The organism is Arsukibacterium sp. UBA5043, assembly GCA_002415085.1.
Taxonomy (GTDB): Bacteria; Pseudomonadota; Gammaproteobacteria; order Enterobacterales; family Alteromonadaceae; genus Alishewanella.
The window spans coordinates 1-56,001 of record DIBV01000008.1 but is presented as its reverse complement, the minus strand read 5'-3'; the positions used below and the strand labels follow the sequence as shown (position 1 = coordinate 56,001).

The window sequence follows — 56,001 nt, the reverse complement described above, 5'->3', positions numbered from 1 at the left end:
TACACCGCCAGGCTCCCAATAAAGCCAAAGAGCCCACTCAATCGAGTGGGCTTTTTGCTTTATCTTCCCAAAAAACTATCCCAATCTTTCCATATGGGTTGTAAGCCTTGATGCGTAAGCGCTGTTGCAACCTGTTTTGGTAAACGGGTATCGTCAATGCTGAACTGTTCTAAATTATCCGGATCGACACTGTAGCCACCGGGCTGAGTTTTCGAACCAGCACTGATACTGGTTATTGCTAACGGGATAACATGCTGGCGGAATAAAGCAGACTCACGGGTCGATAAACTGATTTCAAGCTCAGGGGCAAATAGCCGAAAAGCACAGATTAGCTGGATCAGTTCCTGATCACTAATAGGGTAAGCGACATTGCTGCCACCACTGCAGGGGCGGATCCTCGGTACTGATAAACTAAAACGACTTTGCCAATACTGTTTTTGCAGATACATAAGATGCTGCGCCAGTAAAATAGCATCGGTACGCCAGTCGGTCAGGCCCAGTAAAATTCCCAGGCCGATTTTATCAATACCGGCTTGGCCCACTCTGTCGGGTGCATCCAGCCGCCAGCTGATATCTGTTTTTTTGCCTTTTAAATGATACTGCTGATATGCCGTGGCATTATAGGTTTCCTGATACAGCATCACGGCATCGACCCCCAGAGTTTTCAGCTGCTGGTATTCAGCCGTCGTCAGCGGCTGTACTTCAAGCTGAATACTGCTGAAGTGGCGTCTTATAACCGGTAGTGCCTGGCAAAAATATTCAATACCCACTTTTCGTTCGTGCTCGCCGGTTACCAGCAACACCTGATCGATGCCCAGTGCTTTTATCGCCAGACATTCCTGCTCTATTTCTGCAACATTTAAGGTGCGACGTTTTACTTGCTGGCTCATCGAAAAACCGCAGTAACTGCATTCGTTAGCACATAAATTTGATAGATACAGCGGTGCAAAAAATTGCACCGTATAGCCAAAACGTTGCCGGGTAAGCTGCTGTGCCTTTATCGCCATCTGCGGCAGTAATGACAGTGCTGCAGGCGAGAGCAGCGCCTGTAAATCGGTTAAAGTCAGCCGGTTTTTAGTTAACGCCGCCTGTACCTGACTGACAGAAAAATTACGGCTTTGTAGTTGCAGGCTTTGCCAGTGTTGTGGTTGCCATTGCTCGCTGAAACTCATTGCTTTTTTCACTACCCGGGCCTCATCGCGCTGCCAGAAAATCGGTGAGTGGGCTGGAGCCAACAGCCTGTTGCTCAGTTGAAACAAGCCCAGCCAGATACGCACGGCGACCGGCTCTGACTGCATCGGCAAAGGCCGCGGCCATTGCTACCGGATCTGAGCTACTGGCAATGGCTGTATTGACCAGCACTGCCGCGGCACCCAGCTCCATCGCAGCAGCCGCATGGGATGGTGCACCCAGGCCCGCATCAATAATGACCGGAACCTGGGCCTGTTCAATAATAATCTCAAGCATGGCGCGGGTTTGTAAGCCCTGATTTGAACCGATAGCAGCACCGAGTGGCATTACTGCGGCACAACCGGCTTGCTCTAGTCGTTTACACAGTACCGGATCGGCGCTGCAATAAGGCAGGACGATAAAACCCAGTTTAACCAGTTGCTCGGCTGCCAGCAGTGTTTCTATTGGATCTGGCATCAGATAGCGCGGATCCGGATGGATTTCCAGTTTAAGCCAGTTAGTTTGCAAGGCTTCACGCGCCAGCTCTGCAGCAAATATTGCTTCTTGGGCCGTTTTAGCACCCGATGTATTGGGCAATAGCTGAATATCCATTTTGCGCAACGGTGCCAGTAAATCATCCTGGGGTTTATTCAGCTCCAGCCGTTTAATTGCCAGGGTAATCAACTGACAGTTGCTGGCTGTAACAGCCTGTTGCATCAGTTGGCTAGTTGCGAATTTACCACTACCGAGCAGCAGCCGGCTGTCAAAAGTTTTCTCAGCAATCTGTAACATATCAACCTCCGGTAACTATCTGAAAAAGTTGCACGTTATCATTGCTTTGCAGTTTGTGCTCTGGCCAGCAGCGCTTACTGATCACAGTATTATTAATCGCAATCGCCAGCCCTTCACTTACCAGCTGTTGCTGCTGTAGTAGCTCGCTAACGGAACAGTTGGTGCTAAGTTGCAGCGGCTGATCATTGAGCAGAATATGCATAACGGGACTCCCGGCTAAATTGGTTAAATTGGTTAAATTGACGGCTCAGTTCGCTGAACGCGCACTCAGGATTAGCGCTTTTTGTTATCGCTGAGACTACCGCTACCCCGTCGACGCCACAGCTAACTACGGCCTCCAGCCTTTGCATATCAATGCCGCCAATGGCTACCGTTGGTATATCGCGGCACAGTGCAGCATAATGGCCAAGGCGCTTTAGCCCTTGTGGTTTTGATGGCATCAGTTTGGTTTGGGTAGCAAAAATATGACCCAGCGCAATATAGGAAGGGTTAAGTTGCCTGGCCCGCAACAGTTCAAGATAGCTGTGGCTGGAAAGGCCAAGCCGAAGGCCAGCTTGTGCTATGGCATTAAGGTCGGCCTGTTCGAGATCTTCCTGGCCAAGATGCACCCCATATGCCGCATATTTAATCGCCAGTTGCCAATGATCATTGATAAACAGCCGCAGATTATAATTGTGGCTAAGCTGCACCGCCTCGGCAATCTGTTGTTCAATTTCATTCTCAGAGCCCTGTTTAATGCGCAGCTGAATCACATCGGGTTTTAGTGGCAACAATCGTTTTAGCCATTGCACACTGTCGACAACCGGATATAAACCGATGGGCGTATTCATGCTGGCAAAGCCAGCATATTGGCGCTGCGGTGGCAGTTGTTCGCAATGTTCTGGCCAGTACAGCGTCGGAAAATACCGATACTCTGCCGGCCAGCTGTGATGTTGCAGACAGCCCGCGCCTTTACCAGTCGGATAACCGTGCTCAAGCGCTTGTTGTAAGTAGGCTGTTGCGATAATAACCGCATCATGCAGCGGGTAATTCTGAGCGCAAGCCGCAGCAATAGCTGCGGATAATACGCAACCGGTACCATGGGCATGGGGTGTTATTATTCTGTGGTGTTTAAGCTCGAAATAACTGTCTTTTTCAAACAACTGATCGGTAACCACATCGTCGTCAGTACTGTGGCCACCTTTTACCAATACAGCTGTCATAGCATGTTGTACCAGCTGTGTTACCTGAGCTGCAACGGGCTCATCCGGCATGCCGGACAGTAGCGCTAATTCCGGCAGGTTAGGGCTAATAAGGTCCAGCAGCGGCAGCAAGTTGCGCCAGCTGTTGATAAGCGGGCCGCTGGCAAAGTTATGGCCGTTACTGGTGCTTAGCACCGGATCGGCAATAACCCTGAACGAATGGTTCGGTTTGTTTTGTTCCAGCCATTGCCGCAGCAGCTGCAGTAACAGCTCATCCGGGATCAGACCAATTTTAATGGCAGCAGGCGGCATATCGCTGAGCAGACAATCAAGCTGAGATAACAGCAGCGCAGGGTTGACAGCCTCTATGAGTTTGAGTGTCATACTGTTTTGGGCACTAACGCCAGCGATAGCACTGCAGCCGTGGCAGCCAAGGGCGGTAAAGGTAAGCAAATCCGCTTGAATACCGGCACCGCCGCCACTGTCTGAGCTGGCAATAGTCCAGACAATGGGTTTGTTTGCGACAGGTTGCTCAGGCATCATTTAATGCCTCGTCTGCTGGTTTTTGCTGCTGCACTTGCTGATTTAACCGCATAGAGCAAAATTTGGGGCCGCACATCGAACAAAACTGTTCGCTGTCTGCACCTTCATGGCTCAGCGTTTCATCGTGATAAGCTTTGGCGGTAAACGGGTCCAGCGCCAGATTATATTGATCCTGCCAGCGGAATTCGTAACGGGCTTTTGACAAGGCATTATCGCGCTGCTGTGCGGCAGGGTGGCCTTTAGCCAAGTCAGCCGCGTGAGCAGCAATTTTGTAAGCAATAAGCCCTTGTTTTACATCCTCTTTATTTGGAAGGCCTAAATGCTCTTTTGGCGTGACATAACAGAGCATGGCACAACCAAACCAGCCAATCATGGCTGCGCCAATACCAGAGGTAATATGATCATAACCCGGAGCAATATCGGTTGTTAGCGGGCCAAGCGTATAGAACGGTGCTTCGTGACAGTGCTTTAACTGCTCGGTCATATTTTCCTGAATAAGCTGCATCGGCACATGGCCAGGCCCTTCAATCATTACCTGGACATCATAACGCCAGGCAATTTTGGTCAGCTCTCCCAGGGTTCTCAGCTCGGCAAATTGCGCTTCGTCATTGGCATCAGCTATGCTGCCAGGGCGTAAGCCATCGCCCAGTGACAACGAAATGTCATAGGCAGCACATAATTTACAGATATCTTCAAAATGTTGATACAGGAAACTTTCCTGATTAAAAATCCGGGTCCACTGCGCCATAATAGCACCGCCACGCGATACTATTCCGGTTACGCGTTTTGAAGTGAGTGCGATATAATCCTTTAGTACTCCGGCATGGATCGTAAAATAATCAACGCCTTGCTCCGCTTGCTCTAGCAGGGTGTCATAAAATACCTGCCAGCTGAGCTGGCTAACATCACCATTTACTTTTTCCAGCGCCTGATAAATTGGTACGGTGCCAATGGGCACCGGAGAGTTGCGTAAGATCCAGTCGCGGGTTTGATGAATACGCCGGCCAGTGGATAAGTCCATAACTGTATCGGCGCCCCAGCGGGTCGCCCACACCAGTTTTTCTACTTCCTCTTCAATGCTGGAGCTGACGGAAGAATTACCAATATTGGCATTTACTTTTACTTTAAAGTTACGGCCAATAATCATTGGCTCTGCTTCAGGATGATTAATATTAGCGGGAATAATAGCTCTGCCGGCAGCCACTTCCTGGCGTACAAATTCTGCCGTAATCTGGTTTGGCATCGCAGAGCCAAAGTTTTCTCCCTGATGACGTCTGACGCCGTCCCCAGACGCTGTTATATTCTCCCGCAGGGCAATAAACCGCATTTCAGGAGTAATTATACCGGCACGGGCGTAGTGCAATTGCGTTACAGTTTTACCAGCTTTTGCTTTTAATGGCTGATGTTCAAATTCAGTGATTTGTTCATCCAGACTTATTTCCGCAAACACTGGCAGCGGTGATACCTCAACATCGCTGCGGCTGTTAATCCATGGTAGGCGTAATTTGGGTAAGCCTTTTAGTACATCAGGCGTTTGTGCAGGATCGCCATATGGTCCTGATGTGTCATAAACAGACAAGGGTGCATTAAACTGTGTGCTGCCGTCGGCTAAACGGGTCGGGGTTAACTGAATATCCCGTACCGGCACGTGCACGCCACTTTGCTCACACTGCAGATAGCGGCGGGTGGAACCGGGAAAGGTTTCGCCGTGCAACGCTTGAATATAGGCTCTGGCATGAGCACGTAAATCGCGTTTCGTTAAGGTTTTATCAGACTTTTTTTCAGACATAGCAAGCTCCGGTTATACAAGTTGGGATTGCTTGTCCGGAGTGGGGGCAGGATATAATAAACAACAAAACCACAAAGGTTTTGCTTAATTAAGTGCTGTATTTCCCCTTGTTTCCCTTCGCAGGTATTAGCCTGATCAGGTTCAACGGATCCCGTTTTCACGGTCTCAGCCCGCTGTAAACAGCTGGGCACTCCGACAAGATGGTGCTAAGTATTGACGTATTCGCTAAGAAATTCAAGACTTAGCGTTGTATACATTGGTTTATAAAGTTTGAACATACAAATACAAGGCTTTTAAAATTTTCATTTTTTGTTCATCACTGGCATGTTCATGAGCCAGGTTCTCCAGCGCCAGGCTAAATGCTTCCATAGTCAGGTTAGGGTTGTCCAGGCCGTGCATCAGTTTATCAGTGCGGTAACGCTGCCATTTTTGCTGCTCATTATCATTCAGGCTTTGTGGATAGTTTCGTGCCCGATATAAAAACAACAAGCTGTTTAACCGTTCATCTGCAAAAAGTGGGGCGTTTATGCTGAGTTGTTCAGGGGGTAAGTTGTGCAGCTGCTGCATTTTTTGTTTGTCGGCATCACTGATAAAACCATGATATAACTGGTAGTCAGGGTTTGTTTCCTCCGGGTAATCAGCCGGCTGTTGATAAAGTTCTATTACTTTTTGCTGTAACTGCCGATGCTGTTTAAACCATTCAAGATTTGCAAGGCATTGTCCGCGGTCGATGCCCAGTGCCGTGGCGCGCTCGACACTGAGTGTTTTGGCATTCGCCAGCACCGGACATTTGTTTAAATGGATTAATTTCAGACCAAGTCGCTCTTCGCCTTCAGCTAAATCAATACTGCGGGTATAGAGTTTAGAGGTAAGCGTTGCCAGATCATCAGCCAGCAATGGCGCGGGATCAGCTTGCAGGTTATAGCAAATAACTGCATTTTTGTTAGTGGGGTGGAAGGCAAGTGGCACAATCCAGCTTACACAGCCTGAGCTGGCAGGAAACTTAGATGACACATGCACCAGTGGCGTTAAACCCGCAACGTCTATCAGCTCGGCGACTTTAGCTTTCTTCCGTAGTTCAAATAAATAGCTAAAAAGTTTAGGTTGTTTTTCTTTTATTAGTTTTGCGATAGCAATAGTGGCATAAACATCAGACAACGCATCGTGTGCTTGGGTATGCGCCAGACCATTAGCTTTGGTTAAATGCTCCAGTTTAAAGCTAGGGCTGCCATCTTCTCGCAATGGCCAGTTAATGCCTTCTGGGCGCAGTGCATAACAGGCGCGGACAACATCTATCAAATCCCAGCGGCTGTTGCCATGTTGCCATTCCCGGCCATAAGGCTCAAAAAAATTACGATATAAACTATAGCGCGATACTTCATCATCGAACCGCAGACTGTTATAGCCAAGAACGCAGGTATTGGCTTCGCTAAAACGTGTAACGATTTTTTGCATAAAATCGGTTTCGCTAAGCCCTTTTTTATTACAAAGTTGCGGGGTAAGTCCGGTAATTAGCGCTGCTTGTGGGTGGGGTAAATAATCATTTGCCAGGCGGCAGTACCAGACGTCAGGATCACTGATAATATTTAACTCTAAATCGGTGCGAATGCCTGCAAATTGAGCTGGACGATCGCGTTTAGGATCTGCGCCCCAGGTTTCATAGTCATGAAAATAGTAAGACATCTGTTTAGACATATTTTAATTCTTTAAGAAGTGAATTTGGGGCGTGCATTAATGTATGGATAATACACCAATGAAAGGCAGTTATGCTATTTGTCCGGGTCCATCAGACTCTCCAGTGCAGAACCTGGATCTTCTTCTCCACAAACAGAATTGTCTTCAGGCGCTGCTGCCTCTGCATCCCGATGCGTTAGCGGCTTAACTGGCTTTTTGACAGGTGAATCATGCTCAGAAAGTGCGTCATCAGCTGAATTTATAATTTTTCGCATGGATTTAAATCAATAACAAAACTGAGTTAAAGTATAGGCAAATCTGTTTATAACGCAACGATGACTGGCTAAAAACATACCGTACTAACCCGCACTTGCCAATCGATCCAGCGTATCAATTTTATGCTGATAGCGTTCTTTATCCTCATTTGATAATGCAGCACGCCTGGACTTACTAAGATAATAAGCGGCTTTATGGGTATTATTTAACGCAAAATAGCTCTTGGCGAGACCAAAATAAGCTTCATGCATACTGATATTTAAGCTAAGTGAGTGGCGGAATAATTTAATCGCTTTTTCTGGATTATTAAATTTTAATGCTTCATTACCAAGCATCACGTAATACCATGGATTAGCTTTGCGCTTTTCATGCACTTGTTGTTCAAGGCGGACTGCCTTATTTTCGTTACCCATATACCGGTATAGCATAGCAAGATTCGCCAGTGTATTAATGGCTTTTGGGTTTAATGCTAAGCTATGATGATACGCGTGTTCTGCCAGCGAATAGCGATGATGTTGTCGATACAGCACCGCAAGGTTTGACCACGTAGCCGGATAATCAGGATCTGCCTTAATTGCAGCCAGATAATACCGATAAGTTTGGGCAAAATTACCACGGTCAAAGTATTCTGCTGCTTTGTTGTTATAAAACATTGCTAAAACCCGCTGAGGGCTTATCTTTTTTGTAGTAAAACGCTGTTTCAACGTGATGGAATCAAAATCAATAACAATATCGTTGCCAAGCAGAACCATGCCAGAGCCGTAATTCAGTTGTCGATTTTGAAGTATTTTCAGATTTATGTGGCCACTCAACCAGATCTGGTTAATGCCACTGCTCCAATATTCAGGAATGGCGACGTCCTGAAATACAGGTTCCAGCCCTACTTCTTTTGCTATGCTATAGGCCAAAATTGACAGGCTTAAACAATTTGCTTCACCCGTTGCGAGTGTCTCGCTGACGGCTCTGGTTTTCGTTTGGTTGTATGCCAAGGCTCCGTTGGTATAGGCCTGAATATACGCCAGGATAGCAGTAGAATACTCAGCGATATCCTTTCGTTCCAGTTTGAGTTGACTAAGTTCTTGTTTGTTAGCCTGAGGCAAGCGAAATATTTCGTCTGCAGTTTGCACAGCATGCAACTGACCCTGAAAGTAGGCTTGGTCGACTAATAAATCTTGCGGCTTTTTTAATTGCCATTGAGCGGGGGTATGCTGGCATGACATCAAGATAAGCAATGATATTGCCAACATAGTGGCAGTTAAAGGACGCATTATACTACTCCGAACTTAAACACCTTAATAATAGACCATGTTATTGGTTAAAGATTGCATTCAAGATATTGTATAGCAGGGTTGATACGGTAACAGAGCTTTACAATGTATTGTGACTTGCTGATAAATCACGTAAAAAGAACATCAAAAATAAATGAATGGAGCAAACAATGAAACGACTACTACTGATTCTTGCACTAGGTATGCCTGCAACGATTTTGGCAGCAGCACCGCCCGTTGGTATTGTTATTCATGGTGGTGCCGGCACCATAGACCGTAGCCAGATGAGCAGCGAACAACAGAAAAACTATGAAGCTACCCTGGCTGAAGCCGTAAACAAAGGTTATGAGCTTCTTGCGGCTGGGGGGAGTAGCGTAGATGCCGTGACGCTTGCGGTTACTGTGCTGGAAAATTCACCATTGTTTAATGCTGGAAAAGGCGCGGTTTATACCTGGGAGGAAACCCATGAGCTGGACGCTGCCATAATGATGGGACAGGATCGGAATGCCGGAGCGGTTGCCAGTGTTACGACCGTAAAGAATCCGATTTTGCTTGCCCGTGCCGTGATGGAAAAGTCTGAACATGTCATGCTAACGGGTAAGGGGGCAGAACAATTTGCCCTCGCCCAGCAGTTGGAGCAAGTGGATAACAGCTATTTTAATACCGAGTTTCGTTATGAAGCATTAAAGCGGGCCAGGCAGGCTCAGCAATCAGTGCCGCATCAGGCTGCAATTATACCGGACCCAAACTGGAAAATGGGTACTGTTGGCGCCGTTGCCATTGATAAGGATGGTAATCTGGCAGCCGCAACATCCACTGGCGGGATGACCGCCAAACGTTGGGGCCGGGTGGGAGATGTACCGGTAATTGGTGCCGGTAACTTTGCCGACAATACCAGTTGCGCCGTATCTGGCACCGGCCACGGTGAGTATTTTATCCGCTACAATGTTGCATCGGATATTTGCGCCAGAGTTAAATATCAGGGTAAAAATGCGGCGGTAGCAGCCAAAGAAGTCATAACGGAGTTGCTGGATGCTGGTGGTACGGGCGGAGTTATTGTGGTTGATGCCCAGGGTGAGCTTAGCTGGGCGTTTAATACCCCGGGTATGTATCGGGCTAAACGTAACCATCGCGGCACTGTGATTGAAATATTCGCTGATGAGAGTGAAAAAATAAGCAATTAACCCATTATTAGCTAAACTATTTAGTGGGCGCTGCCTGTAGTTTGATGTGTTAAAGGGGAACGTATGGACTTACTGAAAGTAGCTGACTATATGCATCGTCATCCGGTGACTTTTACGGTTGATATGCCGGTTGAAATGGCTGTGGCCCTATTAATAAAAGGCCGGCAGACCGGTGGGCCTGTGGTTGACCTTAGCAACAGAATTGTCGGTTTTGTATCCGAACAGGATTGCCTGGCCAGAATGTTGATGTCAACCTATCATGATCAGCAGGCCGCCAGGGTAAGCGATGTGATGAATACCGATGTATTAACCGTAAAATCCTATGATGGCATTATCGACTTAGCTCAGATGATGCTGAAAACTAAGCCTAAACTCTACCCGGTGGTGGATGACAATGGTGGCTTACTGGGAATTATTACCCGTTCTGATGTATTGGCCGCGATTGACAAAGAATTACATTCTCATTACCGAAGCGTTGTTTAACGCTAGACCTTGACCCCGCTAGCTTGGTAGCATGACGCCCTCTGATTTCTGAGGGTGTTATTTTGTCAGTTGAGCCCGTAGTAACTGCTACAACTTTATATTCCCAACTTAGCGATTGCCTGATGCAGGATCAATACCGGCTGCGTCGTCGCCTGGTAAACAGTAAAAAAATGAGCGGTAAGGCCGATCAGCAACCGGTGTTGCAAAAAATAGCAGCAGATATTCAACGCTCTGTCAGCCAGCGACAACAGCGTCAAGCCGCTATGCCTGTTATTAATTATCCGCCAGAGTTACCTGTTGTTGCTAGTAAAGATCAGATTAAAGCCGCTATAGCTACCAACCAGGTGGTCATTATTGCCGGTGAAACCGGCTCAGGCAAGACAACGCAAATACCAAAAATATGCCTGGAGCTTGGACGCGGCGTAGCCGGCACTATTGGCCATACTCAACCACGGCGATTGGCGGCCCGCAGCGTCGCTGACCGGATCGCCCAGGAACTTAACTGTCAGGCAGGGCAGCAGGTTGGTTATAAAATTCGATTTGGAGATCACACAACACATCAGACCCTGATAAAACTGATGACTGACGGTGTGCTACTGGCAGAGATGCAACAGGATCGCTTTTTAAATCAGTATGATACTATTATTATTGATGAAGCCCATGAACGTAGCCTCAATATCGACTTTTTGCTGGGTTATTTGAAGCAGCTCTTACCAAAGCGGCCGGATTTAAAGCTAATCATTACCTCTGCTACTATTGACCCGCAACGTTTTTCAAAACACTTTTTTGATGCGCCGATTATTGAAGTCTCGGGCCGCACTTATCCGGTGGAAACCCGTTACAGGCCCTATACCGATCAGGAAGATAAAGACGCTGATCAGTTACAGGGTATTTTTGATGCAGTGGAAGAATTATACCGGGAGCCACCTGGTGACATTTTGATTTTTTTAAACGGCGAGCGGGAAATTCGGGATACAGCTGATGCCCTGGAAAAACTAAAATTACCTCACACCGAAGTATTGCCGCTTTATGCCAGGTTAAGCGCAGCAGAGCAAAACCGGATATTTCAAGGCCACACCGGGCGACGGATTGTACTGGCGACTAACGTTGCGGAAACGTCACTGACAGTACCGGGTATTCGCTATGTAATTGATCCCGGCACGGCTCGGTTATCCCGTTACAGCTATCGCTCAAAAGTGCAGCAACTGCCGATAGAAGCCATCAGCCAGGCCAGTGCCAATCAGCGTAAGGGGCGCTGTGGCCGGGTGGCAGCTGGTATATGTATTCGGTTGTACAGTGAAGAAGATTTTAATGGCCGGCCAGAGTTTACCGATCCGGAGATTCTGCGGACTAATTTAGCCTCTGTTATCATGCAAATGCTGGCGTTAGGACTGGGTGATATTGATGCGTTCCCGTTTTTGCAACGCCCGGATAATCGCTTTGTCAATGATGGTATTAAATTACTGGAAGAGCTTGGTGCAATCGAGCCACAACGTGGCCGACAAAAATTAAACTTAACGGCTTTGGGTAAGCAACTCGCCCGGTTACCCATCGATCCCCGCCTGGCCAGAATGGTGGTGGCGGCAAGCACTAACGCGGCACTGCAGGAAGTGCTGGTAGTGGTTGCGGCGCTTTCTATTCAGGACCCACGCGAACGGCCGCTCGATAAGCAACAAAAAGCCGATGAATGCCATGGCCGCTTTGCTGATCCCGACTCCGATTTCAGCAGTTGGCTGAAACTTTGGGCCTATTTGCAGCAACAGCAGGATGATCTGAGCAACAATCAATTCAGGCGTTTATGCCGTCAGGAGTTCTTAAACTATCTGCGGGTCAGAGAATGGCAGGATTTAGTCAGCCAGCTCAGTCAGCTGGCAAAAGAGCAGGGCCTTATTATCAATGGCAGCCCGCCAAGCTATCAACAACTGCATAGCGCGTTGTTAACCGGTTTACTGGGGCAGGTAGGTTTTAAAGATGTTGACGCCGATTACCTTGGACCACGTCAAACGCGCTTTTATGCCTTTCCGGGCAGTCATTTGTTTAAGCGAAAGCCCAAATGGGTAATGGCCGCAGAATGGGTTGAGACCAGTAAACTGTATGCGCGCAGCCTGGCCAAAATTGAACCGGAGTGGATAGAGCCCCTGGCAGCCCATTTAGTTACTCGCAGTTACAGCGAGCCACACTGGGAAAAAAAACGTGGTGCGGTCGTGGCGTTTGAACAAGTTTCGCTATACGGCCTGGTCATCGTGCCAAAACGCGCAGTGCTTTACAGTAAAATAGATGAAGTGGTGTCTCATAAGATCTTTATCCGGGAGGCACTGGTTAATCAGGAGCTAGGCACTAATGACGCATTTCTGAGCTTCAATCAGCGATTGATTGACGATGTCACCGCCCTGGAAGAAAAATCACGCCGGCGCGATATTCTGGTTGATGAGGATACCTTAGCTACTTTTTACGCAGAGAAAGTTCCACAGTGGGCGAATAATCGCATCGATTTTGCTAAATGGTGGAAAAAGCAACGTGCTGTTGCCCCCGGTTTTTTAAATTTTGATCCCGACAGTCTGCTCAATCGTGATACCAGCGATATTACCACTGATAAATTCCCCGAAAGTTGGCATCAGGGTAATGTAACGTTGCCACTGGACTATCATTTTGCGCCCGGCGAACCTGATGATGGCATTAGTGTCGTTATACCACTGGCATTACTAAATCAGATTGATGACAGCGGGTTTGACTGGCTTATTCCGGCACTGCGTCATGAGCTACTGGTCGCATTAATAAAGTCGCTGCCAAAGCAATACCGGCGAAACTTTGTTCCGGCTCCAAACTATGCTGACGCATTAATGCAGTTGATAGCGCCGGAACAGGGTAAGCTTATTGAGGTAATCAGTCAGCGTTTAAAGAGGATGTCAGGGGTGACGATCCCGGATGATGCCTGGGATCTATCGGGTATTCCTGCCCACCTGACTATGAACTTCAAAGTAGTGGACGAAGCAGGTAAAACGCTGCAACAAGGCAGGTCTTTGTCCATATTAAAGCAGGGATTGCAGGGCGAGGTGCAGCAAAGTCTCAGTCAGGTTGCCGAGCAGGGTATTGAACAGGAAAATCTGACTCAGTGGAGTTTTGGCGCTCTGCCCGAAGAGTATGTTAAATTGCAGGCGGGATACGAAATTAAAGCGTTTCCTGCCTTAGTTGACCAACGGGATTCGGTGGCAATAAAGCTGTTAGATAACCCGCAGCAGGCAAGGCAAGTGACGTTGCAGGGGTTGAGACGTTTACTGTTACTAAATGTACCGTCGCCGGTAAAGTATCTACAGGAGTCGCTACCCAATAAAGCAAAACTGGGGTTGTATTTTAACCCTTTTGGCCGGGTGTTGGAGCTGATTGACGATTGCATTGCTGCTGGCGTAGATGCATTGATTGCGACAGGTGATACGCCTACAACGGGTCAGGAATTTAAGATATTACGGGACAAGGTAAGAGCGGAACTGGGTGATACGGTAGTGGCGATAGCATTACAGGTTGAACAAATTTTAACCCTGAGCCACGATATCCAAAAGCGCCTGAAAGGCAAAGTAGATTTGGCTCATATTCAATCGCAGGGTGATATCAAACAACAACTTAATGAATTGGTGTTCAAAGGGTTTGTCAGCCAGCATGGCGCAACCAGGTTACCGGATATCCTGCGGTATTTACAAGCAATGTTAAAACGGTTAGAGAAGTTACCGGTTGACCCACAGCGGGACCGGTTATTGATGCACGAATATCAAAAAGCAGTGGATGCTTATAACAACGTATTGGGCAAATACGCTGGTGGGGCTATAGTGCCAGAGACGTTGCACAATATTTACTGGATGTTGCAGGAGCTTAAGGTATCACTGCATGCTCAGCAATTGGGTACGCCTTATCCGGTGTCGGTAAAGCGGATATTGCATGCGGTAGCCGAGTTTAAAAATTAAGCTGTGGCTGAATTAGCCCTCTGATGCCGCGGGTGTCAGATGACACTTTACACACTGTTCGGAAAGTTCTATAAATAGTATTGTTGTATTGACAGGGGAAAGTTATGTTAACAAAAGGCGATGGACGGCATTATTTCAGAATGATGGTGAATGCAGATGTACAACTACTGCTAAACGATCCTGAAGCAGGCCGAACCATAGATGGGGTTTGTCGTGACTTGAGCGCCTCTGGTATGTCAGTTGATATTGACGAGCCATTGGAAATGGGAACGTTAATCAAAGTGCGCCTGGAGTCTAATAACGCCAGTATCCCACCGCTGGATGCCACGGCTAAAGTAGTTAGATGCGCGCAGGAAAGCGAAGATGGCTATCAGATCGGTCTGGCTTTTATGGAATTAAACTAACCTGCTTATAGTTAGCAGGTTAGTTTTTTTCAGCAAAATTGCTTACCTCAGGCAATTTTGCAGATCAAGCCTTTTAAATAATGGCCCTCTGGAAATGTGCTTAGCACCAGGTGATCACTGTCTTGTTGTAAACGCTCTAAAAACTGACATTGGCGTTTTGCATCTAAAGCAGCATCAGCCACAATTTTCTGAAACAAGCCATCTTCCATTAAACCGGAGCAGGAAAACGTAAATAATAATCCGCCCGGTTTCACCAGTTGCATCGCCACCATATTGATATCTTTATAGCCGCGACATGCACCGGCCAGTTGTGACTTATTGTCAGCAAACTTTGGCGGGTCCAGGATCACCAGATCAAATTGCCGGCCCTGTTCCCGATACTGCCGAAGTAATTTAAATACGTCGGCTTTGCTTTGTTCCAGTAAGCTCAAATCCAGCTGGTTTAAGCTGGCATTGCGCTCAGCAGTGGCTAACGCCAGCTCTGACAAATCAACGTTGGTTACTTTACTGGCTGCTCCTTGCAAAGCGGCAACGGCAAAAGTGCCGGTGTAACTAAAGCAGTTTAAAACTGTTTTATCTTTGGCATAGCGTTTGACGGCCTGTCGACTGGCCCGCTGATCAAGATAAAAACCGGTTTTGTGACCATTGACTACGTCGACCAGCAGCGCCATGCCGTGTTCCTGAATAATCACTTCACCATCGCCCCGGGGCAGATGAAGCCAGCCAGTTACTGGCTCAAGTCCTTCTTTCTTCCGGACATCGACATCAGATCGCTCATAAATGCTGTGGTCAGGAAACCTTTTTATCAAGGCCGCCAGCAAAGGCTTGCGACTGGCCTCGGCCCCGGCTGACAGCAGCTGGCATACCAATACATCGGCGTATTTATCAATAGTAATACCGGGCAGACCATCAGACTCACCGGCAATCAGTCTGACCGCATTAGTGGTACTTTGATCAAACAGGCTTTGCCTTAATTGCCAGGCATCGTCTAAACGGCTATAAAAAAAAGCTTCATCAATTGACTGGTTCTGGTCAAAACTCCATACCCGGGCTCTGATCTGCGAGCGGGGAGAGTAAGCGGCGCTGGCCAGCCATTCACCTTTACTGCTTAGCACATCAACAATGTCTCCACTGTTGGGGGTACTGATAACCTGACTTATGGCATTTGAAAATATCCAGGGATGCTGCCGCTTTAGCGCTTTCTCCCGACCCGGGGCCAGAATAATGGCCGGACTTGCAGTTTGCTTGCTCATTCGTTTGGCTACACTGTGCTAGACTAAAAACCGCATTTTAGAGAAGCTGGCAGCAAAGCTAAAGCAAAAACTGTCAGTCGCTAACAATTAGGGGTTTTATGCCAGACGTTCCTTTGCTAATGCAAGTTATCGCTGTACAACAACCGGGTAAAAACAGTGCACTTGTGATAGAGCAACATGACGTACCCCGGCCCGCAGCTGGCCAGTTGTTAATCCAAGTTAAAGCCGCCGGGGTGAACCGCGCCGATTTAATGCAACGCCAGGGACATTACCCTCCGCCTGCGGGCGAGAGTGACATTCTTGGGCTTGAGGTTGCCGGCATTGTGGTGCAGGTTGGTGCAAAAGCCGATGAAAAGTGGCTGGGGCAAGACGTGTTTGGTATTGTTGCCGGCGGCGGTTACGCTCAATACGCTTTACTGCAAAAAAAACATGCAATCAGCAAGCCCGCAGCGTGGACCTGGTCACAAGCCGCAGCCGCTGCTGAAACGTTTCTGACTGCTTATCAATTGTTGTTTATGTTGGGTAATCTGCAGCCAGATAACAGGGTATTACTGCATGCGGGTGCCAGTGGTGTCGGTACCAGCGCCATTCAGTTAGCAAAATTAGCGGGCGCCAGCGTGGCGGTAACAGTTGGTCAGCCAGAGAAAGTAGCTGCCTGTTTGCAACTGGGTGCGGATATCGCAATTAATTATCGTCAAAGCCAGTTTGCCGCGGAGTTGGCAGCGAACTGGCCAGCGGGTGCTGATATTATTCTTGATCCTGTCGCCGGTGATTATATTGGCGAAAATGTTAAAGTTTTGGCAGAGGATGGCGTTATTATTGTCTATGCCATGATGGGGGGAAGAACGATTGAGCATTTTGATATGGCACCGTTTTTTAAAAAGCGTGGCCGGTTGATTTGCAGCACCCTTCGAAACAGAAGCCATGAGTATAAAGCGACATTAACTGCTGCCTTTTGTGAAGCCTTTGCTGCGCCGATGGCGGATGGCCGTTTGTCGCCATTACTCAGTGATAGCTATGACTGGAGAAACGCAGAAACTGCTCATAACATCATGAAAAAAAATATAAATATTGGCAAGTTGGTGTTGATATTTTAAATTCTCAACGATGCAATACTGACTCGTATTATCTCAGGTATGCCAAATAAGGATAAATATAAATAATGCAAATTGGAAATGTAGGTAAATCCAATTTTACAAAAGCCGTTAAAGCCCTGTTAAACCGTATTTATGACGACACAAAGGTGGCAGATTCATTGTTCGAGCAGGCAATGCAATGGTTTAACGGTGCTGCCGAGCGGGATCAGCAGCAGGCAGAGCGTGAACAGCAGGTATTTTTGTTTCAGAGCCGGCAAGCCCAGGCCAATAAAGGTGACCAGGCACTGATCGAACGAAACCTGCAACAGGCTCAGAGCGAACAGGAATTTTTTAATAAGCAGCTACAGCAAGACAAGCTAAACCGATATGAATCGTTACGGCGTTTATGTTTAGACATCCTGACACTGTCAGAAAGTGATTCTTTTGAAGAAACCAATATCCAAAGCGCTAAGATGCTCGGGACCATTCAGCTGATGTCACCGACTGCTGGCAAAAATATCGCGCCGTCCAATCAAAAAAGTAAACATCTGTACAAAGCATTGCTAAGTATACGTTTACTGGACAGGCTGTTACTCGACAATCAAATAAGCCATCCATTTATCCTGCAGAGATTTCAGGCTGCGGCAGGCACCGCTGCTGCTGATGAATATCAGCCGTTTCGGGACGATGTGCAGGTACCATTATTGATGGCGGCGCTGCTACAGGATATTGGCAGTTGTCACCCGGATGCCCAGCGGATCCTCAAAGGTTCTGCTGGCGATTTGGATGAATTCAGGGTGTTGGAAAATGACGAGCGAACCGAGCTGTTAAAAATCAGTTATCGGGAAAGCTTAAATTTTGTGGTGCAAGCAATTGGGATTGGTTCTTATCAGGGTAATTCTAAAGAACAACGTGACCGGTATTTGCAAAACGAGCGCGAAAAGCAGGCGTTTCTGATTTTTATGCTGAAAAATGCCATTAAACCCGAGCAAGGTGTCGGCAACTTGTTAAAGATACCTCAAATCTATACCTCGGTTGTCCTGTCTACCAAAGCGAACTATAGCTACGAGTCGTTACCTAAAGTCGGTTTAGTACTGGAAAAGGGTGTTGAAAAAGGGGTTTACAGCCCGGTTGCGGTATCTGGCTTACTTAAGATCACTGGAGTATTTCCACAGGGGTTTGGCATAACGTATATCCCCAAAGATTCTGACCGGCAGGATTTAGATCGTTACGAATATGCCATTGTCACTGGTTTATATCCGCAAGATCCGAAAATGCCCATTTGCCGGATGGTAACCCGTAATCTGACTTATAACGTCTCTGCTCAGGGCTGCGTGGTGAGTGTGGAAAATAATTTATATTACCCACATGCCCGCAAAAAGTTGGAGCGGATTAGTGAAGAACGACTATTAGAAATTTTAAGTAAACTGGTCTCTAATTTGGAAGAGCGTAAAAGCATGGCGTTATTACCTAAGTGCTGGCACCCGGGAGAATATTTCACTTTCTCCAAAAATCAGAACCTGTGGAATAAAGCGCTGATAAACCAGAACTAACGATTAATCTGGTTTAAGTTGTGTAGTATGTTGTCCAGCAACATTGTCATCCGCGGGGCCTGGCAAACAGCCATCTGCTGTGTCGATTGTCGCTGCTGATTGTTCTGGCACTGACTCCGAGCCGGCGCCAGTGTCATCGCGCATTTGTTGCTGAACCAGATCTTCATCTACCCGTGGGTCAAGTGCTGCCGCCAGTGGTGATGATACAAGATCACCAGATGCTACCTGATAATCAGACGATTGCTGTTGAGACAGCATGCGTTTGGCCATCTTCTGATTGTAATTAACCCGCTGTAACCGAATAAAAAGAATGAGGCAGGCCAGGGCCATATAGCCATATAACATGCTGTTGCCTAACAACTGCATTAACCCTGAGGCTATCAACGGGCCAATGGTGGCGCCAATGCCAAAGGTTAGCAGGATGGTAGCAGATAGCGCTACTCGTTCATTGGCATCAATATGTTGATTGGCCAGGGCCGTCGCCAGTGGATAAAGGGTAAATGCCAGAATACCAAAGCAAAACGTCATGCCAATTAACAGCGGGCCTTTTATTGGCAAAGTGGCCATCGCCAGTACCAGTAAGCCTAACAGCGCACTATTTACCCGCAACAGCCGGCTGCGCGGTATTTTGTCTGAGAGCTTGCCCATCGGCCACTGAGCCAGTAATCCGGCGAAAATGGTAGCCGACATAAATACAGCGATTTCTTTCGTAGACAAGCCAGAACCTGCGGCAAATGCCGGGGCCAGACCATAAAAAGAGCCTGAGATCCCGCCTGCCATCAGGATGGTAGTGAGTGATTGCGGTACCTGACGCCAAAACGGCAGAATTTTCAGCGGCGCGGGATGTAAAGGCGCCGGATGGATCCGTTTCGTCAGGGCGATCGGAACGATGCACAGCGCGTAACAAATGCCAACCAGTAACAACGGTTGTAGGCCAAGCTCGGGGAAAAACGACAACACCGTCTGACCGCCAACCATACCAACATAAGAGACAATCATATAACTGGCAAATACGGTACCGCGCTGATTCGTTTCAGCCTGCTCGTTCAGCCAGCTTTCCAATACCATGTACTGACACATCATGCCGGTACCGACCATTAACCGTAATACCAGCCATACCTGCAGATCATCAGTTAGAGCATGCCCTAACGCTGACGCAGTCACCATGCCGGCACTGGCAACAAAGGTTCTGATATGGCCAACCCGACCAATCAGTTTATGGCCGAGCTTAGAGCCTACCACCAATCCCAGATAATAGGCCGACATCATGCCGCCAATCCACAGTTGCTCAACACCATCTGCAGCCAGTGACAACCCCAGATATGTTGTTAACAGGCCTGCCCCTAACACCATGATCAGGGTAGTGGCAAACAGTGATGAGAAACTGCGAAAGGAGCTATGCATTGGCTTATTTTACCCGCATACCCGGCGTGGCACCGTCATCAGGGCTTAAGATAAATAAATCACCACCGCCCGGGCCAGCTGCCAGAACCATGCCCTCGGATAAGCCAAAGCGCATTTTACGTGGTGCCAGATTGGCAACCATAACGGTACTGCGTCCGACTAGTTCTTCCGGGATGTAAGCGGCTTTAATGCCGGCGAAAACCTGCCGGGTTTCGCCATTGCCAATATCCAGTTGCAATTGCACCAGTTTATCGGCACCTTCAACCGCGCTGGCACTGATGATTTTAGCCACCCTTAAATCAATTTTGGCGAAGTCTTCAATACTGATGGTATCACTGATAGGTTCACGGGCAGCGCTGCGAGGTGTGTCGGCATTTGCAGTGGTAACCGCTGGCGCAGCCTGGTGCGGTGTGTCTTGTGGTTGATTTTGCGCTGCAGGCTGCAGGTTTTCGGTTGACGCGGCCACCATTGCCGCCACTTTTAGTGGGTCTACCCGTTGCATCAGTGCTTTAAACGGATTAATGCTATGGTTTAGCAGTGGCGTTTGATAATTTTGCCACGTCAGCTCAGTATTTAAAAATGCTTCCACCTCTTGCGCCATCACCGGCAGTATCGGTTTTAAATAGTGCATTAATACCCGGAATAAATTCAGGCCCATTGAGCAAACATCATGCGCTTCCTGTTGGCGGGCTTCATCTTTTACCAATACCCAGGGCGCCTTATTATCAATATACTGGTTGGCTTTATCGGCCAGCGCCATAATGTCGCGGATGGCCCTGGCAAACTCCCGCTTTTCAAAGCTATCCGCTATGCTGGTACCTGCATTACCAAATTCTTGTAACAAATCGGGCTCAGCAATACTCGCAGCCAGTTTACCGTCAAAGCGCTTGCTGATAAAACCGGCGCAACGACTGGCAATGTTTACCACTTTACCGACTAAATCGGCATTTACTTTCTGGGTAAAGTCATCCAGATTTAAATCCAGATCGGTAATACCGGACGTTAGCTTAGAAGCAAAGTAATAGCGCAAATATTCCGGATTCAAGTTATCCAGATAGGTACGGGCCTTAATAAAGGTGCCGCGTGACTTAGACATCTTGGCGCCATTTACGGTAACAAAGCCATGAGCATAAACGGCGTTGGGTTTTCTGAAACCCGCACCTTCGAGCATCGCTGGCCAGAACAAGCTGTGGAAATAAATAATATCTTTACCAATAAAATGGTAAACCTCTGCGCTGGAGTCTTTTTGCCAGACGCTGTCAAAATCGACATTATTTTGATCACAATAATGTTTAAAGCTCGCCAGATAGCCGATGGGGGCATCCAGCCAAACATAAAAAAACTTACCGGGTGCTCCAGGGATCTCAAAGCCAAAGTAGGGGGCATCGCGGCTGATATCCCACATTTGCAGGCCATCAGTAAACCACTCTTGTAACTTATTGGCCATTTCTTCCTGTAGCGCACCACTGCGGGTCCAGTTTTGCAACATCTGACTAAATGCTGGCAAATCGAAGAAGTAATGTTCTGAGTCTTTTAATACCGGAGTGGCACCCGAGACAACAGAGCGTGGATTTTTGACATCGGTTGGGCTGTATGTAGCGCCGCAAACATCACAACTGTCACCATTCTGGTCAAGGGCACCACATTTAGGGCAATCACCTTTGACAAAACGGTCAGGTAAAAACATATTTTTCTGCGGGTCGTACAATTGGCTGATGGTTTTTCTTTTAATATGACCCGCGTCATCTAAACGCTGGTAAATCAGGCTGGCAAATTGCCGGTTCTCTTCACTGTGAGTTGAGTAGTAATTGTCAAAACCGATGGCGAAACCGGCAAAATCGGCCTCATGCTCAATTTTGGTCTGGGCAATCATTTGTTCCGGCGTGATTCCTTGCTGTTGTGCCTTGAGCATAATTGGTGTGCCATGGGCATCATCGGCGCAAACATAGTAGCATTCATGACCACGGGCTTTTTGAAAACGTGACCAGATATCCGTTTGAATATATTCAAGCAGGTGGCCTAGATGGATAGGGCCGTTTGCATAGGGTAAAGCGCTGGTGATTAAAATTTTCCGTTGCGACATCGGCTGGGCTCTTTGCATAAATAACTGAAAAAATATTGCTGAATGATACAATAGCCAGCGTAAAATCGCATCCGCCAAAGACCTTATGTGGCAAAATTGTCGCAGTTCACCACTAATTAGTTTCTTTTGCCGCAATGTTTGGAGCAATAATGTTCAATTGGTTGAAAAAATCGACACTAAAACCAGAGACCGGCGCAAAGGCTAAGCCTGAGCATAATCACGACCAGTCAGCAGCGCCGCTGAGCAGCCTGCTGGAGACGCTCCGGGCATTGGAACCCGTCATGACCAATATTCAGCATATTGTATTAGTCGCATCGGGCAAGGGCGGGGTTGGTAAGTCGACTACGGCGGTTAATCTGGCAACCACCCTTGCGAAAATGGGTTTGCGCACCGGCTTACTGGATGCTGATATTTACGGGCCGTCTATTCCGTTAATGCTGGGGCTGGCAGGGGCGAGGGCGGACTCGCCGGACGATAAGTTACTTAATCCAAAACACGCCTTTGGTGTTAGTCTGCAATCCATTGGCTTTCTGGTCGATCCGGAACAGGCTTCAGTCTGGCGCGGCCCGATGGCCAGCCAGGCGTTATTGCAACTTATCAATGAAACCTTGTGGCCGCAGCTGGATATACTTATTGTTGATATGCCACCGGGTACTGGCGATATCCAGCTTACCCTGGCGCAAAAATTGAAAGTCAGTGGTGCGGTAATTGTCACTACCCCGCAGGATGTGGCGTTAACGGACGCTGGTAAAGCCATTGCCATGTTTAATCAGGTCAATATTCCGGTACTGGGCCTGATAGAAAATATGAGTTATTACCTGTGTCCGCATTGCGGCGAAACCGATGATATATTTGGTACCGCAGGCGGGCTTAGGTTAGCTAAGCGCTACCAGGTGCCGGTACTCGGCCAGTTGCCGCTGGAGCGGCAAATTCGTGAGCATGCTGATCAGGGGGTACCGGCTGTGTTAAAGCTGCAGCCAATTGCCGAGATTTACCGTACAATCAGCAGCAAAATGTTAACTAATATGACTGGTGCCACCGCGCAACAGGTAGAAATTGTAATAACGGATGATTAAACATGAGATTGAGTGACCGCGATATAGAGCGTTACCTGGCCGAAGGAAAAATAGGCATAACCCCGGCACCGGACGCCGATATGATCAGTGGGGTAAGTGTTGATATCCGCCTGGGTAACAAATTCAGGGTATTTCAGGCCCATGCGGCGCCCTACATTGATTTAAGCGGGCCACGGGCGCAAGTAGATGCGGCATTAAATTCGGTAATGAGCGATGAAATTTTCATTGCAGACGATCAGGTTTTTATTTTACACCCCAGTGAACTGGCTCTTGGCGTAACACAGGAATCGGTGCGCCTGCCAGCAGATATTGTCGGTTGGCTGGATGGCCGCTCATCGTTAGCCCGCTTGGGTTTAATGGTGCATGTTACCGCGCACCGGATTGATCCAGGCTGGTCAGGTAATATTGTGCTGGAATTTTATAACAGTGGAAAACTACCGTTGGCGCTGCGGCCCCATATGAAAATTGGTGCCCTTAATTTTGAGTTAATGACGACACCGGCTGACAGACCTTACAACACCCGGGCGGATGCTAAATACCGGCAGCAAACCGGCGCTGACGCCAGCCGGATAGGTCACGATGACAGAAGCTGAGTTACACCCGCGTTTAAAAATTAAAAAACCCACGACAATGCGTGGGTCAAAAGCATAAAGCTATAAAGCAAAAATGAAGCGGGATTATTATGCAATAAAGTTGCATAGCTTGGCAATATCCTGCTGTCAAATAATTGCTGATATTAGTAGGGTTAATCACTTAGTTTCTTTGCAGGGAGCCGTGCTGTGGCGTTTGCCAGTATTATCCGTTTATTGAGTCTGGCAGCGATTTGGGGCGCATCTTTTCTGTTTATGCGCCTGGCAGTGCCCGAGCTGGGACCTGCCTGGCTAATGTTTGGCCGGGTATTACTGGCATCATTGTTTTTGGCGGTAGTGGCGATAGCTTATAAACGGAGCTTGCCACTGCGTCAATATGCCGGGCACTTTATGCTGCTTAGCTTTTTTAATACCGCCTTACCTTTTTTACTGTTTGCCTATGCAGCTCAAACGCTAACAGCTTCATTGCTGGCGGTACTCAATGCTACAGCACCGTTGTGGGGGGCAGTAATCGGCTGGCTGTTTTTCAGGCAGGCCATGACGTTCAGAGTTGTGACAGGCTTGCTATTGGGTATCAGTGGTGTGGCTATTCTGGTCGGTTTTGATCCGATTGTAGCCGACAGCGCTGCACTACCGGCTATCATAGCGGCTGCCGGTGCTGCCTGTTGCTATGGTATTGCCACGTGGTATACCCGGCTTGCCAGGCCGGTACCGGCGTTTATTAATGCCCATGGCAATATGTGGGGCGCGACATTATGGTTGCTGCCATTATTGTGGTTTATCCCGCTGGCTGAAACTCAGCCAGCCACGCAAACTCTGCTCTCAGTGTTGGCTTTAGGTGTGCTTTGCACCGGTGTGGCATATTTATTATATTTTAGACTGGTGCAGGATATTGGTGCGACGCCTACTCTGACAGTCACTTTTTTGATCCCGGTTTTTGGCGTAGGATGGGGTCACCTTTTTTTGAATGAAAGCATCGGCTGGCATACGCTCTTCGGGGCCGGAATTGTGATCATCGGTACTATGCTGGTAACCGGTTTTAATTTAAATGCGGTTCGCACCACAAAGGCGTTAAAGGAGCACTAATGAAATTATACGGTTCACAAACCTCACCCTATGTTCGGCGGATCCGCTTATTTGTGGCGGACTCTCCTTGCGACTTTATCAAGCTAAATATTCTGGAGGGCGCGGATCGTGAAACGCTGGCGGCCATGAATCCAACAATGCGTATTCCTATGCTGGAAGATGATGGTCATATTATTTTTGATTCGGGGGTAATTTACCGGTATCTGGCGGCGAAAGTGAAAGCTGGATCGCTAAGTTGGTATCAGGAGAATCAGCTGACAGTGATCAATGCAGTAAATGACTCGCTGGTAATGTTATACCAGTGCAGCCGCAGCGGCCTGGATACTAATGAAGATAAATTATTTTACAATCTGCAGCGCGAGCGGATCGCAGCATCAATGTTTGTCTTGGAGCAGCAAGCTGCTAATGCCGAGTTCGCTAACTGGAGTTATCCGGCAATGGCGCTATACAGTTTGCTTGACTGGATAGCATTTCGGGAGCTTATTGAACTGGATGACTATCCGGCGTTGCTGGCCTTTCTCGACCAGCATAAGCAGCACCCTATGATAAAACAATCAGATCCAAGGCTGACATAACCCAGATTTATTCGCGTCGCTGCATTACGCCGGTTGTTGCGCCATTTTCAGGATCACCGGCTCAATCAGCACGCTCTGATTAGCGTCAGATAACCAGATCTGGCCTTCACTGATATTACATTGCAATTGCATATTACGACTTACCAACGTAGCCATTTCCTTTACAGCCGTTTCCGGGATCTCGGTTACTTGCAGGTTTTGATAACGCTGTAATGCTGATTCAATATTCTTCCACCACACGGGTACACTGCGGCCACCGTAACAAAATAATTGTACCTGACGGGCTCTGCCACACGCCTTACGCAGCCATTTTTCATCACTCTGGCCAAACTCAACCCATAAATTAATGTTACCGGTTAAATCGCAGTCCCATAACTCGGCCTGATCTTCTTCCGCACTTAAGCCTTTAGTAAACGTCAGACTGTCTGAAGCGTTAAGCATAAACGCCAGTAAACGCACCATCATCCGCTCATCATTTTCCGAGGGGTGCTGAGCCAGGGTTACGCTGTGGTCCTGATAATAATTACGGTCCATATCTGCAATTTGCAGCTGAACTTTAAAAACCGTCGCTTTAAGTGCCATAAAGTTGTTCCAGCCATAAAAAAGCCGCAGTGTAACGCAGCACTGCGGCTATCGCATTAAAAACAGCTTAGTTGCTGGCGGTATTAAATAATGTGTTCACTTTGTTCCAGTTGACAACCTTCCACCAGGCAGTGGCATAGTCACCACGTTTGTTCTGATATTGCAGATAATACGCATGCTCCCACACATCCAGCGCCAGCAAAGGTGTGCCTTGCACATCCACCACATCCATCAGCGGATTATCCTGATTTGCGGTAGAGGTAACAACCAGCTTGTTGTTTTCATCGACAATAAGCCAGGCCCAGCCAGAGCCGAAGCGGGTAGCAGCTGCCTGGTTAAATGCTTGTTGCAGCGCAACCAGAGAGCCAAAGTCACGATTAATGGCAGCCTGCAGTTCGGGCGAAGGTTGGCCGCCCTGGCCCGGCGGTGCCATGACCTGCCAGAACAGCTGATGATTATAGTGGCCACCGCCATTATTGCGTACCGCACTGTTATAACGCGACATCCGCGCCATAATCGCTTCCAGCGGCAGCTGTGCTAACTCAGGAAAAGTCGCAACCTGACCATTCAGGTTATTAACATAAGCCTGATGGTGCCTGCCATGATGTATTTGCATGGTGTCTTTATCAATCACTGGCGCCAGGGCGTCAGCAGCGTAGGGTAGGGGCGGCAGGCTAAAAGTATCGGCAGCGGCTGTAGCGACACTGCCCAGGGAAAATAAGGTAGCAAGTAAAAGTGATTTGGCAGTTTTTAGCATGGTGGAATACTCCTGTTAAACCTAAAAATAGGCGGCACTTAACTCAATTTAATGGTGAAGCTGAGTTAACATATTAAAATTAATGGAAAATATACTATAAACATAAGACAACTGGCTGGCTACTGCCAACGCGAGGAACGGTGGTTCCCTGGCGATTAGCGGCGAACAGCGCGGAACAAGTTTCAGAAAAACACCGGCTGATTCCAGACGATAGCTGCTGGATGTTTACGTGCTATCGATTATGATTGGTTCAAGGACACGAATTCAAAGGTGTGTTTATGAAACAAATCATCAGGATCAGCTACCTGCTCTGGATTTTGCCATTTGCTGTAGCGGCGACGGTTTATAAATGTGAGCTAAACGGCGTAATGACTTACCGCCAGCTTCCCTGCAGTAATGAGGTAGAACTAACGCAATACGCTACCGATAAGGCTATCAATCCGACCAATCCACTGCAGCAGCCAAAGCAAACCGAAAGCCCGTCAGAAGCATTGGCAAAAGGGCGCGATGCGTTGGTAAAACGGGATCTGCAGTCAGAAATAACCAAACTTAAGGGGCGAAAGGCCAGGCTACAAAGCCGGCGTGATATCGAGATTACAAAATTGCGTCGTTCTAAGCTTCAAGGGAACAATAATCTGGCTGGTGCGGTATGGGAAAAACGTGTTTCAAAAGAAATAGCGGCAATAACAGCGAAGTACGATACCGACATTCGCACGGTAGATCGCGAGATCGACAGATTATTAAAACAATTAAGAGACCTTTAAAAAAGTGCTTTGCCGTTTTTTATCAGCAGGCTTGGGGTCATTGACGACAGCATCCACAGCATTGCCGCCTTTTCTTAATATTTGCTCAGCAACCAGGGCACCATACTGGTCTGGCGAGGCAACTGCTGCCTGACCGTTGAGGTTTGCCTGCACCGGGGCAATTTAAATTATCAGGTAACCTTCATTTTTTCCGGACACATTTTAGTAACAACGCAAAGTATCAGGCACAGATAACAGTCAGCATAAACTTGACGCAATGCTATAGCCTGAACTAAACCTAATGATGTTTTATATTAGTCGTTTATCAGACGATAATTTACCGAAATGTGCCAGAAAATCGTTACAACCGATAGTAAGGGATTAGCCGGTGTCAGACACTTATTATATGGACGAAAGTAACAGAATCGTTGCTGGGCGTTTTAGCCAACAAACTAATCCGCTCCTGGATTTATTAGTCACGATGCCAGAGAACAGCTGGCAGAACATCAGACAAAATACATTTCAGAGCGCCTGGCTTGAACCGGAGCTACGGCCGCCTTATTTGAATGGTAAGGCAAGCCCGGAACCACTAATCAGAGCCTGGTCGGGTTTTGCATACGATAGCAGCAGGCACTGGCTGGTGCTATGGGGCGGAGGCCACGCCAACACATCTGATAACACGCCCTATATATTCGATATGCTTGTGGGCAATTGGTTTTATGCTTTTTTGCCATCTGATTATCATTCATTAAACTCGGATAATCACGCGCCAATATGTGGTGGCTTTCGTCAACCATGTTCCAGCCATGTTTATGACAATAATATCTATTTGCCACTACTAGACCGCTTCTGCACTTTTGGTGGGGCGCAGCACGGTGATGGCGGCTATTTAAAATTACATGATCCCGCAAATAGCTACGTTTATTTACGCCCGGCCGGTGCCTATTTGCTTGACTTAAACCAAGCTGGGCAAGGTCTGGTAGCGGGCGGCACGGGCGACAACCCAAAATCTGGCAGCTATAGCGGGGTTAACCTTGCCGGAGCAGATGCCTGGCAACTACGTGACTGGTTTGCGACTGGGCAGTCTGCGGCATTCGGTTCTGCCATTAATACCCGAACTTGCCACACTGCATATCGGCAGGAAAACGGACATGATGTGATTTACGCAACCAGAACATCAAGCACAACTAAATCATTATATCGTATCGAGTTTCATTTGGATCCGGCCGCTGACGTTATCAGCAGGGTGGGCCGCCCATGGAACGGTAATAGCGGCGAAATGCCAGCAGCACTTGATAGCCAACGTAACGTTTATGTTATGTGTAATAGTGGTACCGTAGCGGCCTTTGTATTCTGGGATTTGGATTATGCAGGCTCCACTAATAACGATCAACGCGTGCGTTACGACAGTATTGCCGGGGACATTAACGACTTTTTCAATGATGAGCACAGAACCCGGATGGGTATAGATTTTAGTCAGCAACTTGAACAGTTTGTATTATGGGGCAACGGTGGCCGTTTGTACTATCTTACGCCTCCTGCTGGCAAACCAACATCAACGAATGGTTGGCACATTGAGCGGGTGGAACCGACAGGGTCGGCAAGACCGATGACCCGAGATGAACTTAATAACGACGGTGGTAGCGGTGTCGGTATATTTGGAAAATGGAAGTACGCGGCCGACTTGGGCTGCTTTATTGGGCTGCAGCATGCACTGAATGGGGATGTTTGGCTATATAAACCCAGGAACTGGGTTGATCCGAGAACTTTGTCATGAGTTTGCTTTTCAACGGCATTAATCAGTATGGCCAGTTTCAGAATGAAAATATGGCGCTTACAAATGGTGCCATCGGTATCTGGTACCACTATCAGGCTGGGCCAAATGATCTGAACTATTTGTTGTCAACTGGAGGTTTAAGTAGTTCGACAGTCAACATCTGGTATTCATCTGGCGGCAATAATGCCGGAACAATATCGCTTCACCGCGGCAGTACCTTTGGCAATAAACTAACTATGCCGAATGATTTTAAAAGTGGCTCAACACCTTTCTTAATAATCTGGGAGTTAAGTGCCAGTAATAATTATCTGTGGTTTTGCAAAGCGGGTGGTAGTGCAGTACGCCAATATTGCGGAAGCGCTAGCGGACTAGCTGGCGATGCCAACTGGAATCTGATGCGCAGGGGAGATGGTAACGCTAATCGGTATGCCAGCGGGGTGCTGAATCAGTTTTTTAAAATAACGACTACGACAGTGACGCCGCTTACAGAGCAGCAAGTTGAAAATTTAGCTAATGAGCTGGATCAACCACAGAATTTGAATAATGCCGATATCGTGTTCTTATTTGACGAGGGTGCTGGTACTACGGCCACTGATGTCATCCGAAATGAGGTCATGACGTTGCATGGTAGTCCTCTGTGGCAAGGGGGGGCTCCTGCACAGGTGCCTCAGGGGCAGGTCACTTTTGGTAGTATTTTCACTACCAGTAGCACTGCTGAAGTGAATTTCAGCTATTCTCTAACCGATCAAACAGGTTTTGAATATCGGCTTAACGGAGGCTCAGCTTATGCAACCAGCAGACCTGTTGGCCTTAGCGGCTTGGCGGCTAACACAAGTTATAATATTGAAGTTCGCGCAATTAACGCTATGGGAGCAGGCGTCTGGTCTGCAGAAACTTCTTTTTCTACCGACCCGACGGCTAGCTGCGCCAGCTTCAGCAGCGCACCATTGCGTGATAATACCGGTCAGCTGCTAGCTAACCAGGTTTTGGAATATGTGGCGCTTTATGATCCCGTTAGTGGTTCGCTTGTGACACGCGTAACCAATCTGAGTACTGATAGCAATGGTATATTCACCTTGGTTTCCGACGAACTCAGCGCCAATAATCAATATCGGGCTGATTGGAAACTCGCTAACGGTGCCAGCCGCATGCCACTGGGGACTGCTTTATGACGGAGCAGTTATGAGCGACTTGACGAAAAGCTGGCTTAGCGGCGAGTTACACAACGGCTGGACCAGCTCGGCTTATTTTGGTTTAGGTATCGTGGCTGAGCAAGTGCCCGCTAGCGGTGAAAATGGGCCATCGCTGCTTTACAGCGACGCATTGCTGCACCCAACGGCTGAACTGCGCTACGAAATCAGCCAGCCACCGGTACATGGTAACTTGAGCGTATTCGAAGACGGTAGCTTTATTTATCAGGGTGATGGTACAGCAGATAGTTTTACCTATCAGCTTTTCGTAAACGGCGTTGCTAGTGGTTTGCATGTTAAAACATTACTACCCTATCAATCTTGAGCCGCTATAAATCAAAAAAGCCGCTAAGCAAAACTTAGCGGCTTTTTGGTGTAAATTTAATGGTCGGTACGAGAGGATTCGAACCTCCGACCCCTTCACCCCCAGCGAAGTGCGCTACCAAGCTGCGCTACGTACCGACGTAGGGCGTATCATAATGATTCCCCGCCAGAAAGCAATGCTCGATGAGCTAACTGCAGCAATTTTCGCCAGTTGGCGGTTCTCAACCCAAATTAACCCGAGGTTCAGCCAGAATGTTGTTAACTAAGGCCACTAACATCGAGGATAATATAATGAAAAAAGCATTTGTAGCAGGTGCAGTTGTTGCTGCCATTTCAACATTAACCGCATGTGGGGGGACGTCGGAGGATCAGCCACAGGTGGTCCAATTTAGCCTGGGCGTCAGTGATGCGCCGGTAAATGGTGCCCGGGCAGTTATGGTGTGTTTTAATGAAATTGAGCTAACCGGCAATGGGGTAGGTAACCAGAGTTTCATTATTGGTGATGACAGTGTTGCAGCCGAAGCGAACGACAAATGTCGCAACGATCAGGGCAATATTATTCCAAACACCCGCGGTATCGATTTATTACTGCTCGATGGCGCTAAATCGGAAGCACTGGTTAGCGGTGCTGAGTTTACCGCCGGTAACTACGGCCAGTTGCGCCTGGAAATAGCTGAAGGCAGTTATGTTGAATTAGAAGATGGCAGTCGCGTGCCACTTCGCGTGCCTTCAAATGAGTTAAAACTAGGTGGTTTGACGTTATCTGCCGGCGGCACTTTTAGTTATACCTTAGAATTTGACCTGCGTAAGGCCATGGTAAATCCGGTTGGGCAGGCTGGTTATCTGTTGAAGCCTACTGGACTACGGTTGGTGGATAACAGCGAAATCGGTCATATAATTGGCCAGGTTGCAGAAGGTATTCTGATAAATAATAACTGTACCGTGGCACCAGCAGATGAGGCCGTGGCCGTGGCCACAGTTTACTTGTATCAGGGGGCAGACAGGCCACTAGCTGAATTGTCCGATAACGGTGGTGATAAAACCTATCCACCTTATGCCAGCACTAATGTCTATTTTGATGGCGTCAGTGAGTACAACTATAGCATTGGTTATGTTGATGCTGACAGTTACACCGCAGCCTTAAGCTGTGATGTAACTGACGATCCTGAAGCTGTTGATGAGATAAACTTTTTGCAAGCTGAAAATGTGATTATTCCCGCCAGTGCCACACCAGTGGAGCTGAACTTTGTTGATTAAGTGACATTACGCTAAGAGTATTAAATAACAAAAGGGTTATGCGGCAGTATTTTACATGGTCGTTGAGCCCTTTTACATAGCCACTATTTCGGTGGCTTACTACTATTTCCTCATTTTTATTGCTAGCATAGCCATCTTTACGTCTCTGGGCTTATGCCGTGCTGTGGATCCCTTTTACCTTGCTGGCTGCGTTTATGCAGGCCTGGCGCAACGCGTTTCAAAAGCAATTAAGCAAAGAAGTCAACGTGGCAGGGGTAACTCTGGCGCGTTTTATCTGGGCATCGCCATTGGTCGCGTTGTATTTATGGGCGTTATACCAGTGGCAACCAGCGCCTTTACCCCAGCTTAACGGCAGTCTCGGGGGCTTTATTATTGGTGCAGCGCTGGCCCAAATTCTGGCCACCGGCTTAATGGTCAAACTGTTTATGCTACGCAATTATGCTATTGGTGCGGGCCTGGCAAAAAGTGAGGCAGTGCTGGCAGCTGTACTTGGCGTGCTGTTTTTCAGTGAAACACTCACGCCACTGGCGTGGCTGGGCGTGGCGCTGGGTGGCGGTGCGGTGTTTTTATTAAGTGGTGCCAGCTTACGTCAGTTGTCCTTACCGGTTATGTTGCTTGGCCTTGGCTGCGGCCTGGCGTTTGCGTTGACATCGCTTTGGGTACGACAGGCCAGTTTGGTGCTGGGGTTGCCATTTCCTCACGGCGCGGCCTGGGTATTACTGCTGGTTATTATTTTACAAACGTTTCTGCTGGTGCTGTGGTTAAGTATGAAAGACCGGCTAACCCTAGTAGCATTATGGCGGCGGCCTAAATTAACCTTGCTGGTTAGTGTATGCAGCTGTGTTGGCTCTGTTGGCTGGTTTACCGCGATGAGCCTGGAGTCAGTGGCGCTGGTGAAAACCCTTGGCCAGGTTGAAGTACTATTTATGTTGCTAATTTCAACGTTTGTGTTGAAAGAAAAGCTGGTACGAAATGATCATCTGGGCCTGGTATTTATTGTGCTGGCTGCCATTTGCGTTATGTGGGCCTGAACGAACTGTTTTAGTGGTGAGTTTGCGCTTCAGACAGAAAAAATGCGTTCTGTGCTGGTGAAATTTTGCTAACTCAGTAAAATAGGCCGCTGTTTTAACTAACCGAACTGAGTACTAGTGGAGCAGGATCCTTTTGCCGACATCCGGCCATATCATGATAACGAAGTAGCGCCTGCTATCGCGCGCCTGATTGCTGACCGTGAGTTTATACAGGCCATCTTACATTATCGTTTTCCGCGTTTATCCGGGCCTTTTGGTTGGTTGCTGTCACCTTTGGTGCGGCTGTGGTTAAAACGACGCTGGTCCAGATTAAAGTCGGTTAAGGCAGTGCAGTTGCAGGTTGCTGGCTTTATGGACAGAATGATTGCCAGTACCACTGATAAAGTTACCTATTCAGGTCTTGAAAATTTAGATCCGACCCAAACCTACTTATTTCTATCGAACCACCGCGACATCGCTATGGACCCGGCACTGGTAAACTGGTGTTTACACCAGCAAGGCTTCGCCACGGTGCGTATCGCTATTGGTGACAATTTATTGCGTAAAGCCTGTGCTACAGAGCTAATGAAACTCAATAAAAGCTTTATTGTAAAACGCGGCGCCAAAGGGCCGCGCGAAATGCTGAAGAACCTTACTCAGCTCTCTGCCTATATTAAACACTCGCTGGATGAGCAGCATTCTGTCTGGATTGCCCAGCGCGAGGGTCGGGCAAAAGACGGCAATGACCAAACTGATCCAACCATTTTAAAAATGTTTTATATGCAGGGAAAAAAACAAGGCCTGAGTTTTAGCGAGTATTTGCATAGCCTGAATATCGTGCCGGTATGTATTTCCTACGAATACGACCCGTGCGACACCGATAAAATAAATGAGCTGTGGCAGAAAAAAACTCTGGGCAACTATCATAAAACAGAATTTGAAGATATTGACGCCATTATAAAAGGTATCGTCGGTTACAAAGGTAAAGTTCATGTCGCTTTTACCAGTCCGTTGCAGGCATTACCTGATGATCCTGATGAGGCAGCTGCCGCTATCGATCAGCAGCTTTGGCAACATTACCGCTGCTATCCCATCAATGCATTGGCCGCGGGTATTGCCAAACCTGAAGCAACCGAAAAAGCCATTGAGCAATGGCAGCAACGACTGCAGAGCGTTCCGCCCGGAGCGCAGGAACTGATGACAAAATTGTACGCCACTCCTGTGGTTAAAAAACAGCCATAATGGGCTATCTTCTTAGTGTTACCGTGCTTTGGGCTTTTTCGTTCAGCCTGATAGGGGTGTATCTGGCAGGGCAGGTAGACCCGTATTTTGCCGTGTTAACCCGGATACTGCTGGCACTGCTGTTATTCAGCCCGCTGCTACTGCGTTATCGTTTTGCTGCTCGGCTGGTCTGGCCGGTAATGGCGTTTGGTGCGGTGCAACTGGGTGTTATGTATCTGTTTTACTACCAGTCTTTTTTGCTGTTAAGCGTGGCAGAAGTATTGGTTTTTACTATTTTTACCCCTTTATACATAACGTTGTTGCATGATCTGCTGGCAAAACGCTTTAACCCCCAGTTTTTTGTTGCGGCACTCATTGCTGTGCTGGCGGCAGCATTAATGCGTTATCAGTCGGTAAGTGTACAATACTGGACCGGCTTTGCCGTAGTGCAGGGTGCTAATTTATGTTTTGCAGTTGGTCAGGTCGGATACAAAAGGTTTATGGCGTTGCATCCTGCGATTAAACAGCATCAACTGTTTGGCTGGTTTTATGCCGGGGCGGCACTGGTGGCAGTACCTGCCTGGCTATTGCTTGGCAGTGCTCAGTATCCTGTGACCAGCGTGCATTGGGCCGTGCTGTTGTGGCTGGGCTTAGTCGCCTCTGGTCTTGGCTATTTTGGTTGGAATAAAGGAGCGACTCAGGTATCCAGTGGCATGCTGGCAGTGATGAACAATGCGCTGATTCCGGCCGGTCTACTGGTTAATATTATCATCTGGCAGCGCGATACAGATTTAGTGCGCTTAAGCATTGGCTGCGCTATGATCGGTTTTTCAATCTGGTTATGCCGCAGGCCAGCCAGGCAGGGAGGTTAAGTGGCAAGACAAGTACAATACACCTTTAAAGGTACCAGCAAAGTTATCGCGTTTAGTTACGATCGTTTTGTTGATTTATACGAGGCAGTGGCCGCGGCAGAAGGCATCGATTTAACCAGCTTTCTGGCGATGGAGCAGCAGGTTGCAAAAACTGCGAAAGACAAAGCCGCCATAAAAAACTTCCGGCAACAGGCCTTTACCAAAATGGGTTTCAGCAACATCATTTTTCTGCGAGACGAGCCCTGAGAACCATGTTCAGCCCACATCGGCTATGTTAGGCTTCGCCAATATATATAACAGGAATTGAATTATGAAAATTACCAGCAACTTTGACAGCGGAAACATTGAGATAATTAAAGCCGATGATCCGGCTGACATTCAGTTGGCCATTCGTAAAGATAATAAGTCAGATTTTTACCAATGGTTTCATTTTCGGTTAAATAGCCCGCATCCGCAACTGCACAAAATTACCATCACTAACGCTGCAGGTTCGGCGTACCCTGATGGCTGGCAGGATTATCAGGCGGTTGCCTCGTACGATCGTCAAACCTGGTTTCGGGTAGAAACTGAATATGATGGTAAAGCGTTAACGATTAATCATTACCCTGAAGCCGAATCGGTTTATTTTGCCTACTTTGCGCCTTACAGCTACGAGCGGCATCAGGATTTATTGCATCAGGCGCAAAATGATTACAACTGCCAGCTGGTTGATTTGGGCGAAACGCTCGATGGTCGTGATATGAGTTTACTGGTGGTTGGTGAACCGGACGATACTAAAAAGAAAATCTGGATCACCGCGCGCCAGCACCCCGGGGAGACCATGGCAGAATGGTTTATCGAAGGGCTGCTGGACAGATTACTGGATGAAGATGACGGCGTAGCCCGCAGTTTGCTGGCAAAAGCGGTTTTTTACATCGTGCCGAATATGAATCCAGATGGCAGTGTGCGCGGAAATTTGCGCACCAATGCGGCTGGCGCCAACCTGAACCGCGAATGGCAAAACCCGACACTGGAACACAGCCCTGAAGTGTATCTGGTACGCCAGAAAATGCTGGAAACCGGCCTGGATATGTTTCTCGATATTCATGGCGATGAAAACTTGCCGTATAATTTTGTGGCCGGTGCTGAAGGGGTACCTTCTTACAATGATCAAATGCAGCAATTGGAGCAAGACTTCAAAACTGCATTATTAACGGTTACCCCGGAATTTCAGGTGAAATACGGTTATGACAAAGATGCACCGGGCCAGGCCAATTTAACGGTTGCCACCGCCTGGGTAGCTGAGCAGTTTAAATGTCTGGCTTATACCGTTGAAATGCCATTTAAAGATAACGCCGATTTACCAGATGAGGCTTTTGGCTGGTCTGATATTCGCTCAATGAAGCTGGGCCAGGACAGTTTAAGTGCCATCTTACAAGTAGTGGACAAACTTCGTTAAGGTAACAGTAATAAGGTAAGCAAAGTATTATGGCCATTATTTCCTGCCCGTACTGTGGGCAACGTATCTCTGATAAAGCCGCTAGCTGCAGTAAATGTGGCGGCGATCTTACCAGTAACACGCCGGAGCAACTGGCAGCTATCGAACGGGATAAGAAAAACCGTAAAATGCAATCACTGATGAACCAGTCAATGCTGGCAATGGTATTGTTTTTAGGTGGCTTTGGCATTTTGTACTGGTGGCAGCCAGTTAATCACAGCTATAACCAGTATTTATCCAACGCCGCGATTGGCTTCGGATTTTGCTGGTACGTGGTTTGCCGTGCCCGAATTATTTTATTAAAGCGAAAATAACCCTATGGATTTTAAAGCCCTGGTTAGCGCAATGGCGCCTGAGACCTATCAAAAACTGGCTGATGCCGTTGCCACCGGGCGCTGGGCCGATGGCAATGTGTTAACTGAACAGCAAAAAGCCCAAACGCTGCAACTGGTACTGGCATATCAGGCCACGGTGCTCAAATCAGACGAATTATTTACAGTAGGCGCCGACGGTCAGCTGATCCAAAAATCGAAAGCTGAACTTAAGAAGCAATTTAATAATGATGCAATAGCAAGGTTCGGACACGATGATATTTAAGAATTGGTTTAAACCGAAGTGGCAACATCCAGACCATGTTGTGCGCGAGCAAGCTATTGCCAGCCTGTCTGCCGGCCAGCGCGAGCATAAAGAAATTTTACACGAGCTGGCATTTAACGACAGCAGCGAAGTGGTTCGCCGCAGCGCGCTGGAACACCTGAACGATTTCTCATTGTGGTGGCAAGCCAGTAAGCAGGACAGTAATGACCGCCTGCGTCAGCAGGCAGAGCAACAACTGCTTCTGATGCTGTTAACACAGCAAATTAGCAGCCAGCTAAAACGCCAGTTTATTGCCCAGTGTAACCGCACTACCTTGCTGGAGCAGTTGGCCGAACAGGAAACTGACGCTGAAATTTTATTTATCGTATTGCAGCGCTTAAACCGGCCCGAGCTTAATGCAAAAGCGCTGACCGGCACGGTACTTACCATTGCCCAAAAACAGCAATTGCTGGCGCAACTGGATGATTCTAAACAGCTGGAGAAACTGAGCAAAGTGCTCAGTGGTGAACTCGCTCAACAGCTGGAGCAAAAGTTAACCTTACTAACTGAACAACAGCAACGACCGGCAAAGTTACGCAAAGAAATCACCTTACTATTGGCCCGGTTAAATGCGTTGCGCGAGCGTTTTAGCGCGGCTGAGATCCCGGCGCAACTTACCGAATTGCAAAGCGAGTGGCTGCACTGCTCTGCTCAGCTAGGCTGCCTGCCGGTGGCGGAAGCGGCTGGGATCAGCGATAAATATCAGCAATTGATTGAAAAACTGGAAAGCTGGCTGGCGCCACAATTACAGCAGCTGGCCCTGGCTCAGGCTGAAGCCGCCCGGCTGGCAGCAGAAGCGCAACAGGCCAGACAATTTACCGAGGCACTTGGTCAGGTAAGCAGTCAGTTAAGTGATGCTTTAGCGATTGTTGATATCAGTACGGCACAAGCTGTGGGCGAGCAGCTGAACACGATTGCCGAGCAGATAACTCAATCTAACCAATTAAATGAGGCGCAGCGTCAACGCTTATTGCAGCAGCATAGCACGCTGGCAAATCAGCTAACCCATTTACCGCAAACTGCTGAAAAGTTAAGTCAGGCGTCGCGTTTAGTTAGTGATTGGGCGGCGCAGCCGGTGCCAAACGATCCGGCTGAGCTGGACGCCGCAAAAGCGCAATTGCAAGCGTATAAACGTCACTGGCGCGATATTACTGCTAATTTACCCCTGGCAGTACCCGAACAAGTGGTGGCAGCAAAGCAGCAATTACAGCAACAATGGCAACAGGCCCTTGCTGATGCTAACAGTCAAGCTGAGCGCGCAGTGCGACAGTGCCGTAGTAAAATTGCCCAGTTCAAACGACTGGATCAACAAGGCCGCTACAAAGTATTATTTGGTTTATTCAAGGGTATCAGCGCCGATTATGCTGCGTTAAATCAGGCTGAACACCAAAAGCTGGCTGCAGATTACCAGTTGGCCAGTAGCCGGATCAGCGAACTGGCAGACTGGCAGGAATATATTGCAACGCCTCGTAAACAGGAAGCTCTGACGCACATGCAGCAGCTCGCTCTGACTGAGCCAACTGATATTCCGGCACGGGCTGAGCAGGTAAAACAAGCCCGCCAGCAATGGGGCAGTTTTGGTAAAGCCGGCGCTGAGCAGGACACTGAATTAAATACCGCCTTTGATACTGCCTGTGAGCAGGCCTATGCGCCATGCCGGGTTTATTTTGCCGAACAGGATGCCATAAAAGCCGCAAATGTAACGGAGCGTGAGCGGATCATTGGTGAGCTGACACAGTTAGCTGCAGCGCAACCAGATGCTGCAACCCTGGAAAGTGGTTTAAAATCCCTGACGCAGGCCTGGCAGCAAGCCGGACCGGTTAAGCGCCAGGACTATGTTAGCCTGCAGCAACGTTTTCAAGCAGCACTGAGCGAGCTGAAAGACAGGGCTGCTGAATTTCAGCAACAGGTTGCTGAACAAAAACAAGCACTGCTGAATGAAGCTAAAGCCGCCGTGGCGCTTAGCGATAGTAACCAAACCAGTAAAATACTTAAAGAGCTGCAGCAGCGCTGGAAACCGCTGGGCTATGCAGGTAAAAAGCTTGATCAGCAACTCTGGCAGCAGTTTCGTAAAGTCTGTGATGATTTCTTCAGCCAGCGCCAGGCAGTTTTTGCTGAGCAACAACAACAGCAGCTAGTTCAGGAGCAGGCACTGAGTATTGCGCTAAGCGAAATTGCGCAGGCAGTGCAAGCGTTAACCCCTGCCAGTAGCAGTAGCGAGTTGCAGGCAATAAACGAGCAATTGCACCAGCTGGATGTTGGGGTCATTGCCACGGCGCGCAAGCAGCGGGACAATTTGCGCCAGCAATTACAGGCACTAATCGAGCAACAAGCCAGTCAGGTTGCACAGCACGATCTTAACACGCTGTTTAGCTGCTTAGATCAGGTCGATTGCAGTAGCGATAACTGGCCACAGCAATTTAAACCACAGCCTGAACTGGCAGGTGCCCTGGGGCTTGATCGCAAGGGGTTAACGCAGGCAATGGAAATCATCAGCGAGGTATCAGGTCCTGAGCGCGAGCGCACCGAGCGTCAGCAGGTGCAACTCACCTTGCTAACTCTGAAACACAACGCGGGTGAAGTAACCGACAAACACAGTCTGTTAAAACACTGGCTGGCTTTCGGACCTGTGGCTGAGGCCGAGCTTCCCTTGGTTGAACGGCTAAAAGCACTCTTTCTGGGGCGCTAAACGCCCTGATTTGTTAGCTCGCCGCGTAAGTTCTGCTGCATTTTCTTACGGATCTGGCTGGCATCTAACGGCTGGCTCAGCAAGTAATGCAGCTTAGTCAGCGTGGCTTCCAATGTCATATCATAGCCGCTAATTACGCCACTGGTTTTCAAGGCATTACCGGTGGCATAACCATCCATATTTACCTTGCCTTTAAAACATTGGGTACAGTTAACCAGGATCTGGCCACGTTCAGTGGCACCCTGTAATACCTTTAGTAACTCTGGCCGCTGTGGAGCATTACCTACCCCGAATGATTTTATGATGAGTGCCCGCACTGGCGAATGCAGCATATTACTGATCACGTCAGTACTGATCCCCGGATACAACGTGACCACACTAATTGGTTGCGGAGTGATGGCAGCTACCTGTAAATCCGAAATCTGCCCTTCGACCGGGCTTACCTTACCTTCGATCAGATCGATATTAATGCCCGCTTCAAGCAAGGGTAAAAAGTTTGGCGAGGCAAAGGCATTAAAACCATCAGCATCGGCCTTGGTGGCGCGGTTGCCGCGAAATAGCTGGTTGTTAAAAAATAATGAGACCTCAGCAATAGGGTAGTTAGCGGCCAGGTATAACGCATTTAATAAATTAACCTGACCATCAGAGCGCAACTGTGCCAGCGGTATTTGCGAGCCGGTGATAATAACGGGCTTTTGCAGGTTTTCCAGCATAAAAGACAGTGCTGATGCGGTATACGCCATGGTATCGGTACCATGGAGCACGACAAAGCCATCGTAGTGCTGGTAATGTTGCTGAATATCATTGGCAATATGTTGCCAGTGGGCCGGTGTCATGTCAGAAGAGTCGATAACCGGGTGATACTCATGAATGTCAAACAGTGGCATATCGGGATGAAAGAACTCTGGCATTTTTTTTACTGTTGCCGATAAAAAACCCGGTATCGGCACAAATCCCTGGCTGGATTGCTGCATACCTATAGTACCACCGGTATAAGCGACATAAATACGTTTTCTGCCTGAGGTCTTTTGTTCATTTGTGTTGTTCATTAAGGCAACGATCCCAAAAAAAATGCCCGCAAGATGGCGGGCATTGTAATAGAGATTGGGGTATCTGTCAGTTAATGCTGCAGGTTACACAGTACGAATAAATACCATTTGGATCATTAAACTGGTTCAGAATAACAAAATCCTTACGCAAATGTTTGCCTACCCGCTGCAACATCAACTGTTCTGGCGAGGCTTGCACCTGCGGTAACCAGCCATTGGCCTGCGCGGTGCCAAACAACTCTTTGAGCATTTGCTCGGTAGGGGTTAGCTCCTGGGTAATTACCTGAACATCATAGTTATCCAGGCCTGCTTTCTCTGCAGCTGCGGCAACAGCATCGTCGAAGGTGCCCAGCTTATCTACCAAGCCCAGCTCAAGCGCAGTATTACCTGTCCATACCCGGCCTTGTGCCACGGCATCAACTTCAGATATTGACATATTGCGGTTGCTGGCCACCATGGTTAAAAACTCGGTATAACCGCGTTCAATCAGTAGCTGGAAAATATCCTTTGCTCTGTTATTCAGCCCCTGATAAAGCGGTAAGCCCGAAGATAAACCTGCCAGTTCAGTGGTGCCAACACCGTCAACATTTAAGCCCAGTGCACCTAAAGAGTTCTCAAGAGTATGCAGCAAGCCAAAAATACCTATTGAACCGGTAATGGTAGTAGGTGAGGCCCAGATTTCATTGGCAGGAGCTGCTATCCAGTAACCCCCTGAGGCGGCAACTGCTCCCATCGATGCGATAACCGGTTTGCCGGCTTCACGCAGCAGGGTAATTTCCTGGCCAATTACTTCAGAAGCAAAGGCACTGCCGCCGCCGCTGTCAATTCGCAATACAACGGCTTTCACTTTATCGTCGTAGCGCGCTTTACGCAGTAATGCCGCGGTTGAATCACCACCTATAGTTCCAGCCTTAGCACTGCCATCGACTATCATGCCGCGTGCGACCACTACCGCCACTTTCGACGTTAACGGATTAACAAAGTTAGTGTTGGCAATGGCGTACTTGGCATAATCAGCAAAACCCACATGGTTATAAACATGTTTATCGTTTTCACCAACAATATCAATTAGCTTCTGCCGGAACTGTTCCAGGGTTGCCAGGTTATCTGCAAAACCGTTATCGACAGCATACTTGGCGGTGTCACCATCAGCGGCCTGTAATTTCTGGAATAATGCTTCGTAGGTTTCATCAAAGTTACTGATGGCAAAACCACGGCGGGCGCTGACATCTTGCTTATAACTATCCCATAGGCCAGATAACCAGGCAACATTAGCTTCTTTGGCTGCTTCAGACATATCACTGCGTAAAAAAGGTTCTACAGCAGATTTGTAAGTCCCCACCCGGAATACATGAGTATTTATTTTCAGTTTCTCTAAGGCGTCCTTATAGTACATCGGGTAGCTGCCATAACCTTCGAGGATCACCGCGCCCATTGGGCTTAAGCTGATTTCATCGGCGTAGCTGGCCAGGTAATACTGAGTCTGGCCGTAGTAGGCACCGTGGCTGAACACTTTTTTACCAGCGGCTTTAAAGTCGTCAATGGCGACACCCACCCGCTGCATTTTATCCAGCGAGGCAGCGCCCAAACCGGATACATCAAGCACCATCGCCTGGATCCGATTATCAGTAGTGGCCGTTTCTATCACTTTAACCACGTCCGATACCAGGATCTCTGGTAACTCTTCGCCCGCACCCAGACTTTCATTTATTGCGCTGGCAAAGGGGTCAACCCAGCGCTTCTCTTCTACCAAATCGCCATTCAAGTTAAGGACCAGGGCGGCCGTATCGGCAATTTTTACTTCGTCTTCACCACTGAACATGGCAACCAACACAATGGCGACGATAAAGATAAACAGCAGATTAAGCACAACGGCTTTGAAGGCTTTAAAAACCTTCCAGATAGCGCCAAAAAAGCGGCGTATAAGACCTTTTCGTGGTTCAGACATAGTAAATTCCTGTATAGATTACAAAATAGTATTATGGTAATCCTGCTATGCTAACCAATTTGCCGACAAAGACTAAATGCAATTTGTAAGTAAATGTTTAGCACTTGCTATCGATAGCCAAAGCGGCTACATTCTTCCTATTTAACAGGTACGACCAGAGAGGCTGCGGTGGCATATCAAAAATTATTACAACCACTGGATTTAGGTTTTACAACCCTGAAAAACAGGGTGATTATGGGTTCGATGCATACCGGCCTGGAAGAAGAGAAAGATGGCTTTGCCAAGCTGGCGGCATTTTACGCTGAACGCGCCAAAGGGGGCGTGGGCCTGATTATTACCGGCGGCATCAGCCCCAACTTTCGCGGTAATCTGGTGCCGTTTGGCAGCCAGCTTAGCCACTGGTGGCAGGTTAAAAAACATTGTCAGGTAACTGCAGCGGTGCATCAGCATGATGCCAAGATTTGCTTACAGCTGCTGCATGCCGGTCGTTACGGTTATCATCCTTTTAATGTGGCGCCGAGCAAAATTAAATCGCCCATTACCCCCTTTAAGCCTGCCGAGATGTCAAAGCGGCAAGTCACCGGCACCATTAAAGACTTTGCCTATGCCGCGAAGCTGGCAAAAAAAGCCGGTTACGACGGGGTTGAGGTAATGGGCTCGGAAGGCTATTTAATTAATCAGTTCGTCTGTCAGCGCACTAACAGGCGTCAGGATGAGTGGGGTGGCAGCTTTGCCAACCGCAGCCGCTTTGCCATTGAAACGGTAAAAGCGGTGCGCGAGCAGTGCGGTAATGATTTTATTATAATTTATCGCTTGTCGATGCTCGATTTAGTGGAGGACGGTAATACCTTTGAAGAGGTTATCGAGCTCGGTAAAGCGATAGCAGAAGCCGGAGCCACTTTGATCAATACCGGTATTGGCTGGCATGAAGCCCGGGTGCCGACCATTACCACCCGGGTGCCGCGCGCCGCCTTTAGCTGGATCACCGAGCGGGTGAAAAAGGAGCTGAGCATTCCGGTAATTGCCACCAACCGGATTAACGACCCACAGGTTGCGGAAGATATTCTGGCCAACGGTCAGGCCGATATGGTGTGTATGGCACGGCCGTTTTTAGCCGATGCCGATTTTGTGAACAAAGCCGCTGCTGACAACGCCGATTTAATTAATACCTGTATTGCCTGTAACCAGGCGTGTCTGGACCATGTGTTTCAGAACAAAAGGGCCAGTTGTCTGGTTAACCCCAGAGCCTGTTATGAAACCGAGCTTAATTTTACCGCTGCCGCAATACCGAAAAAACTGGCGGTGGTCGGGGCGGGCCCTGCTGGTTTAGCCTTTAGTGTGTATGCAGCGCAGCGTGGCCACCAGGTGCACTTGTTTGATAAATCGCATCAAATTGGTGGCCAGTTTAACTACGCCAAACAAATTCCGGGCAAAGAAGAGTTTTATGAAACCCTGCGTTATTTTGGCCGGATGCTGGAATTACATGCCATTAAGTTACATCTAAATTCTGAGCAAACCGCCGAATCGCTGGCAGAAGCAGGTTTTGATGAGGTGATCCTGGCAACCGGTGTATTGCCGCGCGATATTGCCCTGCCAGGGCAGGACCACCCAAAAGTGCTGAGTTATGTCGAGGTACTGCGTGACCATAAGTCGGTCGGTAAAAATGTTGCCATTATTGGTGCCGGCGGCATTGGCTTTGATGTGGCTGAATACCTGACTGAAGAGCATTCGTTAACGTTGCAGCCTGATGCCTGGTTAAAAGAGTGGGGTGTTGATAAAAGTTATGCAGGCCGTGGCGCTTTGTTACCCAGCAGCTTGCCAGTGCCGGCACAACGAAAAATCTATTTAATGCAGCGTAAAACCAGCAAAGTGGGCGCAGGTTTAGGTAAAACCACCGGCTGGACCCACCGCGCGTCGCTGAAGAATAAAGGCGTCGAGTCGATGGGCGGCGTTAATTATCTGCGGGTAGATGACAGCGGCTTGTGGCTGGAAATTGGTGGTGAAGAGCGTTGTCTGGATGTCGATAATGTTATTATCTGTGCTGGCCAGGTACCGCTACGGGAATTACAGCAAGGCTTAACCGAGCGTGGCATTACTAATCATCTGATTGGCGGCGCCGATGTCGCAGCAGAGTTAGACGCAAAACGCGCCATCCGTCAGGGCGCAGAACTGGCTGCAAGCATTTAGCCGCTTACCTTTTTCAAGCTTGGCTGCTTTCTATTGATCAAGCCGCACCAACATGGTGCGGTTTTATTTTGTCATCTTGCTGTAACCCAATTTTCGTTTCCCGCCGTTAAAATCTATTGCTGGCCATGGTATGGCGAAAGATCACCGACTTAAGTCTGATTTTGCTATTGGCAAGTCACTTTTCTGGTGCTTTATTTGTTAATGCTGCTATCGTGGTATTAGATCTATATATACAAAGTCATTACAGGGAGTCTTTATGTCAGGTGTGTTAACCATGGTACTGGCCGGAGGCGAGGGGACCCGTCTGGCGCCGCTTACCGGCATTCGCGCTAAACCGGCTGTGCCATTTGGCGGAAACTATCGGATTGTCGATTTTGTTTTAAACAACTTTGTAAATTCTGACTTATTGCAGATTTTTGTGATTACTCAGTTTAAATCGCACTCGCTAATGAAGCACTTAGGCCGCGCCTGGCGGGTAAGTGGCTTAACCAACCGTTTTATCGACCCGATACCGGCCCAGATGCAAACCGGTAAACATTGGTATCTAGGCACTGCTGATGCCATTTATCAGAACCTGCACCTAATTGAAGGCCTGGATCCGGAGCACGTTTGCGTATTTGGTGGCGACCATATTTATAAGATGGATGTGCGGCAAATGCTCGATTTTCACCGTCATAACAAAGCCAAGCTTACCGTGGCGGCGATACCGGTACCGGTTAGTCAGGCCCATGAGTTTGGCGTTATCGAGGTTGATGAGCACGGCAAAATGATTGGCTTTGAAGAGAAACCGAAAAGCAATCCGAAAACCATTCCGGGCCGGCCGGATTTTGTGCTGGCGTCGATGGGTAACTATATTTTTGAAGCACCGTGTTTAGTCGAGGTGCTCGAAGCAGATGCCAAAGTTGCTGACTCGAAACATGACTTTGGCCACAATATTATTCCGGGCTTGTATCCGCAGGGCGAAGTCTATGTCTACGACTTTTCCAGCAACCGTATTCGCGGCGAGTCAGAAAGCAGTGCTGGCTACTGGCGCGATGTTGGCACCATAGATTCTTACTATGAAGCCAATATGGACTTAATCTCGATTAACCCGCCATTTGATGTCTATAACCGTTACTGGCCGCTACGCAGCTATACACCGCCAATGCCACCGGCTAAGTTCGTGCATGATGAAACTAACCGCACCGGCCAGGCGATAAGCTCTATGGTGGCCTCGGGCTGTATTGTCAGTGGCGCTATCGTCTATCAGTCTATCCTGGGTTACAACGTCCATGTGCACAGTCACAGTTATATTGAAAAGTGTGTATTGATGGGGAACAACGACATTGGCCGGGGCTGTCGCATTCGCCGGGCGATTATTGATAAAGACGTGAAAATTGCTCCGGGCACCATTATCGGCGAAGATCCGGTGCAGGATAAAGCCCGCTTTCATATCTCACCCGGTGGAGTGGTCGTGATCCCTAAAGGGGCCAAGATTGGTTTTGATGACGTCTGAGTAAATAGCTAAGGATTTTGTGTTGCGTATTCTGTTTATTTGTAGTGAATATGAGGGGCTGATAAAAACCGGCGGGCTGGCGGATGCCTGTCGTGGCCTGGCCAGTAGCTTACTGGCGGCAGGCCATCAGGTTAGTGTAATTTTACCCAGATACGGCTCGCTTTATCAGGTACCAACCCGCGGCGAACAATCAGTGTTTGTTGATCTTGGCGGCAAGCGCTTTGGCTGCGCAGTGCGCCAGACTGAGGTTGCCGGGGTAACCGTGTATCTGGTAGAGCATCATGATTTTTATGCCAGAGCCCGGCCTTATGATGATGGCGCGCAGGGCTATCCGGATAACCCGCTGCGCTTTGCATTTTTCTGTAAAGCTGTACTCCAGTGGTGCACCACCCAGCCGGCATTTGATGTGCTGCATGGTCACGACTGGCAAACTGCACCGGCCGCATTTTATCTGGCAAATTACTACCGGCAGCAGCCAGAGCTTGCGGCAACACCTTTTGTATTTACCATTCACAATGGCGCGTATCAGCAGCAATCTGCGCCAGATTGGGCAGCGCAGCTCGATTTACCCTCGCATGGCAACAGCGTTAACTTTTTACAGATAGCGCTGCAGTATGCGACGAAAATTAATACTGTCAGCCAGGGTTATCGGGACGAGTTATTAACGGAACCGGCAGCTAATGGCCTGGCAGCCTGGTATCAACAGCGCAGGGAAGATTTCAGCGGCATTTTAAATGGCTGTGATTACCAGCTGTGGAACCCGGCGACCGACACTGCTTTGCCGGCAAACTATGATGCTGCTGATTTAGCGGGTAAAGCAACGTGCAAACAACAGCTGCAGCAACAGTACCAGTTAGCCGAAGCCGGCTTACCGTTAATGGTTGCCGTTAGCCGGGTCACCGGCCAGAAAGGTTACGATATAATGATCCCGGCTCTTAAGTATCTGCTGGCTAATTATCCGTTGCAGGTTATCGTAGTTGGCAGCGGTGAAGCACACTATTGCCAGCAGTTGCATCAGCTAACGGTAACGTTTCCGGATAAATTTCGTTTTATCGAAGGCTTTAATGAACAGTTAGCCCATCAGGTGGAAGCGGCGGGGGACTTTTTCCTGATGCCAAGTTTATTTGAGCCTTGTGGCTTAAATCAGTTATACAGTTTACGTTATGGCAGCTTGCCACTGGTGCGGTTAACCGGCGGTTTAAAAGATACTGTTGTACCCTGGCCTGATAATAAGGCAACTGGCATCGGTTTTGTTGAGCCCACTCCTGAGGCGCTGCTCGAAGCGTTGCGCCAGGCACTGACCCTGTATCAGGACAAAAGCGCCTATAAAAAAGTGCAGCAGTGTGCCATGGCCCAGAATTTTAGTTGGACAGCAGCCTTTGAGCAATACCTGGCGTTGTATCAGCAGGCGGTTCAGACGTTAGTGAGTAAGCAATAACCGGTGATATCGCTGTTAAAATCGACATTGTGGCCAGTGACTGAGCAAACAGCTCGCTAAACAAATTTTGACATGTGCTAAATGAATAAAGTTTGCTAGCCTGACAACAGAGTTATTGAAAGAGGTTGAGTTATGGATGCGTTGACGTTACTGACAACACGATATTCCACGCCACGGTTAACTGAGCCGGCTCCTGCTGGCGACGCGCTGGAGTTGATCAAAAGGGCAGCACTTAAAGTACCTGATCATGGTGGTTTGCGGCCATGGCGGTTTGTTATCGTTACCGGTAAAGAGCCGTTGAATCGGTTAGGCGATGTATTTGCAGAGGCTGCCATCGAAGATGCGCCTGGCATTTCGCCGGAGATGCATGAACGCGCCAGGCAGTTGCCACTGCGCGCACCCATGGTGATTGTGTGTATCGCCAAAGTTACCGAGCACCCGAAGGTTCCCGGTCATGAGCAGGTGCAATCGGCAGCCTGTGCGGTAATGGCGATGCAGCAGGCAGCGTTTGCCCAGGGTTTTGGGGGCATTTGGCGTACCGGCAGTTATGCTCAGCAAGATTTTGTTAAACAATCGCTTGATGTCGGTGAAGACGATGAAATTGTGGGCTTTTTATATTTAGGAACTGCAGCAAATAATGCACCGGCGCGTAATGATCCGGATCCGGAGGCGTTTTTTAGTTACTTTTAATAGCCACCAGCAGTAAAACGACAACGTAATAAAAAACAAACCCGCCAATGGCGGGTTTGTTTTACAGCTGCAACCAGCTTATTAAAACTCAGCGTTGCCAGGGGTACGTGGGAAGGCGATAACATCACGCACATTACCCACACCGGTAACATAGGAAACCAGGCGCTCAAAGCCCAGACCAAAACCTGCATGCGGCACCGTGCCATAGCGACGCAGGTCACGATACCAGCTGTAGTCTTCTTTATTCAGACCCATTTCATCGAGCCGCTTGTCAAAGTGCTCCAGCCGCTCTTCCCGCTGGCTGCCACCGATAATTTCGCCAATACCCGGTGCCAGTACGTCCATTGCGGCCACCGTTTTACCGTCGTCATTTAAGCGCATATAAAACGCTTTAATGTCTTTCGGGTAGTTTTGCATAATAATAGGTGCGCCGACATGCTCTTCTGCCAGGTACCGCTCGTGTTCAGACTGTAAATCGACACCCCATTCCACCGGATACTGGAAGCTTTTGCCACAGGTTTTTAAAATCTCAATGGCATCAGTGTAATCCATCCGCACGAAAGACGAGTCAACCAGCTTTTGTAAGCGGGTAACGGCTGTCGGATCGATACGCTCAGCAAAAAAGGCCATATCGTCGGCGCGCTCAGTCAGCACGGCCTTACAGACATACTTCAGCATATCTTCAGCCAGCTGGGCGATATCTTTCAGTTCAGCAAAGGCGACTTCCGGTTCAATCATCCAGAACTCCGCCAGGTGACGGCTGGTATTGGAATTTTCAGCCCGGAAGGTTGGGCCGAAGGTATATATTTTTGACATGGCGCAGGCGTAGGTTTCACCATTTAACTGGCCGGATACGGTCAGATAGGTTTCTTTACCAAAGAAATCTTCGCTGTAATCTACTTTGCCTTTATCAGTGCGCGGCAGGTTTTCCAGATCCAGGGTACTGACCCGGAACATTTCGCCGGCGCCCTCAGTATCTGAACCGGTAATGATAGGAGTACTGATCCAGAAATAGCCCTGTTCATGGAAAAACCGGTGCACGGCCTGGGCTAAGCAGTGGCGAACCCGGGTGACGGCACCCATAACATTAGTGCGTGGCCGCAGATGAGCATGTTCGCGCAGGTATTCCATACTATGTCGTTTTGGCGCCATCGGGTAAGTATCAGGGTTTTCCACCCAGCCAACTACAGTGACGGTTTGGGCCTGAATTTCAAAAGCCTGGCCCTGGCCTTCAGAGCGCGCCACTGTGCCATTTACGATAACTGAACAGGCAGTGGTTAAACGCTTTATCTCATTTTCATAATTAGCCAGATCTGACGGCACTACGGCCTGCACCGCATCAAAGCAGCTGCCATCGTGCACAGCTAAAAAAGAAATACCGGCTTTGGAATCGCGCCGGGTGCGGATCCAGCCTTTAACAGTGATCTGTGAACCGGTGTCGTACTTACCGGCCAACACATCTTTAACTACGGCATGCGTCATGCAACAAACTCCAGATGGTGTTATAACTAGGCTATATTTATGAAAGTTGTAATCATACTTTGCCAGAAGCTGAAAACAAGTAAAAGTTGGAAGGAAGCCAAAAATGACCGCATATAATAAGGCAGGACCGGATAAAGGCGGCCCGGACTTTGAGCGTAGGGAAGGACCCGACTTACTTCGCCGGGCATTTAAATATGTGGCCATTATTGCCTGGCTATTATTTTTCGCCGCACTTGTTGTCAGCCACTATGCCAGACCGGAAATGGATTCGGGTCTGGTACGTTATCTGGGGCTGGATATTCGTGATTATTGGCGGCCACGGCTCACCTTTTGGTTAGTGTATCTGTTATGGGGTAGTGTAGTCGTGAGTATGGTCAGTTTAGTACTTAACAGAATGCGTCTGAAACGGCGCAGCGATCATTTACATTTTAATATTATTTTGTTGCTGCTAAGCGCCAGTGGCATGCTGTTTTATATTTTGCGCTAAGTTTGCCCGAACATACTAACTGCAAGTCCGGGCCACTGTTACCATGGCACTTGTTAGCCTGGTTAACTGTGCCGCGCTGATAATAAACGGCGGCATTATATAAATCAGGTTGTTAAAAGGCCGGACCCAAACGCCCAGTTCAACGAATTGCTGCTGTAACCTGGCGACATCAACCTTCTGCTGCATTTCCAGCACGCCAATGGCGCCTAACACTCTGACATCTTTCACTGCTGGCAGCGCCTGACAAGGAGCCAGCTCTTGCTTAAGCTGCTGCGCCATTGCTGCTACCTGGGCAGGCCAGTGGTTCTGACGAATTAGCTCAACGCTGGCATTGGCCACTGCACATGCCAGGGGATTAGCCATAAAGGTCGGGCCATGCATTAAGCCGCCAGCAGCGCTCTGGCTGATACCCCGCGCGACTTCATCTGTGCAAAGGGTAGCCGCCAGCGTAATGTAACCGCCGCTTAAGGCCTTGCCTAAGCACATAATATCAGGCGTGACAGACGCATGTTCGCAGGCAAATAATTTACCGGTACGGCCAAAGCCGGTAGCAATTTCATCGGCAATCAGCAGTACCTGGTATTGATCGCACAAAATGCGGGCCTGGCGTAAATAATCGGGGTGGTAAAAACGCATGCCGCCGTAGCCCTGAACAATCGGTTCCAGAATAAGCGCAGCGATTTGCTGATGCTCTTGTTCCAGTAAAGCTGTCAATGGAGCCATGTCTGCCGGATTAAAGTCCGCATCAAAAGCACTTGCCGGAGGCGGCAGAAAAAAATGCTGGTTTAAAATGCCGTTAAACATATCGTGCATACCCTCTACCGGATCACACACGGCCATGGCAGCAAAGGTATCACCGTGATAGCCCTTACGCAGGCTGATCAGTTTGGTTTTTTGTGGCGTGCTACTTGCCAGCCAGTACTGCAATGCCATTTTAATGGCTACTTCTACTGCTACCGAGCCACTGTCGGCTAAAAACACTTTGGTTAATGCTGCCGGGGTCATCTCTACCAGCTGCTGACACAAACTGACGGCCGGCTGATGGGTTATACCGCCAAACATAACATGGGCCATCTTTTGTAATTGCTCAGTAACCGCAGCATTAAGCACCGGATGGTTGTAACCGTGAGCAGCGGCCCACCAGGAGGAAGTACCGTCCACTAAGCGTTGGCCATTTTCCAGAATAAGTTCACAGCCCTCAGCGCTGCTTACCGGATATACCGGTAGCGGTTTTAACATTGAGGTATAAGGATGCCAGATATGCTCGCGATCAAACGCTAAGTTAACAGTCATAAATCAATGCTCATAAAATAATCATTAGTAAAGTTTTTGTTGTGGTCGGCGTTGACAAGTTGCTACCGGCGGTTAGACTAGCCCAAAAACCGGATAACAACAACGGATACGCCCTTATGCAAGCTGTCACCGCTCAGGTTCGCCACAACTGGACTCTCGCTGAAGTTAACGCACTTTATGCATTGCCATTTAATGACTTATTATTTCAGGCGCAAACGGTGCATCGCCAACATTTCACCCCGAATGAAGTGCAAATTAGCACCTTATTATCAATTAAAACCGGTGCCTGCGCGGAAGATTGTAAGTATTGCCCGCAAAGCGGCCATTACAACACTGGTTTAGAACGTGAGCGCCTGATAGAAGTAGAAAAAGTACTGACTCAGGCCGCTGCAGCAAAATCGCAGGGCGCCAGCCGCTTTTGTATGGGGGCGGCCTGGAGTAACCCTAAGCAGCGTGATATGCCCTATATTATTGAAATGGTACAGGGCGTAAAAGCCATGGGCCTGGAGACCTGCATGACCCTGGGGATGCTGGATACTAGCCAGGCGCAAACGCTGGCAGAGGCCGGGCTGGATTACTACAACCATAATCTGGATACCTCACCTGAGTTTTATGGTGAAATTATTACTACCCGTACCTATCAGGATCGCTTAGACACCCTGAGTCATGTGCGCGATGCCGGCATGAAGGTATGCTGTGGTGGTATTGTTGGTTTAGGTGAAAGTGCTAACGATCGTTCAGCATTATTAATGCAGCTGGCCAACCTGCCGGAGCATCCGCAAAGTGTCCCCATTAATATGTTGGTTAAAGTAAAAGGTACCCCGCTGGAAAACGTCGAAGACTTAGACGGTTTTGAGTTTATCCGCACCATTGCGGTTGCCCGCATTATGCTGCCACAAAGCCATGTTCGTTTATCGGCCGGTCGCTCACGAATGAATGAACAAATGCAGGCGCTGTGCTTCTTTGCTGGTGCTAACTCTATATTTTACGGCGATAAGTTGCTGACCACCGATAACCCTGAAGCGAATGCGGATATGCAGTTGTTCGCTAAACTTGGCATTAAACCTGAGCAACGTGCTGACGTTTCGGACGAAGCACACGAGCTGGCGATGGCTGATGCACTAAATGAGCAAGCCAACCCCCCGCTGTATCACGCAGCGCAATAAGATATGTTGCAGACAAAACTGGCGCAGTTACATCAGGCTGTTGCTGAACGCAATGCTCAGCAGCTGTTGCGCCAGGCGGTAACCGTAGAACATTATAACGGCCGTTTAATTACCATAGGCGGCCAGCAGTATTTAAATTTTTCCGGCAATGATTATCTGGGACTGGCAACCGCCCCAGAGGTATTACAGGCCTATGCCGATGGCGCTCTGAAATACGGCGCCGGCAGCACTGGCTCACCGCTGATCACCGGTCAGCATACTATACACCGCCAACTGACCGATACACTGAGTGACTGGCTCGGTGTGGAGCGGGTGCTGCTGTTTTCCTCCGGTTTTGCTGCTAATCAAGCTATGTTGCAAGTGCTGGCTGCAAAATCAGATACCCTGTTACTGGATAAACTCAGCCATGCCTCGTTGATTGACGGAGCTTTGCATAGTGCGGCGAGCATGAAGCGCTTTGCCCACAACGATATAGACGCATTAGCAAAACTGTTACAACAAGCGCCACAGTCGATGGTCGTAACTGAAGGGGTATTTAGCATGGACGGTGACAGCCCTGATCTGGCTGCGCTACATAGCTTGTGTCAGCAGCATAAGGTGCCACTGTTGCTGGATGATGCGCATGGCTTAGGGGTTCAGGGGGCGGAGGGTCAGGGCAGTGCGCCGGCACAAGGCATCGAAAACAGCGAACTGTTTTGTCTGATGGCCAATTTTGGCAAAGCGCTGGGGGTGGCGGGTGCTTTTCTCGGTGCTGGCAAAACGGTGATTGATTATATTGAACAATTTGGCCGCCACTATATCTACAGCACCGGATTATCACCCGCACTGTGTGCTGCGGTGTTAAAAAGTATTGAGCTGTGTCGCAGTGAACACTGGCGGCGCGATAAGCTGCATAGCAATATTGAAAAATTCAGAATGCTGGCGGCAGATTTACCGTTGATGAGTTCAGGTACGGCTATTCAGGGGGTAATACTGGGTAGTAGCGAGCAGGCGGTGAATGCCAGCTCACAGTTAAAAAAATCCGGAATTTGGTTGACTGCCATCAGACCACCGACGGTGCCGGTTGGCAGTGCCCGGTTAAGAATTACCCTGAGCAGTCAGCATAGCGACGATGATATCGCAATGCTGGTAAAGAAGTTAAGGCGGTTATCGCTATGATGTCCCTGAATTCTCCGACAATAAACACCTCTGAGAGCCAAAGCGAAAACACGTTTTTAAAGCAGGTAGCTAATAGTTTTGGCAAAGCCTGTGATAGCTATCTACCTGCTGCGCGCTTGCAGCAGCAGGTCGCCCTGACGGCACTGGGTATGCTATCTGTTAATCGTAAAGATAAATTGCTCGATTTAGGCTGCGGTCCGGGTTGGATCCACCCAGAGTTAAATAACCGCTGCAATGAATTTTGCGCCGTAGATTTAAGCGCTGGTATGTTAAAAAAGGCGCAAAGTTTACATTTAGCAACGAACTATGTTCAGGCTGATGCTGCCGCACTACCGTTGAAAACCGCGCAGTTTGATGCCGTATTTTCCAGTTTAATGCTGCAATGGTGCCCCAGGCCTGATGCCGTATTTGCCGAGGCCGCCAGAGTGCTGGCGCCGGGCGGGCAGTTGATTATAACCACCCTGGTGCAGGGAACGTTAATCGAGCTTCAGGGTGCCTTTGCTACGTTAGATCAAAAGCCGCATACCCAGTTGTTTTTACCCGAAGCTGAGCTTATGAAAGCTGCTGCCAACGTGCCACAGGTAAGCTGGCATTTTAAGCAACGAAACTACTCACTGTTTTATCCTGATGTACAAAGCTTGGCGCGCGAGCTTAAAGCCTTAGGCGCCAACCAGGTTGCAGGACGCAGCGCAACCGGTTTAACTGGCAAAGGCTACTGGCAAAAGCTGGCAGCTGCGTATGAAAAGCACCGGACGGCTCTTGGGTTGCCGGCCAGTTATCAGGTGTTATTTATCACAGGAACCAAAAATGCCAGCTGATTGCTACTTTATTACCGGCACCGATACAGATGCAGGCAAGAGTTACGTCTGCAGTATGTTATTGCAAGGCTTTAAAGCGCTTGGTCTTGCAGCTGCGGGGGTAAAGCCAATAGCCGCGGGCTCCAATGATCAGGGGCAAAATAGTGACGCGTTACTGTTGCAGCGCCAGTCTGGTATCGCGTTACCCTATGATGTGGTTAATCCTATATGCTATCAGGCGCCGGTAGCACCGCATCTGGCGGCGATTAACGAGCAGCAGCCAATCAATGAAACAACACTAAACCAGGCACTGGCCTCTTGGCGGCAGTTACCGCTAAAGCAGCTGCTAATTGAAGGTGCTGGTGGCTGGCTATTGCCAATAAGCAATGAGCGTTATCTGGCAGACTGGGTGGCCGAGCAGCAACTGCCGGTAATATTGATTGTGGGGATGAAGCTGGGCTGTCTGAACCATACCATGTTGACCGTGCGGGAAATTGCCCGAAGTGGCTGTAGATTGGCTGGTTGGGTCGCCAATTGTGTCGACCCGGATATGGCGCTATTACAGCAAAATATTGCTGATTTACAGCAACGCATTGGTGCGCCGTGTTTAGGTGTTGTGCCTTATGAACCAGATGATCAAACGCAATTGGGTTTGACGTTAGTTGGAAATTTGCTCAGGACTTAAGGTCGCAATAGGGGCTAAGCTCGCCAACAGTATTCATGCAAGTTTCGTTACCGCTATCAGAACGCAGTCTATATCGTGAAAAGGTTAGAAGACGCGATCCTCTGCTCTGCTTTCGCTCCTGCTTTTTTTACGACGTTATTTTTAAACCAATAAGAGGGTTTGCCGGGATTCTGGA

At 48.5% G+C, this 56,001-nt stretch carries 48 protein-coding genes, 1 tRNA gene, 1 pseudogene and 1 riboswitch; of the genes and pseudogenes, 32 read left to right on the top strand and 18 right to left on the bottom strand.

Translation table 11 applies throughout. The features are described 5' to 3' along the window. Positions 1–59 precede the first annotated feature (59 nt). The 8 genes and pseudogenes from thiH to B2Q61_RS09745 form a co-directional block, all read right to left on the bottom strand. Positions 60–1,298 (bottom strand): 2-iminoacetate synthase ThiH, encoded by a 1,239-nt coding sequence (gene thiH / locus B2Q61_RS09780; protein ID WP_290619512.1) that lies wholly within the window; start codon positions 1,296–1,298, stop codon positions 60–62. After that, the gene (locus B2Q61_RS09775; RefSeq protein ID WP_290619514.1) at positions 1,195–1,962 is read right to left on the bottom strand and encodes a thiazole synthase; all 768 of its coding nucleotides are present in this window, start codon (positions 1,960–1,962) and stop codon (positions 1,195–1,197) included. Before B2Q61_RS09775 ends, thiH begins: the two co-directional genes overlap by 104 nt. Position 1,963: 1 nt before the next feature. Next, positions 1,964–2,164: a sulfur carrier protein ThiS gene (gene thiS / locus B2Q61_RS09770; RefSeq protein ID WP_290619516.1), complete on the bottom strand. Its 201-nt coding sequence runs from the start codon at positions 2,162–2,164 to the stop codon at positions 1,964–1,966. Further along, a complete protein-coding gene (gene thiE / locus B2Q61_RS09765; protein WP_290619518.1) occupies positions 2,145–3,686 on the bottom strand; it encodes a thiamine phosphate synthase in 1,542 nt (513 codons plus the stop codon). Before thiE ends, thiS begins: the two co-directional genes overlap by 20 nt. Positions 3,687–3,711: 25 nt before the next feature. Beyond that, positions 3,712–5,475 (bottom strand): annotated as a pseudogene (thiC, locus tag B2Q61_RS09760) (phosphomethylpyrimidine synthase ThiC); the annotation flags it as partial. 94 nt (positions 5,476–5,569) lie between these two features. Then, positions 5,570–5,680, bottom strand: a riboswitch (TPP riboswitch). Positions 5,681–5,736: 56 nt separating this feature from the next. Further along, positions 5,737–7,170: an exodeoxyribonuclease I gene (gene sbcB / locus B2Q61_RS09755; RefSeq protein WP_290619522.1), complete on the bottom strand. Its 1,434-nt coding sequence runs from the start codon at positions 7,168–7,170 to the stop codon at positions 5,737–5,739. Positions 7,171–7,244: 74 nt separating this feature from the next. Beyond that, positions 7,245–7,424 (bottom strand): hypothetical protein, encoded by a 180-nt coding sequence (locus B2Q61_RS09750; RefSeq protein ID WP_290619524.1) that lies wholly within the window; start codon positions 7,422–7,424, stop codon positions 7,245–7,247. Between the two features lie 84 nt (positions 7,425–7,508). Next, complete coding sequence (locus B2Q61_RS09745; RefSeq protein WP_290619525.1) at positions 7,509–8,693, bottom strand: tetratricopeptide repeat protein; 1,185 nt, start codon at positions 8,691–8,693, stop codon at positions 7,509–7,511. Positions 8,694–8,863: 170 nt separating this feature from the next. Between B2Q61_RS09745 and B2Q61_RS09740 the strand changes: the two genes are divergently transcribed. The 4 genes from B2Q61_RS09740 to B2Q61_RS09725 all read left to right on the top strand — a co-directional run bounded on the left by B2Q61_RS09740 (position 8,864) and on the right by B2Q61_RS09725 (position 14,720). Next, positions 8,864–9,877, top strand: a complete 1,014-nt coding sequence (locus B2Q61_RS09740) for an isoaspartyl peptidase/L-asparaginase family protein (protein ID WP_290619527.1) — start codon at positions 8,864–8,866, stop codon at positions 9,875–9,877. A gap of 63 nt (positions 9,878–9,940) precedes the next feature. Beyond that, positions 9,941–10,360, top strand: coding sequence for a CBS domain-containing protein (locus B2Q61_RS09735; protein ID WP_290619529.1), 420 nt, complete (start codon positions 9,941–9,943; stop codon positions 10,358–10,360). Between the two features lie 62 nt (positions 10,361–10,422). Further along, positions 10,423–14,316: an ATP-dependent RNA helicase HrpA gene (gene hrpA / locus B2Q61_RS09730; RefSeq protein WP_290619531.1), complete on the top strand. Its 3,894-nt coding sequence runs from the start codon at positions 10,423–10,425 to the stop codon at positions 14,314–14,316. A 104-nt stretch (positions 14,317–14,420) separates the two neighbouring features. Next, positions 14,421–14,720 carry a PilZ domain-containing protein gene (locus tag B2Q61_RS09725; RefSeq protein WP_046559155.1) on the top strand — a complete coding sequence of 100 codons (300 nt, stop codon included), beginning with the start codon at positions 14,421–14,423 and terminating at the stop codon, positions 14,718–14,720. 47 nt (positions 14,721–14,767) lie between these two features. Here B2Q61_RS09725 and B2Q61_RS09720 read toward each other — a convergent pair whose 3' ends face one another. Continuing rightward, positions 14,768–15,973 carry a class I SAM-dependent rRNA methyltransferase gene (locus B2Q61_RS09720; protein ID WP_290619533.1) on the bottom strand — a complete coding sequence of 402 codons (1,206 nt, stop codon included), beginning with the start codon at positions 15,971–15,973 and terminating at the stop codon, positions 14,768–14,770. Positions 15,974–16,071: 98 nt separating this feature from the next. Here B2Q61_RS09720 and B2Q61_RS09715 point away from each other — a divergent pair, with 98 nt between their 5' ends. Together B2Q61_RS09715 and B2Q61_RS09710 are read left to right on the top strand one after the other, a co-directional pair. Beyond that, entirely contained in the window at positions 16,072–17,070 is a 999-nt protein-coding gene (locus tag B2Q61_RS09715; protein ID WP_290619535.1) for an NAD(P)H-quinone oxidoreductase, read from the top strand. A gap of 65 nt (positions 17,071–17,135) precedes the next feature. Continuing rightward, a complete protein-coding gene (locus B2Q61_RS09710; protein WP_290619537.1) occupies positions 17,136–18,602 on the top strand; it encodes a hypothetical protein in 1,467 nt (488 codons plus the stop codon). Between the two features lie 3 nt (positions 18,603–18,605). Here the strand turns inward: B2Q61_RS09710 and B2Q61_RS09705 are convergent, their stop codons facing one another. Both B2Q61_RS09705 and metG read right to left on the bottom strand, forming a co-directional pair. Beyond that, positions 18,606–20,006 carry an MFS transporter gene (locus B2Q61_RS09705; protein WP_290619539.1) on the bottom strand — a complete coding sequence of 467 codons (1,401 nt, stop codon included), beginning with the start codon at positions 20,004–20,006 and terminating at the stop codon, positions 18,606–18,608. A gap of 4 nt (positions 20,007–20,010) precedes the next feature. Further along, complete coding sequence (gene metG, locus B2Q61_RS09700) at positions 20,011–22,089, bottom strand: methionine--tRNA ligase (protein WP_290619541.1); 2,079 nt, start codon at positions 22,087–22,089, stop codon at positions 20,011–20,013. 149 nt (positions 22,090–22,238) lie between these two features. Here metG and apbC point away from each other — a divergent pair, with 149 nt between their 5' ends. The 4 genes from apbC (at position 22,239) to B2Q61_RS09680 (ending at position 25,416) form a co-directional block, all read left to right on the top strand. After that, positions 22,239–23,165 (top strand): iron-sulfur cluster carrier protein ApbC, encoded by a 927-nt coding sequence (gene apbC / locus B2Q61_RS09695; RefSeq protein ID WP_290619543.1) that lies wholly within the window; start codon positions 22,239–22,241, stop codon positions 23,163–23,165. A gap of 2 nt (positions 23,166–23,167) precedes the next feature. Continuing rightward, entirely contained in the window at positions 23,168–23,758 is a 591-nt protein-coding gene (gene dcd, locus B2Q61_RS09690; RefSeq protein WP_290619545.1) for a dCTP deaminase, read from the top strand. Between the two features lie 186 nt (positions 23,759–23,944). Beyond that, positions 23,945–24,841: a DMT family transporter gene (locus B2Q61_RS09685; RefSeq protein ID WP_290619547.1), complete on the top strand. Its 897-nt coding sequence runs from the start codon at positions 23,945–23,947 to the stop codon at positions 24,839–24,841. Beyond that, positions 24,841–25,416 (top strand): glutathione S-transferase family protein, encoded by a 576-nt coding sequence (locus tag B2Q61_RS09680; RefSeq protein WP_290619549.1) that lies wholly within the window; start codon positions 24,841–24,843, stop codon positions 25,414–25,416. Before B2Q61_RS09685 ends, B2Q61_RS09680 begins: the two co-directional genes overlap by 1 nt. Positions 25,417–25,440: 24 nt before the next feature. On the opposite strand, the gene B2Q61_RS09675 is transcribed toward B2Q61_RS09680, so the two are convergent. Beyond that, entirely contained in the window at positions 25,441–25,998 is a 558-nt protein-coding gene (locus B2Q61_RS09675; protein WP_290619551.1) for a YaeQ family protein, read from the bottom strand. 67 nt (positions 25,999–26,065) lie between these two features. Then, complete coding sequence (locus B2Q61_RS09670; protein WP_290619553.1) at positions 26,066–26,755, bottom strand: superoxide dismutase; 690 nt, start codon at positions 26,753–26,755, stop codon at positions 26,066–26,068. A 278-nt stretch (positions 26,756–27,033) separates the two neighbouring features. Here B2Q61_RS09670 and B2Q61_RS09665 point away from each other — a divergent pair, with 278 nt between their 5' ends. The 4 genes from B2Q61_RS09665 (at position 27,034) to B2Q61_RS09650 (ending at position 30,790) form a co-directional block, all read left to right on the top strand. Next, positions 27,034–27,519 carry a DUF4124 domain-containing protein gene (locus tag B2Q61_RS09665; RefSeq protein WP_290619555.1) on the top strand — a complete coding sequence of 162 codons (486 nt, stop codon included), beginning with the start codon at positions 27,034–27,036 and terminating at the stop codon, positions 27,517–27,519. Positions 27,520–27,886: 367 nt separating this feature from the next. Beyond that, complete coding sequence (locus tag B2Q61_RS09660) at positions 27,887–29,275, top strand: hypothetical protein (RefSeq protein ID WP_290619557.1); 1,389 nt, start codon at positions 27,887–27,889, stop codon at positions 29,273–29,275. Then, entirely contained in the window at positions 29,272–30,447 is a 1,176-nt protein-coding gene (locus B2Q61_RS09655) for a fibronectin type III domain-containing protein (RefSeq protein WP_290619559.1), read from the top strand. The genes B2Q61_RS09660 and B2Q61_RS09655 overlap by 4 nt, the downstream gene beginning before the upstream one ends. Before the next feature lie 10 nt (positions 30,448–30,457). Beyond that, on the top strand, positions 30,458–30,790 hold the full coding sequence (locus B2Q61_RS09650) for a hypothetical protein (RefSeq protein ID WP_290619561.1): 333 nt from the start codon (positions 30,458–30,460) through the stop codon (positions 30,788–30,790). A gap of 60 nt (positions 30,791–30,850) precedes the next feature. On the opposite strand, the gene B2Q61_RS09645 is transcribed toward B2Q61_RS09650, so the two are convergent. After that, positions 30,851–30,927, bottom strand: a tRNA-Pro gene (locus tag B2Q61_RS09645). A 153-nt stretch (positions 30,928–31,080) separates the two neighbouring features. On the opposite strand from B2Q61_RS09645, the gene B2Q61_RS09640 reads away from it, so the two are divergent. The 9 genes from B2Q61_RS09640 to B2Q61_RS09600 all read left to right on the top strand — a co-directional run bounded on the left by B2Q61_RS09640 (position 31,081) and on the right by B2Q61_RS09600 (position 39,951). Beyond that, entirely contained in the window at positions 31,081–32,046 is a 966-nt protein-coding gene (locus B2Q61_RS09640; protein WP_290619563.1) for a DUF4382 domain-containing protein, read from the top strand. 158 nt (positions 32,047–32,204) lie between these two features. Then, positions 32,205–33,077: a DMT family transporter gene (locus B2Q61_RS09635; RefSeq protein ID WP_290619565.1), complete on the top strand. Its 873-nt coding sequence runs from the start codon at positions 32,205–32,207 to the stop codon at positions 33,075–33,077. Positions 33,078–33,194: 117 nt separating this feature from the next. Continuing rightward, entirely contained in the window at positions 33,195–34,298 is a 1,104-nt protein-coding gene (locus B2Q61_RS09630) for a 1-acyl-sn-glycerol-3-phosphate acyltransferase (RefSeq protein WP_290619567.1), read from the top strand. Further along, the gene (locus B2Q61_RS09625; protein WP_290619569.1) at positions 34,298–35,149 is read left to right on the top strand and encodes an EamA family transporter; all 852 of its coding nucleotides are present in this window, start codon (positions 34,298–34,300) and stop codon (positions 35,147–35,149) included. The genes B2Q61_RS09630 and B2Q61_RS09625 overlap by 1 nt, the downstream gene beginning before the upstream one ends. Then, on the top strand, positions 35,150–35,395 hold the full coding sequence (locus B2Q61_RS09620; protein WP_290619571.1) for a DUF2960 domain-containing protein: 246 nt from the start codon (positions 35,150–35,152) through the stop codon (positions 35,393–35,395). Between the two features lie 64 nt (positions 35,396–35,459). Continuing rightward, a complete protein-coding gene (locus B2Q61_RS09615; protein WP_290619573.1) occupies positions 35,460–36,587 on the top strand; it encodes a M14 family metallopeptidase in 1,128 nt (375 codons plus the stop codon). A 29-nt stretch (positions 36,588–36,616) separates the two neighbouring features. Continuing rightward, positions 36,617–36,940 (top strand): zinc ribbon domain-containing protein, encoded by a 324-nt coding sequence (locus B2Q61_RS09610; RefSeq protein WP_290619575.1) that lies wholly within the window; start codon positions 36,617–36,619, stop codon positions 36,938–36,940. 4 nt (positions 36,941–36,944) lie between these two features. Further along, on the top strand, positions 36,945–37,223 hold the full coding sequence (locus B2Q61_RS09605) for a DUF1315 family protein (protein ID WP_290619577.1): 279 nt from the start codon (positions 36,945–36,947) through the stop codon (positions 37,221–37,223). Next, positions 37,213–39,951, top strand: a complete 2,739-nt coding sequence (locus tag B2Q61_RS09600; RefSeq protein ID WP_290619579.1) for a DUF349 domain-containing protein — start codon at positions 37,213–37,215, stop codon at positions 39,949–39,951. The genes B2Q61_RS09605 and B2Q61_RS09600 overlap by 11 nt, the downstream gene beginning before the upstream one ends. Here the strand turns inward: B2Q61_RS09600 and ansA are convergent. Together ansA and sppA are read right to left on the bottom strand one after the other, a co-directional pair. Then, positions 39,948–41,000 (bottom strand): asparaginase, encoded by a 1,053-nt coding sequence (ansA, locus tag B2Q61_RS09595; protein WP_290619581.1) that lies wholly within the window; start codon positions 40,998–41,000, stop codon positions 39,948–39,950. The genes B2Q61_RS09600 and ansA overlap by 4 nt on opposite strands. 67 nt (positions 41,001–41,067) lie before the next feature. Then, complete coding sequence (gene sppA / locus B2Q61_RS09590; RefSeq protein WP_290619582.1) at positions 41,068–42,948, bottom strand: signal peptide peptidase SppA; 1,881 nt, start codon at positions 42,946–42,948, stop codon at positions 41,068–41,070. Positions 42,949–43,116: 168 nt separating this feature from the next. Here sppA and B2Q61_RS09585 point away from each other — a divergent pair, with 168 nt between their 5' ends. The 4 genes from B2Q61_RS09585 (at position 43,117) to B2Q61_RS09570 (ending at position 48,758) form a co-directional block, all read left to right on the top strand. Then, on the top strand, positions 43,117–45,135 hold the full coding sequence (locus B2Q61_RS09585; RefSeq protein ID WP_290619584.1) for an NADPH-dependent 2,4-dienoyl-CoA reductase: 2,019 nt from the start codon (positions 43,117–43,119) through the stop codon (positions 45,133–45,135). Positions 45,136–45,391: 256 nt separating this feature from the next. Next, positions 45,392–46,630 (top strand): glucose-1-phosphate adenylyltransferase, encoded by a 1,239-nt coding sequence (glgC, locus tag B2Q61_RS09580; RefSeq protein WP_290619586.1) that lies wholly within the window; start codon positions 45,392–45,394, stop codon positions 46,628–46,630. Positions 46,631–46,652: 22 nt separating this feature from the next. After that, complete coding sequence (locus B2Q61_RS09575; protein WP_290619588.1) at positions 46,653–48,068, top strand: glycogen synthase; 1,416 nt, start codon at positions 46,653–46,655, stop codon at positions 48,066–48,068. A 132-nt stretch (positions 48,069–48,200) separates the two neighbouring features. Then, positions 48,201–48,758: an NAD(P)H nitroreductase gene (locus B2Q61_RS09570; protein WP_290619590.1), complete on the top strand. Its 558-nt coding sequence runs from the start codon at positions 48,201–48,203 to the stop codon at positions 48,756–48,758. A gap of 81 nt (positions 48,759–48,839) precedes the next feature. On the opposite strand, the gene asnS is transcribed toward B2Q61_RS09570, so the two are convergent. Further along, positions 48,840–50,240: an asparagine--tRNA ligase gene (gene asnS, locus B2Q61_RS09565; protein ID WP_290619592.1), complete on the bottom strand. Its 1,401-nt coding sequence runs from the start codon at positions 50,238–50,240 to the stop codon at positions 48,840–48,842. A gap of 103 nt (positions 50,241–50,343) precedes the next feature. Between asnS and B2Q61_RS09560 the strand changes: the two genes are divergently transcribed. After that, positions 50,344–50,727, top strand: a complete 384-nt coding sequence (locus B2Q61_RS09560) for a hypothetical protein (RefSeq protein WP_290619594.1) — start codon at positions 50,344–50,346, stop codon at positions 50,725–50,727. Between the two features lie 15 nt (positions 50,728–50,742). Here B2Q61_RS09560 and bioA read toward each other — a convergent pair whose 3' ends face one another. Continuing rightward, positions 50,743–52,020: an adenosylmethionine--8-amino-7-oxononanoate transaminase gene (bioA, locus tag B2Q61_RS09555; RefSeq protein ID WP_290619596.1), complete on the bottom strand. Its 1,278-nt coding sequence runs from the start codon at positions 52,018–52,020 to the stop codon at positions 50,743–50,745. A gap of 116 nt (positions 52,021–52,136) precedes the next feature. Between bioA and bioB the strand changes: the two genes are divergently transcribed. From bioB to bioD, 4 genes are read left to right on the top strand one after another with little or no spacing between them, the layout of a single operon-like run. Next, positions 52,137–53,186, top strand: a complete 1,050-nt coding sequence (gene bioB, locus B2Q61_RS09550) for a biotin synthase BioB (RefSeq protein WP_290619598.1) — start codon at positions 52,137–52,139, stop codon at positions 53,184–53,186. Positions 53,187–53,189: 3 nt separating this feature from the next. Then, entirely contained in the window at positions 53,190–54,344 is a 1,155-nt protein-coding gene (locus B2Q61_RS09545; RefSeq protein WP_290619600.1) for an aminotransferase class I/II-fold pyridoxal phosphate-dependent enzyme, read from the top strand. Beyond that, positions 54,341–55,162 (top strand): methyltransferase domain-containing protein, encoded by an 822-nt coding sequence (locus tag B2Q61_RS09540; protein WP_290619602.1) that lies wholly within the window; start codon positions 54,341–54,343, stop codon positions 55,160–55,162. The genes B2Q61_RS09545 and B2Q61_RS09540 overlap by 4 nt, the downstream gene beginning before the upstream one ends. Then, on the top strand, positions 55,152–55,826 hold the full coding sequence (gene bioD, locus B2Q61_RS09535; protein WP_290619604.1) for a dethiobiotin synthase: 675 nt from the start codon (positions 55,152–55,154) through the stop codon (positions 55,824–55,826). The genes B2Q61_RS09540 and bioD overlap by 11 nt, the downstream gene beginning before the upstream one ends. The last annotated feature ends 175 nt before the right edge of the window (positions 55,827–56,001 follow it).

Coding starts and splice junctions, on each gene's coding strand:
- metG (WP_290619541.1), bottom strand. CDS start 22,089: ATGTCGCAACGGAAAATTTTAATCACCAGCGCTTTACCCTATGCAAAC.
- B2Q61_RS09665 (WP_290619555.1), top strand. CDS start 27,034: ATGAAACAAATCATCAGGATCAGCTACCTGCTCTGGATTTTGCCATTT.
- B2Q61_RS09715 (WP_290619535.1), top strand. CDS start 16,072: ATGCCAGACGTTCCTTTGCTAATGCAAGTTATCGCTGTACAACAACCG.
- B2Q61_RS09775 (WP_290619514.1), bottom strand. CDS start 1,962: ATGTTACAGATTGCTGAGAAAACTTTTGACAGCCGGCTGCTGCTCGGT.
- dcd (WP_290619545.1), top strand. CDS start 23,168: ATGAGATTGAGTGACCGCGATATAGAGCGTTACCTGGCCGAAGGAAAA.
- B2Q61_RS09670 (WP_290619553.1), bottom strand. CDS start 26,755: ATGCTAAAAACTGCCAAATCACTTTTACTTGCTACCTTATTTTCCCTG.
- B2Q61_RS09610 (WP_290619575.1), top strand. CDS start 36,617: ATGGCCATTATTTCCTGCCCGTACTGTGGGCAACGTATCTCTGATAAA.
- B2Q61_RS09705 (WP_290619539.1), bottom strand. CDS start 20,006: ATGCATAGCTCCTTTCGCAGTTTCTCATCACTGTTTGCCACTACCCTG.
- B2Q61_RS09605 (WP_290619577.1), top strand. CDS start 36,945: ATGGATTTTAAAGCCCTGGTTAGCGCAATGGCGCCTGAGACCTATCAA.
- thiH (WP_290619512.1), bottom strand. CDS start 1,298: ATGCAGTCAGAGCCGGTCGCCGTGCGTATCTGGCTGGGCTTGTTTCAA.
- bioB (WP_290619598.1), top strand. CDS start 52,137: ATGCAAGCTGTCACCGCTCAGGTTCGCCACAACTGGACTCTCGCTGAA.
- B2Q61_RS09615 (WP_290619573.1), top strand. CDS start 35,460: ATGAAAATTACCAGCAACTTTGACAGCGGAAACATTGAGATAATTAAA.
- asnS (WP_290619592.1), bottom strand. CDS start 50,240: ATGACGCATGCCGTAGTTAAAGATGTGTTGGCCGGTAAGTACGACACC.
- B2Q61_RS09560 (WP_290619594.1), top strand. CDS start 50,344: ATGACCGCATATAATAAGGCAGGACCGGATAAAGGCGGCCCGGACTTT.
- glgC (WP_290619586.1), top strand. CDS start 45,392: ATGTCAGGTGTGTTAACCATGGTACTGGCCGGAGGCGAGGGGACCCGT.
- B2Q61_RS09570 (WP_290619590.1), top strand. CDS start 48,201: ATGGATGCGTTGACGTTACTGACAACACGATATTCCACGCCACGGTTA.
- B2Q61_RS09745 (WP_290619525.1), bottom strand. CDS start 8,693: ATGCGTCCTTTAACTGCCACTATGTTGGCAATATCATTGCTTATCTTG.
- B2Q61_RS09750 (WP_290619524.1), bottom strand. CDS start 7,424: ATGCGAAAAATTATAAATTCAGCTGATGACGCACTTTCTGAGCATGAT.
- B2Q61_RS09735 (WP_290619529.1), top strand. CDS start 9,941: ATGGACTTACTGAAAGTAGCTGACTATATGCATCGTCATCCGGTGACT.
- thiS (WP_290619516.1), bottom strand. CDS start 2,164: ATGCATATTCTGCTCAATGATCAGCCGCTGCAACTTAGCACCAACTGT.
- B2Q61_RS09740 (WP_290619527.1), top strand. CDS start 8,864: ATGAAACGACTACTACTGATTCTTGCACTAGGTATGCCTGCAACGATT.
- bioA (WP_290619596.1), bottom strand. CDS start 52,020: ATGACTGTTAACTTAGCGTTTGATCGCGAGCATATCTGGCATCCTTAT.
- B2Q61_RS09655 (WP_290619559.1), top strand. CDS start 29,272: ATGAGTTTGCTTTTCAACGGCATTAATCAGTATGGCCAGTTTCAGAAT.
- B2Q61_RS09650 (WP_290619561.1), top strand. CDS start 30,458: ATGAGCGACTTGACGAAAAGCTGGCTTAGCGGCGAGTTACACAACGGC.
- sbcB (WP_290619522.1), bottom strand. CDS start 7,170: ATGTCTAAACAGATGTCTTACTATTTTCATGACTATGAAACCTGGGGC.
- apbC (WP_290619543.1), top strand. CDS start 22,239: ATGTTCAATTGGTTGAAAAAATCGACACTAAAACCAGAGACCGGCGCA.
- B2Q61_RS09540 (WP_290619602.1), top strand. CDS start 54,341: ATGATGTCCCTGAATTCTCCGACAATAAACACCTCTGAGAGCCAAAGC.
- B2Q61_RS09545 (WP_290619600.1), top strand. CDS start 53,190: ATGTTGCAGACAAAACTGGCGCAGTTACATCAGGCTGTTGCTGAACGC.
- bioD (WP_290619604.1), top strand. CDS start 55,152: ATGCCAGCTGATTGCTACTTTATTACCGGCACCGATACAGATGCAGGC.
- B2Q61_RS09640 (WP_290619563.1), top strand. CDS start 31,081: ATGAAAAAAGCATTTGTAGCAGGTGCAGTTGTTGCTGCCATTTCAACA.
- B2Q61_RS09720 (WP_290619533.1), bottom strand. CDS start 15,973: ATGAGCAAGCAAACTGCAAGTCCGGCCATTATTCTGGCCCCGGGTCGG.
- B2Q61_RS09680 (WP_290619549.1), top strand. CDS start 24,841: ATGAAATTATACGGTTCACAAACCTCACCCTATGTTCGGCGGATCCGC.
- B2Q61_RS09625 (WP_290619569.1), top strand. CDS start 34,298: ATGGGCTATCTTCTTAGTGTTACCGTGCTTTGGGCTTTTTCGTTCAGC.
- B2Q61_RS09675 (WP_290619551.1), bottom strand. CDS start 25,998: ATGGCACTTAAAGCGACGGTTTTTAAAGTTCAGCTGCAAATTGCAGAT.
- B2Q61_RS09710 (WP_290619537.1), top strand. CDS start 17,136: ATGCAAATTGGAAATGTAGGTAAATCCAATTTTACAAAAGCCGTTAAA.
- sppA (WP_290619582.1), bottom strand. CDS start 42,948: ATGTCTGAACCACGAAAAGGTCTTATACGCCGCTTTTTTGGCGCTATC.
- B2Q61_RS09725 (WP_046559155.1), top strand. CDS start 14,421: ATGTTAACAAAAGGCGATGGACGGCATTATTTCAGAATGATGGTGAAT.
- B2Q61_RS09600 (WP_290619579.1), top strand. CDS start 37,213: ATGATATTTAAGAATTGGTTTAAACCGAAGTGGCAACATCCAGACCAT.
- ansA (WP_290619581.1), bottom strand. CDS start 41,000: ATGAACAACACAAATGAACAAAAGACCTCAGGCAGAAAACGTATTTAT.
- thiE (WP_290619518.1), bottom strand. CDS start 3,686: ATGATGCCTGAGCAACCTGTCGCAAACAAACCCATTGTCTGGACTATT.